Annotated in this window: 67 protein-coding genes, 3 tRNA genes and 1 pseudogene (1 of these 71 only partly in view); 50 read left to right on the top strand and 21 right to left on the bottom strand. The window is 62.0% G+C overall.

Going from position 1 to position 52902, the window contains the following annotated elements; translation table 11 throughout:
• The 3 genes from tusC to C167_RS0104565 all read right to left on the bottom strand — a co-directional run.
• Positions 1–75 carry the 5' portion of a sulfurtransferase complex subunit TusC gene (gene tusC / locus C167_RS0104575; RefSeq protein WP_017517079.1) on the bottom strand. It extends 285 nt beyond the left edge of the window, so only the first 75 of its 360 coding nucleotides appear in the window; the start codon lies at positions 73–75; the stop codon falls past the left edge of the window.
• Positions 75–467: a sulfurtransferase complex subunit TusD gene (tusD, locus tag C167_RS0104570; protein WP_017517078.1), complete on the bottom strand. Its 393-nt coding sequence runs from the start codon at positions 465–467 to the stop codon at positions 75–77. Before tusD ends, tusC begins: the two co-directional genes overlap by 1 nt.
• A 113-nt stretch (positions 468–580) precedes the next feature.
• Positions 581–1246: a Bax inhibitor-1/YccA family protein gene (locus tag C167_RS0104565; RefSeq protein ID WP_017517077.1), complete on the bottom strand. Its 666-nt coding sequence runs from the start codon at positions 1244–1246 to the stop codon at positions 581–583.
• Positions 1247–1380: 134 nt separating this feature from the next.
• Between C167_RS0104565 and C167_RS0104560 the strand changes: the two genes are divergently transcribed.
• From C167_RS0104560 to C167_RS0104525, 7 genes are all read left to right on the top strand, one after another.
• A tRNA-Ser gene (locus C167_RS0104560) sits at positions 1381–1468 on the top strand.
• 207 nt (positions 1469–1675) lie between these two features.
• Positions 1676–1939, top strand: coding sequence for a hypothetical protein (locus C167_RS33600; protein WP_235154288.1), 264 nt, complete (start codon positions 1676–1678; stop codon positions 1937–1939).
• Positions 1940–2174: 235 nt separating this feature from the next.
• Positions 2175–2819, top strand: a complete 645-nt coding sequence (gene uvrY / locus C167_RS0104545) for a UvrY/SirA/GacA family response regulator transcription factor (RefSeq protein WP_017517075.1) — start codon at positions 2175–2177, stop codon at positions 2817–2819.
• Between the two features lie 2 nt (positions 2820–2821).
• Positions 2822–4648, top strand: coding sequence for an excinuclease ABC subunit UvrC (gene uvrC / locus C167_RS0104540; RefSeq protein WP_017517074.1), 1827 nt, complete (start codon positions 2822–2824; stop codon positions 4646–4648).
• 32 nt (positions 4649–4680) lie between these two features.
• The gene (pgsA, locus tag C167_RS0104535) at positions 4681–5241 is read left to right on the top strand and encodes a CDP-diacylglycerol--glycerol-3-phosphate 3-phosphatidyltransferase (RefSeq protein WP_017517073.1); all 561 of its coding nucleotides are present in this window, start codon (positions 4681–4683) and stop codon (positions 5239–5241) included.
• Positions 5242–5309: 68 nt separating this feature from the next.
• Positions 5310–5385 (top strand) — tRNA-Gly (locus C167_RS0104530).
• 35 nt (positions 5386–5420) lie between these two features.
• Positions 5421–5494: transfer RNA gene (locus C167_RS0104525), tRNA-Cys, on the top strand.
• 111 nt (positions 5495–5605) lie between these two features.
• Here C167_RS0104525 and C167_RS0104520 read toward each other — a convergent pair.
• The 13 genes from C167_RS0104520 to C167_RS33210 form a co-directional block, all read right to left on the bottom strand.
• The gene (locus C167_RS0104520; RefSeq protein ID WP_017517072.1) at positions 5606–6679 is read right to left on the bottom strand and encodes an integrase; all 1074 of its coding nucleotides are present in this window, start codon (positions 6677–6679) and stop codon (positions 5606–5608) included.
• Positions 6679–6936, bottom strand: a complete 258-nt coding sequence (locus tag C167_RS0104515; RefSeq protein ID WP_017517071.1) for a DUF4224 domain-containing protein — start codon at positions 6934–6936, stop codon at positions 6679–6681. The genes C167_RS0104520 and C167_RS0104515 overlap by 1 nt, the downstream gene beginning before the upstream one ends.
• Entirely contained in the window at positions 6933–7661 is a 729-nt protein-coding gene (locus C167_RS33215) for a hypothetical protein (RefSeq protein ID WP_017517070.1), read from the bottom strand. The genes C167_RS0104515 and C167_RS33215 overlap by 4 nt, the downstream gene beginning before the upstream one ends.
• Positions 7662–7673: 12 nt before the next feature.
• The gene (locus tag C167_RS33595; protein WP_017517069.1) at positions 7674–8387 is read right to left on the bottom strand and encodes a DNA cytosine methyltransferase; all 714 of its coding nucleotides are present in this window, start codon (positions 8385–8387) and stop codon (positions 7674–7676) included.
• Entirely contained in the window at positions 8380–8673 is a 294-nt protein-coding gene (locus C167_RS0104500; RefSeq protein ID WP_017517068.1) for a hypothetical protein, read from the bottom strand. Before C167_RS0104500 ends, C167_RS33595 begins: the two co-directional genes overlap by 8 nt.
• Before the next feature lie 239 nt (positions 8674–8912).
• Positions 8913–9131 (bottom strand): hypothetical protein, encoded by a 219-nt coding sequence (locus tag C167_RS0104495; RefSeq protein WP_017517067.1) that lies wholly within the window; start codon positions 9129–9131, stop codon positions 8913–8915.
• Complete coding sequence (locus C167_RS0104490; RefSeq protein ID WP_017517066.1) at positions 9128–9787, bottom strand: hypothetical protein; 660 nt, start codon at positions 9785–9787, stop codon at positions 9128–9130. Before C167_RS0104490 ends, C167_RS0104495 begins: the two co-directional genes overlap by 4 nt.
• 4 nt (positions 9788–9791) lie before the next feature.
• Complete coding sequence (locus C167_RS0104485) at positions 9792–10178, bottom strand: pyocin activator PrtN family protein (protein WP_017517065.1); 387 nt, start codon at positions 10176–10178, stop codon at positions 9792–9794.
• A complete protein-coding gene (locus tag C167_RS0104480; RefSeq protein WP_037005987.1) occupies positions 10175–10474 on the bottom strand; it encodes a hypothetical protein in 300 nt (99 codons plus the stop codon). Before C167_RS0104480 ends, C167_RS0104485 begins: the two co-directional genes overlap by 4 nt.
• 2 nt (positions 10475–10476) lie before the next feature.
• Positions 10477–11055 carry a hypothetical protein gene (locus C167_RS0104475; protein WP_017517063.1) on the bottom strand — a complete coding sequence of 193 codons (579 nt, stop codon included), beginning with the start codon at positions 11053–11055 and terminating at the stop codon, positions 10477–10479.
• Positions 11052–11351 (bottom strand): hypothetical protein, encoded by a 300-nt coding sequence (locus C167_RS0104470; protein ID WP_017517062.1) that lies wholly within the window; start codon positions 11349–11351, stop codon positions 11052–11054. Before C167_RS0104470 ends, C167_RS0104475 begins: the two co-directional genes overlap by 4 nt.
• Positions 11348–11653 carry a hypothetical protein gene (locus tag C167_RS32220; RefSeq protein WP_017517061.1) on the bottom strand — a complete coding sequence of 102 codons (306 nt, stop codon included), beginning with the start codon at positions 11651–11653 and terminating at the stop codon, positions 11348–11350. The genes C167_RS0104470 and C167_RS32220 overlap by 4 nt, the downstream gene beginning before the upstream one ends.
• A 102-nt stretch (positions 11654–11755) precedes the next feature.
• Entirely contained in the window at positions 11756–12376 is a 621-nt protein-coding gene (locus tag C167_RS33210) for an XRE family transcriptional regulator (protein ID WP_017517060.1), read from the bottom strand.
• 110 nt (positions 12377–12486) lie between these two features.
• Between C167_RS33210 and C167_RS33590 the strand changes: the two genes are divergently transcribed.
• From C167_RS33590 to C167_RS0104295, 32 genes are all read left to right on the top strand, one after another.
• Complete coding sequence (locus C167_RS33590; RefSeq protein ID WP_017517059.1) at positions 12487–12717, top strand: helix-turn-helix transcriptional regulator; 231 nt, start codon at positions 12487–12489, stop codon at positions 12715–12717.
• A 310-nt stretch (positions 12718–13027) separates the two neighbouring features.
• Entirely contained in the window at positions 13028–13534 is a 507-nt protein-coding gene (locus C167_RS34235) for a phage regulatory CII family protein (protein WP_017517058.1), read from the top strand.
• Positions 13461–13760 (top strand): TraR/DksA C4-type zinc finger protein, encoded by a 300-nt coding sequence (locus C167_RS35270; protein ID WP_327134331.1) that lies wholly within the window; start codon positions 13461–13463, stop codon positions 13758–13760. The genes C167_RS34235 and C167_RS35270 overlap by 74 nt, the downstream gene beginning before the upstream one ends.
• Positions 13751–16438 carry a bifunctional DNA primase/polymerase gene (locus C167_RS0104440; protein WP_017517056.1) on the top strand — a complete coding sequence of 896 codons (2688 nt, stop codon included), beginning with the start codon at positions 13751–13753 and terminating at the stop codon, positions 16436–16438. Before C167_RS35270 ends, C167_RS0104440 begins: the two co-directional genes overlap by 10 nt.
• Before the next feature lie 339 nt (positions 16439–16777).
• The gene (locus C167_RS0104435; RefSeq protein ID WP_235154287.1) at positions 16778–17137 is read left to right on the top strand and encodes a hypothetical protein; all 360 of its coding nucleotides are present in this window, start codon (positions 16778–16780) and stop codon (positions 17135–17137) included.
• Positions 17138–17369: 232 nt separating this feature from the next.
• Entirely contained in the window at positions 17370–17762 is a 393-nt protein-coding gene (locus tag C167_RS33205; protein WP_017517054.1) for a putative holin, read from the top strand.
• Positions 17762–18139 (top strand): phage holin family protein, encoded by a 378-nt coding sequence (locus C167_RS0104425; RefSeq protein ID WP_017517053.1) that lies wholly within the window; start codon positions 17762–17764, stop codon positions 18137–18139. The genes C167_RS33205 and C167_RS0104425 overlap by 1 nt, the downstream gene beginning before the upstream one ends.
• A 157-nt stretch (positions 18140–18296) precedes the next feature.
• Positions 18297–18878, top strand: coding sequence for a hypothetical protein (locus tag C167_RS0104420; protein ID WP_017517052.1), 582 nt, complete (start codon positions 18297–18299; stop codon positions 18876–18878).
• Between the two features lie 4 nt (positions 18879–18882).
• Complete coding sequence (locus C167_RS0104415; protein ID WP_017517051.1) at positions 18883–20883, top strand: phage terminase large subunit family protein; 2001 nt, start codon at positions 18883–18885, stop codon at positions 20881–20883.
• Positions 20884–20885: 2 nt separating this feature from the next.
• Entirely contained in the window at positions 20886–21098 is a 213-nt protein-coding gene (locus C167_RS0104410) for a phage head-tail joining protein (RefSeq protein WP_017517050.1), read from the top strand.
• 4 nt (positions 21099–21102) lie between these two features.
• Entirely contained in the window at positions 21103–22581 is a 1479-nt protein-coding gene (locus C167_RS0104405) for a phage portal protein (RefSeq protein WP_017517049.1), read from the top strand.
• Positions 22578–23753 carry a head maturation protease, ClpP-related gene (locus C167_RS0104400; protein ID WP_017517048.1) on the top strand — a complete coding sequence of 392 codons (1176 nt, stop codon included), beginning with the start codon at positions 22578–22580 and terminating at the stop codon, positions 23751–23753. Before C167_RS0104405 ends, C167_RS0104400 begins: the two co-directional genes overlap by 4 nt.
• A complete protein-coding gene (locus tag C167_RS0104395; protein WP_017517047.1) occupies positions 23750–24094 on the top strand; it encodes a head decoration protein in 345 nt (114 codons plus the stop codon). The genes C167_RS0104400 and C167_RS0104395 overlap by 4 nt, the downstream gene beginning before the upstream one ends.
• Positions 24095–24157: 63 nt before the next feature.
• Positions 24158–25153 carry a major capsid protein gene (locus C167_RS0104390; protein ID WP_017517046.1) on the top strand — a complete coding sequence of 332 codons (996 nt, stop codon included), beginning with the start codon at positions 24158–24160 and terminating at the stop codon, positions 25151–25153.
• 4 nt (positions 25154–25157) lie between these two features.
• Positions 25158–25469, top strand: coding sequence for a head-tail joining protein (locus C167_RS0104385; RefSeq protein ID WP_017517045.1), 312 nt, complete (start codon positions 25158–25160; stop codon positions 25467–25469).
• Positions 25466–26143, top strand: a complete 678-nt coding sequence (locus C167_RS0104380; protein ID WP_017517044.1) for a phage tail protein — start codon at positions 25466–25468, stop codon at positions 26141–26143. Before C167_RS0104385 ends, C167_RS0104380 begins: the two co-directional genes overlap by 4 nt.
• Positions 26136–26663, top strand: coding sequence for a hypothetical protein (locus C167_RS0104375; protein WP_017517043.1), 528 nt, complete (start codon positions 26136–26138; stop codon positions 26661–26663). The genes C167_RS0104380 and C167_RS0104375 overlap by 8 nt, the downstream gene beginning before the upstream one ends.
• Positions 26660–27238 carry a phage baseplate assembly protein V gene (locus tag C167_RS0104370; RefSeq protein WP_017517042.1) on the top strand — a complete coding sequence of 193 codons (579 nt, stop codon included), beginning with the start codon at positions 26660–26662 and terminating at the stop codon, positions 27236–27238. Before C167_RS0104375 ends, C167_RS0104370 begins: the two co-directional genes overlap by 4 nt.
• Positions 27239–27281: 43 nt before the next feature.
• On the top strand, positions 27282–27539 hold the full coding sequence (locus C167_RS32200) for a hypothetical protein (protein WP_017517041.1): 258 nt from the start codon (positions 27282–27284) through the stop codon (positions 27537–27539).
• Between the two features lie 6 nt (positions 27540–27545).
• Positions 27546–27872, top strand: a complete 327-nt coding sequence (locus tag C167_RS0104355; RefSeq protein ID WP_017517040.1) for a GPW/gp25 family protein — start codon at positions 27546–27548, stop codon at positions 27870–27872.
• On the top strand, positions 27869–28762 hold the full coding sequence (locus C167_RS0104350; RefSeq protein ID WP_017517039.1) for a baseplate assembly protein: 894 nt from the start codon (positions 27869–27871) through the stop codon (positions 28760–28762). Before C167_RS0104355 ends, C167_RS0104350 begins: the two co-directional genes overlap by 4 nt.
• Positions 28755–29345 carry a phage tail protein I gene (locus C167_RS0104345; RefSeq protein ID WP_017517038.1) on the top strand — a complete coding sequence of 197 codons (591 nt, stop codon included), beginning with the start codon at positions 28755–28757 and terminating at the stop codon, positions 29343–29345. The genes C167_RS0104350 and C167_RS0104345 overlap by 8 nt, the downstream gene beginning before the upstream one ends.
• Positions 29346–29352: 7 nt before the next feature.
• Positions 29353–30138: a hypothetical protein gene (locus C167_RS0104340; protein WP_017517037.1), complete on the top strand. Its 786-nt coding sequence runs from the start codon at positions 29353–29355 to the stop codon at positions 30136–30138.
• Between the two features lie 10 nt (positions 30139–30148).
• Complete coding sequence (locus tag C167_RS0104335; RefSeq protein ID WP_017517036.1) at positions 30149–30421, top strand: hypothetical protein; 273 nt, start codon at positions 30149–30151, stop codon at positions 30419–30421.
• 38 nt (positions 30422–30459) lie between these two features.
• On the top strand, positions 30460–30645 hold the full coding sequence (locus C167_RS0104330) for a hypothetical protein (RefSeq protein WP_157791818.1): 186 nt from the start codon (positions 30460–30462) through the stop codon (positions 30643–30645).
• A 24-nt stretch (positions 30646–30669) separates the two neighbouring features.
• Positions 30670–31845 (top strand): phage head spike fiber domain-containing protein, encoded by a 1176-nt coding sequence (locus C167_RS0104325; protein ID WP_017517034.1) that lies wholly within the window; start codon positions 30670–30672, stop codon positions 31843–31845.
• The gene (locus tag C167_RS0104320) at positions 31842–32132 is read left to right on the top strand and encodes a hypothetical protein (protein WP_157791817.1); all 291 of its coding nucleotides are present in this window, start codon (positions 31842–31844) and stop codon (positions 32130–32132) included. Before C167_RS0104325 ends, C167_RS0104320 begins: the two co-directional genes overlap by 4 nt.
• A gap of 14 nt (positions 32133–32146) precedes the next feature.
• Positions 32147–33829, top strand: a complete 1683-nt coding sequence (locus C167_RS0104315) for a phage tail protein (protein ID WP_017517032.1) — start codon at positions 32147–32149, stop codon at positions 33827–33829.
• A 9-nt stretch (positions 33830–33838) separates the two neighbouring features.
• Positions 33839–34120: a hypothetical protein gene (locus C167_RS0104310; protein WP_017517031.1), complete on the top strand. Its 282-nt coding sequence runs from the start codon at positions 33839–33841 to the stop codon at positions 34118–34120.
• A 57-nt stretch (positions 34121–34177) separates the two neighbouring features.
• A complete protein-coding gene (locus C167_RS0104305) occupies positions 34178–35338 on the top strand; it encodes a phage tail sheath family protein (RefSeq protein ID WP_017517030.1) in 1161 nt (386 codons plus the stop codon).
• 17 nt (positions 35339–35355) lie between these two features.
• Positions 35356–35859, top strand: coding sequence for a phage major tail tube protein (locus C167_RS0104300; protein WP_017517029.1), 504 nt, complete (start codon positions 35356–35358; stop codon positions 35857–35859).
• 8 nt (positions 35860–35867) lie between these two features.
• Positions 35868–36182 carry a phage tail assembly protein gene (locus C167_RS0104295; protein WP_017517028.1) on the top strand — a complete coding sequence of 105 codons (315 nt, stop codon included), beginning with the start codon at positions 35868–35870 and terminating at the stop codon, positions 36180–36182.
• Positions 36183–36447: 265 nt separating this feature from the next.
• Here C167_RS0104295 and C167_RS32195 read toward each other — a convergent pair.
• Both C167_RS32195 and C167_RS0104285 read right to left on the bottom strand, forming a co-directional pair.
• A pseudogene (locus C167_RS32195) lies at positions 36448–36792 on the bottom strand (helix-turn-helix domain-containing protein); the annotation flags it as partial.
• Positions 36782–37090 carry a type II toxin-antitoxin system HigB family toxin gene (locus tag C167_RS0104285; RefSeq protein WP_017517026.1) on the bottom strand — a complete coding sequence of 103 codons (309 nt, stop codon included), beginning with the start codon at positions 37088–37090 and terminating at the stop codon, positions 36782–36784. The pseudogene C167_RS32195 and the gene C167_RS0104285, both read right to left, overlap by 11 nt.
• An 83-nt stretch (positions 37091–37173) precedes the next feature.
• Between C167_RS0104285 and C167_RS0104280 the strand changes: the two genes are divergently transcribed.
• The 6 genes from C167_RS0104280 to C167_RS0104255 all read left to right on the top strand — a co-directional run bounded on the left by C167_RS0104280 (position 37174) and on the right by C167_RS0104255 (position 42780).
• Positions 37174–39630 (top strand): phage tail tape measure protein, encoded by a 2457-nt coding sequence (locus C167_RS0104280; RefSeq protein ID WP_017517025.1) that lies wholly within the window; start codon positions 37174–37176, stop codon positions 39628–39630.
• Between the two features lie 11 nt (positions 39631–39641).
• Positions 39642–40487 carry a phage tail protein gene (locus C167_RS0104275; protein WP_017517024.1) on the top strand — a complete coding sequence of 282 codons (846 nt, stop codon included), beginning with the start codon at positions 39642–39644 and terminating at the stop codon, positions 40485–40487.
• Complete coding sequence (locus C167_RS0104270; protein WP_017517023.1) at positions 40462–40668, top strand: tail protein X; 207 nt, start codon at positions 40462–40464, stop codon at positions 40666–40668. The genes C167_RS0104275 and C167_RS0104270 overlap by 26 nt, the downstream gene beginning before the upstream one ends.
• Positions 40669–40718: 50 nt before the next feature.
• On the top strand, positions 40719–41333 hold the full coding sequence (locus tag C167_RS0104265; protein ID WP_017517022.1) for a hypothetical protein: 615 nt from the start codon (positions 40719–40721) through the stop codon (positions 41331–41333).
• A gap of 74 nt (positions 41334–41407) precedes the next feature.
• Positions 41408–42457 carry a phage late control D family protein gene (locus C167_RS0104260; protein ID WP_017517021.1) on the top strand — a complete coding sequence of 350 codons (1050 nt, stop codon included), beginning with the start codon at positions 41408–41410 and terminating at the stop codon, positions 42455–42457.
• A 116-nt stretch (positions 42458–42573) separates the two neighbouring features.
• Complete coding sequence (locus C167_RS0104255; protein WP_017517020.1) at positions 42574–42780, top strand: carbon storage regulator; 207 nt, start codon at positions 42574–42576, stop codon at positions 42778–42780.
• Positions 42781–42844: 64 nt separating this feature from the next.
• Here C167_RS0104255 and C167_RS34415 read toward each other — a convergent pair whose 3' ends face one another.
• Positions 42845–43486 (bottom strand): hypothetical protein, encoded by a 642-nt coding sequence (locus C167_RS34415; RefSeq protein ID WP_157791816.1) that lies wholly within the window; start codon positions 43484–43486, stop codon positions 42845–42847.
• A gap of 118 nt (positions 43487–43604) precedes the next feature.
• Here C167_RS34415 and C167_RS0104250 point away from each other — a divergent pair, with 118 nt between their 5' ends.
• Positions 43605–44288 (top strand): glycoside hydrolase family 19 protein, encoded by a 684-nt coding sequence (locus C167_RS0104250; protein WP_017517019.1) that lies wholly within the window; start codon positions 43605–43607, stop codon positions 44286–44288.
• Positions 44289–45127: 839 nt separating this feature from the next.
• Here the strand turns inward: C167_RS0104250 and C167_RS0104240 are convergent.
• Complete coding sequence (locus C167_RS0104240) at positions 45128–45823, bottom strand: SOS response-associated peptidase (protein ID WP_026078801.1); 696 nt, start codon at positions 45821–45823, stop codon at positions 45128–45130.
• Positions 45824–45911: 88 nt separating this feature from the next.
• On the opposite strand from C167_RS0104240, the gene C167_RS0104235 reads away from it, so the two are divergent.
• The gene (locus tag C167_RS0104235) at positions 45912–46343 is read left to right on the top strand and encodes a LexA family protein (RefSeq protein ID WP_017517017.1); all 432 of its coding nucleotides are present in this window, start codon (positions 45912–45914) and stop codon (positions 46341–46343) included.
• Positions 46336–47604, top strand: a complete 1269-nt coding sequence (gene umuC, locus C167_RS0104230; RefSeq protein ID WP_017517016.1) for a translesion error-prone DNA polymerase V subunit UmuC — start codon at positions 46336–46338, stop codon at positions 47602–47604. Before C167_RS0104235 ends, umuC begins: the two co-directional genes overlap by 8 nt.
• 11 nt (positions 47605–47615) lie before the next feature.
• Here the strand turns inward: umuC and C167_RS0104225 are convergent, their stop codons facing one another.
• Positions 47616–49247: a hypothetical protein gene (locus tag C167_RS0104225; protein ID WP_017517015.1), complete on the bottom strand. Its 1632-nt coding sequence runs from the start codon at positions 49245–49247 to the stop codon at positions 47616–47618.
• A 227-nt stretch (positions 49248–49474) separates the two neighbouring features.
• Between C167_RS0104225 and C167_RS35030 the strand changes: the two genes are divergently transcribed.
• Both C167_RS35030 and C167_RS33580 read left to right on the top strand, forming a co-directional pair.
• Entirely contained in the window at positions 49475–50956 is a 1482-nt protein-coding gene (locus tag C167_RS35030; protein WP_017517014.1) for a hypothetical protein, read from the top strand.
• A 705-nt stretch (positions 50957–51661) separates the two neighbouring features.
• A complete protein-coding gene (locus tag C167_RS33580) occupies positions 51662–52612 on the top strand; it encodes a DUF4365 domain-containing protein (protein ID WP_081596643.1) in 951 nt (316 codons plus the stop codon).
• Positions 52613–52902 lie beyond the last annotated feature (290 nt).

Below are 52902 nucleotides of genomic sequence, written 5' to 3'. Positions count from 1 at the left end.
AATATCCAGCGCCTCGCGGGCGGCGGGGCCGGCCCAGGGCGCTTGGCGGCTGATGATCAAAAGGGACTTGGCCATCAGTTGCCTCCAAAGCAGACCAGACGGTCTGCCAGTTGCGCGGCTTCATGCAGCTGGCCGAGGCCGGAAAGATCCCAGGGCGCCTGCAGGTTTGCAGCAGGACGGGAATAGCGGCTGGCTTCCTCTGGATTGAGCACGCCCCGACGCAGCGCGGCGGCAATGCAGACCACTCCGTCCAGCCGGTGATCGGCGACAAAGCGTGTCCACGCAGCGGCGACGTCCAGCTCATCCTGGCTGGCAACGGCATTCGCCGAAGCGCTGTGCACGCCGTCCTGATAGAAAAACAGACGGGTAATTTCATGGCCGCCGGCCAATGCGGCCTCGGCAAAGCGCAGGGCTCGTCGGGCTGCCGGCGAGTGCGGCGGGGAGAAGAGGGCGATGACGAACTTCATGGAGCGGGCCTGATCGGCGAATTTTCGCTGAATGATACGGCGCTACGCGGATGTTTGCCGCGCTGAAAATGAAAAAAGCCCGTCGAGACGGGCTTTTTCCTGGGGCGTGACGATCAGTCGTCGCTGCCCATGATGCCGAAGATCTGCAACAGGCTGATGAACAGGTTGTAGATCGACACGTACAGGCTGATGGTGGCCATGATGTAGTTGCGCTCGCCACCGTGGATGATCGCGCTGGTCTGGAACAGGATCATCGCCGAGGAGAACAGCACGAAGCCGACGCTGATGGCCAGTTGCAGGCCACTGATCTGGAAGAACAGCGAAACCAGCACGGCGCCCAGCAGCACGAAGAAGCCCGCGGTGATGAAGCCGGACAGGAAACTCATGTCCTTGCGGGTCGTCAGTACGTAGGCGGACAGGCCGAAGAACACCAGGGCGGTCATGAAGAAGGCCGACGAGATCACGCTCGCACCATTGGCCATGCCCAGGTACATGTTCAGGATCGGGCCGAGGGTGTAGCCCATGAAGCCGGTGAGGGCGAAGGTGCTGACCAGGCCCCAGCCGCTGTTGCGCAGCTTCACGGTGAGGAAGAACAGGCCGTAGAAGCCAAGCAGAGTAACGATGGGGCCCAGGTAGGGCAGGCGCAGTTGCTGCGAGGCGTAGGCCACCAGGCCGCTGAAGGCCAGGGTCAGGGCCAACAGGCCGTAGGTATTGCGCAGGACGCCGCTGACCTCTTTCTGCTCCACGGCTGTGGAGTCGAGATATTGCCGTTCTTGCATGTCGAGACACTCCTGTTAAGCGGGATACGGATCCATGACCGTAGTGGTGCCAATCATAACAGACGAAAAAGCGTGCTGAATCATCAGAGTTTGACAGTGTGTTGCGATCCGGTAATATTGCCGCCCGCTCATGTGGAAGCGTGGCCGAGTGGTTTAAGGCAACGGTCTTGAAAACCGTCGACGGGCAACTGTCCTAGAGTTCGAATCTCTACGCTTCCGCCACTATTACAACGTTGAAAGCCCCGCCATGCGGGGCTTTCGCGTTTATGGGCAATTGCTGTCGGGCGCGCCGGCAGCTTGCCCCCTCTTAACTCGCGGGTCGGCGATTAAGTGATGAATGTCAGAAAAGTCGGTCATCCCGATAGATGCTTCTGTAGGACGCTGATCCGCTCAGTTAAACTTCAAGTACCACCCTTCGGAAAACTCTGAATGAACCAAGTCGAAGATCTCGAGCGGCAGATGCGTGAAGCGCTGGGCGTTGCTCCGAGGAAAGTGAAAACCACTCGGGAAGCCAGTAATCCCATGCGGGGCTATTTGATTGTTCTGAGTGTGCGCGCAGACAGCGGGCCCGCATTTCGCTTCGAGCATCGTTCGCGCTCATTGAGCCGCACCGAGGCGATCCTGGAAGCGGAAAAGGCAGCGCGCGCCGCAGGCTACAAGCCCTGGGCCCTGCTGGATGCCGTCGAAGCCTGAGATCCATCTGTATTGCCATCGTTCCTTCCTGGTAAAGAATTCCCGGTACGGCCGTCCTAGACGGCCCGGCAAGCATCTGTCAGCATTTATCCCACCTGCGCTGCATTTCTCTGGCGCTTGCATTTTGGCGAACCGCTTCCAAGCTAGGTCGTAGAGCCGCTTTCTGTTAAGGTTCGGCAATTGTTCGGAGTCTCTTTTCGGGGCTCGCCATTCCATTCTGTTCAAGGGGTGCTGCGTGATTAAGGTGCTGGTGGTCGATGATCACGATCTGGTGCGCACCGGAATTACCCGCATGCTGGCTGACATCGACGGCCTGCAGGTCGTCGGGCAGGCCGACTCCGGCGAGCGAGGGCTGCAACTGGCTCGCGAGCTCAAGCCTGACGTCGTGCTGATGGATGTGAAGATGCCAGGCATCGGCGGTCTCGAAGCTACTCGCAAGCTGCTGCGCAGCCAGCCCGACGTGCGTGTCGTGGTGGTGACGGTTTGCGAGGAAGACCCCTTCCCGACCCGCCTGATGCAAGCGGGCGCGGCCGGTTACCTCACCAAGGGCGCCGCCCTGGACGAGATGGTCCAGGCCATTCGCCAGGTGTTTGCCGGCCAGCGCTATATCAGCCCACAAATAGCCCAGAACCTTGCGCTGAAATCCTTCGAGCCGGAAAGAAACGCATCGCCGTTCGATACCTTGTCCGAGCGCGAAATCCAGATCGCGCTGATGATCGCGAACTGCCATAAGGTGCAGAGCATTTCGGACAAGCTGTGCCTCTCGCCCAAGACCGTGAATACCTACCGCTACCGCATTTTCGAAAAACTCTCGATCACCAGTGACGTAGAGCTGGCGTTGCTGGCTGTTCGGCACGGCATGGTCGACGCCAGCAACTGATCATGGTGCAAGCGTTCGATTCGGCGGCCTTCCTGGCGACGTGCAGCGGACGGCCGGGCGTTTATCGCATGTTCGATGCCGAGGCCAAGCTGCTGTACGTCGGCAAGGCGAAGGACCTCAAGAAGCGTCTCTCCAGTTATTTCCGCAAATCCGGCCTGGCGCCCAAGACGGCCGCCCTGGTGGCGAAAATCGCCCAGGTCGAGACCACCATTACTGCCAACGAGACCGAGGCGCTGCTGCTCGAGCAGACGCTGATCAAGGAATGGCGACCGCCTTACAACATTCTCCTGCGCGACGATAAGTCGTATCCCTACGTCTTCCTGTCGAGCGAGGACCCGTTCCCGCGCCTGACTATCCACCGGGGTGCCAAGAAGGCCAAAGGGCGTTACTTTGGCCCATACCCCAGCGCCGGCGCCATTCGCGAAAGCCTGGCGTTGCTGCAGAAGGCATTCTTCGTGCGCCAATGCGAGGATAGCTACTACCGCAACCGCACGCGTCCGTGCCTGCAATACCAGATCAAGCGTTGCAAGGCTCCTTGCGTCGGGCTGGTGAGCGAGGAGGAGTACGCCGAAGACGTGCGTCACTCGATCATGTTTCTCGAAGGACGAAGCAATGTGCTGGCCGAAGAGTTGTCCACCAGCATGGAGCAGGCGGCGATGCGCCTGGACTTCGAGAAGGCGGCGGAGTTGCGCGACCAAGTGCAGATTCTGCGCCGAGTGCAGGACCAGCAGAGCATGGAGTTCGGCACGGGCAATGTCGATGTGGTGGCAGCCATCGTCACCCCGGGCGGCGCCTGCGTGCACCTGATAAGCGTGCGCGGCGGTCGGGTGCTGGGCAGCAAGAATTTCTTCCCGCAGGTGGCGATCGAGGAGGAGGTGGGCGACGTCCTGCTGGCCTTCCTCGGGCAGTACTACCTCAGCCATCACGAGCGCGATCTGCCGAACGAACTGATCGTCAACGCCGTGCATGAAGACTTCCCGGTCCTCGCAGCGGCCATCGAGGAGTCCCGTGGCCGCCTGCTGGAAATCACTCCGCGAGTGCGAGGCACGCGTGCACGCTGGCAACAACTGGCGGTTACCAATGCCGAACAGGCGCTGGCCGCGCGCCTCGCGAACCGCCAACACATGGCGGCACGCTTCGATGCGCTGGGTGAGGCGCTGGATCTGCCGGAGCCCCCGCAGCGCCTCGAATGCTTCGATATCAGTCATTCCAGCGGCGAGGCGACCGTCGCTTCCTGCGTGGTCTTTGGGCCGGAGGGCGCCCTGAAGTCGGACTATCGGCGCTTCAATATCGAGGGCATTACCGGTGGCGATGATTACGCCGCCATGCACCAGGCACTGACGCGTCGTTTCAGCCGTCTGAAGGAAGGTGAGGGCAAGATGCCCGATATTCTCCTGGTGGATGGCGGCAAGGGGCAGCTCGCGATGGCCCAGGAAGTGCTTCAGGAGTTGGCAGTCGTTGGACTTACGCTGCTCGGTGTCGCCAAGGGCGTCACCCGCAAGCCTGGCCTCGAGACGCTTTACCTCAATGACGCCGAACACGAATTCACCTTGCCCGCCGACTCGCCGGCCTTGCATCTGATTCAGCAGATTCGCGACGAGGCGCATCGCTTTGCCATCACCGGGCACCGTGCCCGCCGGGGCAAGGCGCGCCGCACTTCAACCCTGGAGGAGGTCGCTGGCGTCGGACCCAAGCGCCGCCGCGACCTGCTCAAGCATTTTGGCGGGTTGCAGGAATTGGGCAGAGCCAGTATCGAAGAAATCGCCAAGGCCCCCGGCATCAGTAAAAAGCTGGCAGAGCAGATTTATGCTGCACTGCACAGCGAGTAGAATGCCGGCTCAACTCGCAGACCTACTGACCGATGAATATCCCGAACCTGCTTACACTGCTCCGCGTTCTGCTCATTCCGATCTTCATCCTGCTGTTCTATCTCCCGTTCCCGGCCAGTCATCTGGCTGCCAGTGCGGTCTTCGCTCTTGCCGCCGCTACCGACTGGCTGGATGGCTACCTGGCGCGCCGATTGGGACAGAGCACGCCCTTTGGCGCTTTCCTCGATCCGGTGGCGGACAAGCTGATGGTCGCCACTGCACTGGTGCTGCTGGTGGAGGAGCACTCGAACCTGTGGCTGACACTGCCTGCTGCCATCATCATCGGCCGCGAGATTGTGGTATCGGCGCTGCGTGAGTGGATGGCCGAGATCGGAGCCCGGGCGCATGTGGCTGTTTCCAGCCTGGGCAAATGGAAGACGGCGGCACAGATGCTCGCGCTGGTCATATTGTTGGCCAATCCGCCGCTGATGACCTTCTGGGTCCTGGTGGGCTATGCCCTTCTGATCGTCGCTGCCATTCTTACCTTGTGGTCGATGCTGCACTATCTGTTGGCTGCCTGGCCGCACCTGAATACGACCCCGAAAGAGAAATAACTATTTTTGAATCAAGGAGTTGACAGGCATTTCTGAAACGTTAGAATGGCGCCCGTCAACACGACAACGCGGGAATAGCTCAGTTGGTAGAGCACGACCTTGCCAAGGTCGGGGTCGCGAGTTCGAGTCTCGTTTCCCGCTCCAGATTTTGATGATTCGCTTTGAGTCATCCGTGTTATGGCTGAGTAGCAGAGTGGTTATGCACCGGATTGCAAATCCGTGAACGCCGGTTCGATTCCGACCTCAGCCTCCAAACAGAAAGCCCCGTAGATCAAGCATTTACGGGGCTTTTTGCTTTCTGCCTTTCCTGCATCATTTCCGTTATTTTCGAATCGTTTCCGTTACTCGGCCCCGGCGGGGAGGGTTAGCGGGTCGGTTTGACTACTTCGCCGACACGGCGGTAGACCTTCTTCGTAATCTCTTCTTTGCTGTGGCCCAGCAGCTTGCTGGCGTCAGCGATGTCCTCGATCTCGCTCGCGGCTTTGGGGCGTATGTCGCTGAACACGAATGCCTTGATCCGCTCCGCCAGCGGCTTGTCGTGGGCCTCGATCGCGGCTGCGGCAGCCTGGTTGCGTGCTTCGTTCCAGCGGTTGACGAGCATGCGGTAGCTCAGGCGCAACCCCCGACTGTTGGTGATCAGCGTCGAGCTGGTGATGCCGGCGAGCTTGCGGCGCTCCAGTAGGCCGTCGATGAACTTGCCCAGCCCCGTGGCTTCGCCCTCGACGTGCAGCCGCACGCGCAGCTTTATCGTCGTCTTGCCCTGGGCGACCAGCAGGAAATCCGGGGTCAGGTCGCCAGTGGCCACCTTGAGGGTGTCTGCTGGGCGCTGGCCAGCCAAATAGGCCATATCCATTGCGTCGCGCAGCTCCTGGCAGGCTTGGGCGTAGACGGCGGACCAAACGTCGTGGCCCGCATAAAAGCTCCGCGGGCGCTCTTTATTGCGGCGGACCCCGGCGCAGGGGTTGGCGCCGTCGTGGTAGCCCCATTCCCGCGCGAGAGTAAAGACGTGGGAAAGGAGGGCAATCTCGCGATTGCCGCGTGTTTTTGCCGTCCGTGCGTCCCGGTACTGCGCAATCACCTGGGGCGTGATCGCGCCGATAGGGGCTTTATCGAACGCCTTGCGCAGGCGCGGCAGCTCGTATTTTCGATTGTCGTCCTGGGAGCGCTTGGACTTGGTTGGGATGATCTCGTTTTCGTAGCGGTCGAACAGCTCCGACATGTAGCGGATGGTTTTCGGAGGTGTTGCCCGGGCGAGGCGTGCCCATTCCTGCAGCGCCTCGCCGAGGTCGGTCCCGAGAGGGATTTCCTTGACCTTGCCGTCCTCCTTGCGGCCAAGGTAGTAGTAGCCGACCCATTCTTTACCTGATTTCAACACGCGCACGCGTTTGAGCATGCGCGGGGGGAGGTTGCTGTTCTCCTTTTTGCGGGGGCGGCCCATCAGCTGACGTCCCTCAAGTCGAGTTGCCAAGGTTCCTCGACAGCGGCCGAGCTGGTGGGCTTCACGCCGGCCAGCTTCAGACGCGCGTAGATGCGGCCGACGATGGGGCGTCCGGCGGCGTTGACCTCGTAGACCCAGTGGTGAGCCTGCAGCCACTGGATCTGCTTACTTGGCCAAACGACGCCCAGCATGCTGCACAGTTCGGCCTCGGTCAGGAACTCGGAGGCAGGGCCGGGCACAGGTTTGGTGTGGGTCATAAGTCTCTCACCATGCTGGGCGTCGGCACTCCGAATTCGGCGCAGCGATCGAGGCGTTCGAGTTCGGCGACGATGAGGGCGCCGGCCTTGATCAGCAGGCGGCGCGGGCTGCTGGGTTTCAGCCACTGGCTATCCCATGGCCACATCACGCGCCAAAGCTCCGACGGCTGGCCAGCAGCCCACAAGGCGAGGCAGCCAGCAGCGTCGGCAAGCTGGCCACCATCGTGCTCGGCATCGTGGGCGAGGGTCCAGCCTTCGACGGCCACCTGGCGGGCGCGTTCGAGGTGGATCTGATCGAGGATCTGCCCGGTAGGGGTTGCGGCTGGATGCTGGGTGTAAAGCCTGGTTCCTGCCGGTAGCTGAGCCATCCTCGCCGTATCCTTACGATCGAGCCAAAGGCCATTGCGTTCGTCGTCAGGATCTCCGGGCAGCAGGGTGGCGACTGGTGTAGCTGGTGGGCGGGCCTGCATTGCTTCGCGCAAGGCTTTGGCGCTGACGGTCAATGTCGCCTCGTCGCCAGTCCGTGCGGCCTCGTACAGCTCCTGCAGCTCGGGGGAAGGCATCAGTACCCTGGCGTCATCGTCTGCCGTGGTGCATTCTACCCACTGCAGGCTTTCGCTGACGGCGGTTGCAATGATGGCGGCCATTTCCTCGATGGAATCGACATCCCTACAGGCTCCATCTAGGGCGTCCTCGATGCATCGCGTGAGGTTCTTGGTAGTCATGCGGTCTCCTCCCTACAGCCAGTCAGCGGCGAGCATGGCGAATGCTGCCGCTGCCACTCGCGGGTCCTGGCCATCGCCAATGGCGCGATTCCGGTCCATCCGATCGGCCATCCCATCAGGCTTTCCCAAAAATCCGGGTTCACATACAGCTTGCCGGTGGGCGTTCCACGCAATTTGTTCTTGCTTCCGCCAACCTCCTGGAATGTCCCGCCCCAGTGGTTGGAGCCATGGCATGGAGTCGGCCAGGATCCACGTCCGCTTGCGGACGTGATCGGCGCCGATGTCGTTTGATCCGAGCACACACCAGCGAGCATCGAACCCCAGCTCGGCCAGGTCGCCGAGAACACGGCCGAGCCCTCGATGAGGCAGTTCTGCCGCGTTCTCCAAGAACGCGAATCGAGGGCGTACTTCGCGAAGGATGCGGGGTACTTCCACCCATACCCCGCTTGCCTCGCCCTCGATGCCTTCTTTCTTCCCTGCACGAGTGATGTCCGTACAGGGAAAGCCTTCCGATACAATGTCAATAAGGCCGCGCCATGGGCGTCCGTCGAAGGAGCGAACATCATCCCAAATGGGGAACGGTGGCAGATGTCCTTCATCTTGGCGCTGCATGAGTCGTCTAGCGCGGTAGGCGTTGATCTCCACGGCGCAGACTGTCCGCCAGCCGAGCAGCTTGCCGGCAAGAATCCCTCCGCCAGCGCCTGAGAAAAGTGCCAGCTTATTCATCAGGTCCCCCGGGTAATGCCATGCCAAGGCGCGCAGTTGCGGCCGCTACGATGGCCAGCAGAAGGTCGCGGGGCAGGGTGCCGGCTGCGATCGCGGCCGGCAGGTCGGCGGGATGGATGCAGAGTGTCCCGGCCTGTAGCTCGGCGAGGTGGATCTGGCCGGTGATGTCGAAGTGGCAGATAAACCTCGCGGTGAGGATGATTTCCCTAGCTGCGGCCTGGGCCTGTTCACTGCGATTTTGCTGTCTTGCCAGCGGAAGAGTCGTAGTGGTGGCGGGGGTCGTCATGATTTGCTCCCTGGTTGTCATTGGCGTAGGGCCGCTGGTGGGCTCGGCAATGCAACTGCCACGCTGGGTGCGCGTGGTCGGAGAGCTGGACGCGACGTGTGAGTGTAGGTCTACGCGCAGGCTCAGGAGGCAGTGCAGACTCCCGAGATTGAGCGCGAGGACTACGACTCGTAGTCCAGCACGGTCTGATGCGTGTTCAGGAAATATCCGGTAACGGAGTAGGCACAGCGCGAAGGGAATCATGGCAGTTCGTTCTCCAGATCCTGGGCCAGCAGCTGGTCGCGGGTTTCGCGTTTGAGCTGGTGCAGGGTGGGGCCGTCGATGTGTTGGAGTAACCGCGCCTCCATGGCGCGGTCGAAGCGTTTCAGCTCAGCGAGTTGGCGGGTTGCTGTCTGGTAGTGGTGTTGCAGCAAGCCTGCATCCTCAGGGCTGAGGCGCACGGGGCGGACGCGGGTCACGCGGCCCGCCTTGGCGAGGACTCCTCGCTCTGCTGCGCTGCCGGCTGTACGCGCTGGATCAGCTGCAGGAGGTGATCAGCGGCGACCTGGGCGTGGTTGACCTTCTGCGAGCCGGTGCGGCGGAACTGGGCGGCGTGTTGGCCGAGCTGGCGGGCGGCGTGTTGCAGGTGTTGCACGTCTGCCGGCAACAGGGCGCGGGCCTCGGCGCGGTTGAGTTGTTCCACCACCAGTTCAAGCGCGTCGGCGGCGAGGCGCTTGGTGGACGCATGCGCTTCGGCTTGGGCGACCAGCGCCTGCGCCAGATCATCCACCTGGCCGAGTTCTGCGCCCAGTCGCGCCTCTAAGCGCTGGTTTTCATCGTACAGCTGGCGGAGCGTGAGCCGAGATTCCTCCAGCTCGGCTGCGCCCCATTCGGCCTCGACGCGCAGGCGTCTGAGTTGTGAGCGCTCGTATTCCACGGATAGCTCCAGCTGTTCGCTGGCGTCATGTTCGCGGCGCAGCTCGTCCTCCAACTCCAGCACTTTGTCCGCGAAGATGGCGGCCTTGATCGCACCGCGCCGTTCGCCGTCGTGACGCCCGTTGTAGTAGGCGATCAGGGCGAGGATGACGCTGGCGGCGGCGAGGATGAGCAATACGACAATCTGCTGGTGTTCCATGGGGTCACTCCTTTTGCGTGGTGGGCTCGGTGGTGGCGAGCCGGCGGGCCAGTTCTTCATCGGCAACGTGTGAGCGGATATCGATGAAGACGGCGAGTTGATAGAGCTCGATGAACTGCTGCCCCTTGAGGGTTGGGTCCAGGCGGGTGACCGGCAGGGCTATTCGGCCGCTGGCCAGCGCCTTGGCGAAGGTGTCGCCATTGAGGTTGCGGAAATACCGAACGCGCACGACTTCGACGGGCACGAGGACGTCGCCGAATAGCCTGAAGAGGTATTCGACGAGGTTGGGACGTGGCGCCGGGAGCAAGCGCAGGTTGGGTTGCTGGCTGCCGGGTTTGGCCGGCGGGCCGGGTGGTGGTGTCTGCGGGCGTGTGTGCCGAACGCTGGTCATGGGTCACCTGCCAAGCGTCGGTCGGGCTGCGGTTCGGGCAAGGGTTGCTCGCGGCCGATCTTCTGTGCGAGCCAGCGCAACGACGTGTCTTTGACTCGGGTGCTGTAACTGGGCCGCGTGCCGGTGTGCGGTGTGCTGTAGGCACCTTGGTGGATGTAGATATGGGCACCGTCGCGGTCAGGCCGCAGCGGGTAATCAAGGTGATCGAGCAGGCCGGCGCGGCGCATGGCCGTGACCAGTTCCTTGCGGGTCATCTTGAGGCGGTGGGCTGCCTGTTGCAGCGTGAGGCCAGCCACGGTCAAAACCCTGCAGCGCTGGCCAGGTCAACGTCGCCCGCAAGGCGCACGCCCTGGACGAACTGGCGGACAGTTTCGTGCAGCCGCGTATAGGCGCGGCGCCGGTCGAAGGGCAGGCGGAAATGCACGGTAGCGCCCTGGCCCTCCAGTCGGCAGTCGATGCCATGGGGGCTGCGGTGCAACAACAGGCAGACCTCGATGTCATCGAGCGGCAGGTAATGGGTGCCGCGTCCGAGCTGGAGCGCATGGCGCAGAGAACTTTCCATGTTGCTGATCAGTTCGTGCTCGCCGACTTCCAGCAAGCCCGAAGGGATGTACCCATTAGCCTCGCCAGTGATGAAGCGTGCGATTCGGTGGTGGTTGTCGGGGTGGCGGCGATCCAGCGTGATGGTGACGGTGCAGCTGTGCTCCCCGATGGTGACGTTGACCTCAATAGCGCGCTCGCATTGTTCGATCGTGACAGTTGCGAGGACAGACAGACCCGCGCCGTCAGTCAGGGTGTGATGGAACACACCGTTCAGCTCGGCCTGCTGTTGCAGGCGCTGGCGGGACGCGGCGGTGAGGGCGAGATAGGCGGTCATGATGCGGCCTCCTCGACATCAACGTGCAGGAAGCGGCGCAGCCAGTTGTTCAGTGCCTTCAGCCTTTTGACGGAATCCACGTCATCGGGGGTGCGCAATATCGCGCCTCGATGATCCCGTGATATCCAGTGTTCGGGAGGTAGCTCAAAATCCGTTTCTGCCGAGCACACGGACAGGTGAACGCTCTGGTTGTTGAACGCCATGAGATCGACGCTTGCGCGCCACTTGCCCTGGGCGTTGATCTGTAGGGCGGTGGTCACGAGCTGCAGGATGAGGGCCTGGATTGCCGGATTCATGCTGCACCCCCGGTGTAAGGGCCGTGGGGCAGGTGAGGGCGCTGGGGCTGTACATGGGCGGTGCGGATGAAGTCGCAGCCGGCGCTCTCGGCGAGCCTGCGGACTTCGAAAACGCGATTGACGTTCTGGCCGGTGGGCAGCAGGTGGATCGCGGCGGGGTGGTCGGAGGACGGACGCTGCGCGGTGGTGGCGCGCGGTGCTGTCGGGATGAAGGTGCAGCCGGCTTCAGCGGCCTGGTGGGCGATCGCCGCCAGTGTGCCGGGGTACTTCAGGCAAGGCAGCGAGTGGATGGTGGCTTGCATGGATTAATCCTCGTCGTGGTGTGACGAGGATTAATTTACATCCAGACCTCAAAATGTCAAAACAACTTGTTATGTGTGAAGATTCCTACGAGTAGGAGGCGCCTAAGAGGGTACTAATGCCGTACTGGCCCAGACGATCCGACCCGCCACCGGAAGCGCCTGGATGTCGGCTGGTTCTAATGGTTCGTCGAAGTAGATTCCCTTATTGGGGTTCTCGCAGTGAAGAATCCACCGTCCAGTAACCGTCCTGAGGAACTGTCGAATCATTAAGCGTCCTTCGTGATGCAACGCGTAGATGCCTTGGGGGGCAATCTCCTGCTGGCTGGTGTCCAGTATCGCGCGAGCCCCCTGCTGCAGGAGGGGCGCCATACCGGCGTCGGATATCACTGTGACGCGCAGATTTCGCTCTACCAAAGCCATTGCGGCGAGTTCATCTCGGCTGATGAACACGCTAGGACCATTTTCGAAATATGGTGGAATCACCGCGCACTGAAGGGTCAGGCTATCGGTGGAAGGCTGTTCCGAGGCGAGCAATGTCGAGGCGGGAATCTGAAGCGCTGCTGCGATCTTGTCGATTGCGTCTAGCGTAGGCTCTCGCGAGTCTCTCTCGTAGTTGCCGATTCGGCCCTGCCCACCTTTCCATCCACAAAGTCTACCGAGCTCCGCCTGGGACAGATTGAGCTTCTCTCGGTAGTGCTTGATCCGGGCGCCTAGGGTTTCCATAAAAATCCAAAGTGTAGATTAACGTGCGATAACGTTATGTGTTGACTTAGAGCGTCTTTGTTAGATAGCCTTGAATTGGTCACTAACCAACTTGGTACGAGTGCAAGCCAATGAACCGCATTACTGAATTTCGAGCAAAGCGGCGAATTCAGCAGAAGGCTCTCGCGCACGACATGGGCTGGACGCCCAGCCGACTCAGTAGTTACGAGACGGGTCGGCGCGAGCCTGCGCTTGATGACTGTCGCGCAATCGTCACTGCGTTGAATGCGCGAGGCGTTTCGTGTTCGCTCGATGATGTCTTTCCCCCGGAAGCCGGCCAGCAAAACAGCGCCGCCGCTTAACGGCGAAGGTAATCCGTCAACTGACACCACCAGATGACGGAACCGGGAAGGGCGGACCCGCACCACATGGGCCGCCCCTCCCTCCGACCGGCACCAGGGAGGCGCCGGGGTGCCAAGTTCTCACCACAAGAGCTTGGCTGTCATGGCCGGGGAGGGCTTGGAGCTTCCCCCGGTCACAACGATCGTCAGCGGATTATTCACCACGAACGACGCCGCTGACGGTGACTGACGACGGTTAGCCAGACAGTCACGGGCCGCACTTTATCCCATAAATTGCACCGGGACACTGGCGAGTTAGGGATAAATTGCCATGTCAAAATGCCACGATACTATAGCTTTGTTTCGTGCACTCCACGCGGTTGCGATGAACCCGGCGCTGTGCCGGGGCGGGGTGTCTGGTTTCGCACGGGCCACGGGACGCAAGGTCTCGACGCTGGCCCACAAGTTCAACCCGCACGACACGCCAACACTGAATCTCCCTGAACTGCTCGACTTTCTGGCGTATGTGACGCCGGAGGGGCGCCGGGTGGTGCTCGATGCGTTGCACGGGACGTTGGGGGATTCGTTTGCGGTGTTCGTGGACACGGGCAAGCCGCCGGCGCTGCTGTCGAGCCTGGCCGAGCTGCTGCGCGGTGCTGCTGACCTGGCAGCGCTGGCGGGGATGCCGGTGCGACGTATTGGGCGCCGTCCACCGGAGGCGACGCCTCATGCTATGGCAGCCCGGCTAATCCGCGCAGCCCTGGATGTGTTCCGCGCGGTATGCGGCGGCCACCCGCTGTTGCCGGCAGATGTGCGCGGAGGGCTGCTCCATGGTTGACGCGGCGGATCGTGCCCTTGCGGATGAGCTGGTGTATCAGGAGGTGGCGCTGTCGGAGCGTCTGCAGCGGATCGAAGCGGCTACGCTGGCAATTTCCGCCCTATGTTGCAGTGATTGTGGATCGCCTATTCCGGATGAACGCCGGAACGCTGTGCGCGGTTGTACGCGGTGCGTGGACTGCCAGGCGATCGAGGAGCAGCTGGGGGAGGTACGGAAATGCGCCTGATACCAATCGCAGAAGCGGTGGGCCGCTATATCGACGTTTTCGGGCTGGCCGTGGTCAAGATTCCTCCAGCTTTGAAGGGCCCCGCAGGCAACGGATGGAACAAGCCGGGCGGGTATTTCACGGACGCGGAGGCGGCGGTGGAGTTCTGGACCCGGCACCCGACGCATAACCTGGGCGTGGTGTTGGCGCCGTCAGGCGTGTGCTCCCTGGACGTCGACGATGTGTCGGCGGCAAGGCAGGTGCTGTGGGAGGTGTTGGGCGTTGACCTTGATGCGCTGCCGCTGCACTTCCCGACGGTGGTTGGTAACCCGGCGCGGATGCGGCTGATGTTCCGCGTTCCTGCTGGTGTGGAGCTGTCGGTGCATAAGCTGACCTGGCCGAATGAGGCAGACCCGACGGGGGCGACTTTCCGCGAGGCGAACCAGCGCAAGGCCAGCGCGAAGAAGGCAGCGGAGGTGGCCCGGAAGGTGGGCGACGATGCGGCGGAGGCGCAGGCGCTGGCGGCGATGAGCGCCGCGCAGGCCGACGCGGAGGCGGTGCGGCCGTTTACGGTGTTGGAGCTGCGGGCGGGGGATGTGCAGGACGTGCTGCCGCCGTCGATCCACCCGGACACGGGCCAGCCGTACACCTGGCGCACGCCGTTGCCGGAGGCGGGGCCGATTCCGGAGTTGCCTGTGGAGCTGCTGCGCGGGTGGCAGAACTGGGACATTGTGAAGCGCGACGGGCTGGCGTGCTGCCCGTGGGCGCCGAAACAGTCGGTGCCGATGAAGGCGAAGCAGGCAAAGCGGCCAGCGCCTGCCACGGGCGCGGGTGAGTCGGTGGTGGATGCGTTCAACCGCGCGCACGACGTGGAGCAGCTGCTGGAGGCGCACGGGTACGAGCGGCGGGGTATGAAGTGGTTGTGCCCTGGAAGTAGCACCGGGATTGCGGGGATCACGATTGCTGACGGTACGGTGTTCTCGCATCACGGGAGTGACCCGCTGGGTAATGGCCACCGAAATGACGCGTTCGATGTGTTCCGGATCCTCGATCACGGCGGCGACCACAATGCGGCGGTTAAGGCGGCGGCAAGGATGCTGGGCATAGCTCGGTCTGGGCGGGAGCAGCCGCCGGCAGAGCCGAACACTGTGGCTGAAAAATCGCTGGCTGCTGCTCCTCCTGAGGGGGGCGAGGGGGTGACGACCTGGGCGCCTGATCTGCTGCTGGAGCGTTTCGCGCTGGTGTTCGGCGAAACGTCCGTGTTTGACCTGGTGGAGAAGGTGATTATCAAGCCCATGGCGTTCTCGGCCCTGGTGGGCAAAGCCTTGGCGAAGGGTTGGAAGGAGGATGAGCGGAAGCGGGTGATTGAGCCAGATCGGGCAAGGGCGCTGGAGGAGGGCGCGAAGTTCGCGGCGGACCCTGATGAGGAAATGTCGCCGGTGGAGCGCTATGTGTACCTCGATGGCAGCCAGGATATATGGGACCGGAAGCTGTGCGAGCGGTTGCCGGCCAATGCGGTGAAGCTGGCCCTCGGGGAGCGCTTCAAGGCGTGGCTGAACAGTAGTCAGAGACGGGTGATCCCGGCTGACAATCTGGTGTTCGACCCGCTGATGCGCGTGGACCCGAGCACGCATATCAACACGTTCGAGGGGCTGCCTCTGAAGCCGGTGGACGCGCCGGAGAAGTGCAGGACGCTGCGTTGGCTGTTGAGCTTCCTCTGCAATGAAGTCGAGGAGGAAACGGACTGGCTGACCAAGTGGTTGGCGCTGCCTCTACAGCGACTTGGCACGAAGATGGATACGGCGCTGCTGCTGCATTCGACCATGGAGGGCAGCGGTAAGAGCCTGTTGCTCAGTGATGTGATGGGGATGATTTACGGATCTTACGCGGCGACTGTCGGGCAAGCGCAGCTGGAATCCAGCTGGACGGTGTGGCAGTCGGAAAAGCTGTATGGGGTGTTTGAGGAGGTGGTGAGCCGCGATCAGCGCTACAACCAGCAGGGCAAGATCAAGCACTTGATCACGGGCAAGACGGTGCGGATGGAGTCGAAGTTTGTGAATGGCTGGGAGGAGGCGAACTATCTGAACGCGGTGTTCCTTTCGAACGAGATTCTGCCCTGGCCGCTGGGGGAGAACGATCGGCGAATGATGGTGCTGTGGCCTCGGGAGACGTTGCCCGCAGAGAAGCAACGGGCGATCACCCATGAGCTGGCGAACGATGGGCCGGCGGCGCTGCTGCACTATCTGCTGTCCTACGACCTGGGCGACTTCAATCAGCGAACGCGACCGCCGAAGACGCTAGCCCGGCAACGCATCGTGGAGCTGTCGATGGCCAGTTGGCAGACGTTCCAGCGGATGTGGCGCTTGAACGAGTTGGGAATCCCTTACTCGACCTGTCTGAGCACCGATCTGTATCAGTTGTTCCTTGAGTGGTGCCAGCGCAACAAGGAGCACTCGCTGAGCCATACGAAGTTCTCGGGGTTCATTTCGACGGAGGTCGAGAAGTCGCCGACGGCGCTTCCCTGGAGCGATGGAAGTCGGCGGGCGCATGGGGTGTTTTTCTTCCCCGAGCAGCCGGTATCAGTGCGCGCAGCTGACCTGGGAAAGGTGGTAGAGCGCTGGCGGGAGATAGCACGCGGCAGCGGCTGGGACGTGGATGACTGGGAGCATGTGAAGTGTCGGACGCAGAAGGCCGCATGACGCCCATTTCTGTGTGGGGTGTGTTGGGTTTGTGTTGGGTTGCGTTTGCAGACCCAGCACAGCGGGAAGCCAGTCCACTCGGGGCCTGTGGCGGCTTTGCGTCTGGTGTGTGGGGTTGGGCGCGGGCGCGCGTCTATACGCTTCAACATTTCCCGCGTGCCTTGTGATGCGCCTTTTTTAATTCTCTTTATGCGCGATAACCATGCACACCCACCGCACACTACACACATCTAGTTAAGTTAAGGATTTATAAAGAGTTTTTGTGTGTTGGGTGTGTGTTGGGTAGACCGCTTTCTGTGTTGGGTTGGCCGAGCTGGAGTTTTGACGATGATTCGAGCAATGGACGAACTGCTCCGCGTGTGGGCCTTTGAGTTCCACGGGCCTGGGCTGAGACGCCCGGAGGGTGTGGGCTGTGGCAATGTTATTGCGCTGCTGATGGACACTCAGGGCGAGCTGATCCGGAGTACGAACCGGGGCGGCAGTGTGTTGGTGGGGCAGGCGGCGGAAATTGAGATGATCATGAACCGCCATCTGTTGCCGCATAAGCTGGAGCGGGTGGTGCGGGAGCATTACCTGAACCGTCAGAGCCTGGAGTACCAGAAGTGGGCGTTCTGCCGGTGCAGTCGGGCGACGTTCTACCGGCGGTTGAATGAAGCACAGGCAGCTCTGCAGGGGATGCTGATTCGCCGGGCTGCCTAGGGCTGTTCCCGCATCTGGAAAACGAAAGTCCTTTGAAATCAACGCCATTCAAAATTGATTCACGCATCTGGAGCTGTTCCGCTTGGCGGTTTGAGAATCGGGGGGTACAAAGCGGGCAAGGTGTTACCTCTACGCCCGCAGGGTGAGGAGTTCAGCAGCGGTAACGATGCAACGGAAACCCGGCCATGGCGCCGGGTTTTTTTATGCCTGCGCGCAGGCTATGGAGAATTGAATGGCTGGCGGAACGATGAGCGGCCCGGCGCTGGCAACGCTGACAGCTACCGCGGCGGCTGTGCTGGGCGTGCAAGCAGAAGGGTTTGTGGGGGTGATCGCCGGGGCATTCTGCGGGGCGTTGGTGTTCATGCTGACGCTTCAGTCTGACCCAGTGTGGGCGAAGGCGCTGTACTTCGGCATTGCCCTGGTGGGCGGCGTTCTGGGGGGCGGGGTGGTCGCTGCCGGCATTCAGGGGTTTATGCCTGATGCCGCTCAGGTCCGGGTCCCGCATGGTGTCGGGGCGTTGGTGGCGAGTTCGATGAGCGTCCGCCTGTTGATTGGTCTGGCCCGCGAGCCGGTGAAGGCTCTGGGCGAATTCCTGGGCGGGGTTCTCCGCCGGAGGGGTGACTGATGGACAGCGTGTTGGATGTGCTCCGTTGGCTGTTCGCCTGGGTTCAGCCGCTTCCTGGTCTTCCGCTGGTGGCGACTGTCTTCGACTGCATTGCATGTGGGGGAACCCTGTACATGGTTGCGTTTCATTACCGCGGACCAGTCAAAAGCCGTTGGCGTACCTGGCTGGCATTCATTCTCGGGCTGTCTGCCGGGCTGACTTGCATCTTCGATGTGGCGGCGATGATGGGCATTCCTGGTGCTGGGCGGCTTGCGTATGTGGCCAACACGGGCATCAACGTCATGCTGTTCTCTGCGCTGATCGCCGTGCGCGGCAACATCGGCCAGTTGCTGAAGCGGCCGATGCAGGCTGACCAGCCGGGCCCAGGCCCCAGTTGACCGAGGTGGTTAACCGGACCCGCCGGGGACCCTGTGGGCTTCGCCAGACACGGGCGTTCAGACCCGCGATTTCGTGTTAGTGGCTGGGTTTGAGAGTTAGTGAACTGCGGTTAACCGGTTCACTCAGCCAGTTCATTCCGGTTAACAGGTGCCCTCGATGACACTGATGCTCAAATCCGAGTACGCGGACAGCCGCGGCTGGTCCCGGTCCTACGTTTCCAAGCTGGCCCGCGAGAACCGCCTGGTGCTCGCTGCTGACGGCAAACGCGTCGACGCCGTAGCCACCGACGCACTTCTGGAGAAGACGGCAGACCCCAGCAAGGCCGGCGTGGCTGCTCGCCACGAAGCGGCCCGCGTGGAGAACGGCGTCACTGCCCACCTGGCCCCCGATGCACCGCCGCTGCCGGCTCCCAGACCGGCAGCGCCCGGCGTCCTCGACTACCAGAAGGCCCGCGCCCACCGCGAGTACTACCTGGGCCAACTGGCCGAGGACGAATTCCGAAAGCAGCGCGGCGAGCTGGTGGAGAAATCCGCCGTCAACGCCGGTGCCTTCACCGCCGCCCGAACTACCCGCGACCTGGTGCTCGGCCTGCCCAAGCAGATCGCGCCCGAGCTCGCCGCCCTGGCCGACCCCTGGGAAGTGGAGCGCGTGCTGACCGAAGGCCTGCGCCGCACCCTCGCAGACGCCGCCCGGATGATCGCCGCCGACGGAGGCCCCACCTTCACCGACACGAGTTGAACCCATGCAGCACTATGCCGACGGTGACGCGGCCTACCGCGCGGCCTATGCGCGAGGCCTCGAGCCCGACCCCGCGCTCTGGATCGACCAGTGGGCCGACGAGTACATGCGCATCCCGCGCGACACCGGCGCCGCAGAGCCCGGCCCGTACCGAACCGACCGCACGCCTTATGCCCGCGAGCCCATGCAATGCCTCTCGCCGGCGCACCCATGCCGCCGCGTCGTGACCAAGGTCGCCTCGCAGCTGATGAAGACGCAGATCGCCCTCAACTGGATCGGCGGCTGCATCCACATGGCCCCGGCCAACATCCTGATGCTGCTGCCCAGCCTCAACCTGGCCAAGCGCGTCTCCGCCCGCCTGGATAAAACCATCAAGGCCACACCAGTCCTGCGGGAGAGGGTGGCCGCGCCGCGTTCGCGCGACTCGCGCAACACCATGGATACCAAGGAATTCGAAGGGGGCGCCCTGTTCGCCACCACCGCCGGATCCGCCGCCAACCTTGCTGAGCTGGCCGCGCGCTTCATCTACGGCGACGAGGTGGACCGCTGGGACGTGGACGTCGACAACGAAGGCGACCCCATCGAACTGGCCGAGACTCGCGCCTCGACCTTCGGCCGCAACGCCAAGGTATATTTCTCCAGCTCGCCCACCATCAAAGGCGCTAGCCGAATCCAGGACCTGTTCGACACCAGCGACCAGCGTCACTACTACGTGCCCTGTTCGCACTGCGGCTTCATGCAGGTCCTTGAGTGGTCGCGCCTGCACTGGGACGACGGCTACCAGATGGTCCAGTACCGATGCGCCAACCCTGATTGCGAATGCCTGATCGAGGAGCACCACAAGGCCGCCATGCTCGCCGCTGGCGAATGGCGCGCCCACGCCAAGGGCGACGGCGAAACTGTCGGATTCCACCTCAACGCCCTCTATGCCCCCCTTGGCTGGGTCAGCTGGACGGCCCTGGCCAAGCAATTCGACAAGGCCCAACTGGCCCAGAGCAGGGGCGACCTTGAACCCATGCAGGTGTTCTACAACACCCGCCTTGCCGAAGTCTGGGACAGCGCCCAGGAACAAACCAAGGCCGGCGTCCTGATGGCCCGGGCGAGGGCGGAAACCTACGTCCTCGGCACCCTGCCTGTCGGCGCGCTAATGCTCACCTGCGCGGTAGACGTCCAGGGCAACCGCCTTGAAATGATGACCCTCGCTTGGGGCATCGGTATGGAGCGCTGGGTCGTTGACTTCCAGGTGATCATGGGCGACCCCGCGGACGCCCGCACCTGGGCCGCCCTTGATGAGCGCCTGCAGGCCCGCTACCAGCACCCGGCCGGACCAACCCTGCCGATCCTGGCCACCGCCGTGGACTCCGGCGGCCACCACACTGACGAGGTTTACCAGTTCTGCCGCGTGCGCCGTTGGCGCAACATCTTCGCCGTCAAGGGCGCGAGCAAGCCGGGCCGCCCGGTGATTGCCCAGCGCCCCTCACGGGTCGATGTCACCTGGCGCGGCCAGGTCGAACGCAACGGCGCCGAGCTCTGGATAGTCGGTACCGACACCGCCAAGGACTGGATCTACAACCGCTACAACCTGACCGAAGGCCCTGGCGCATTGCACTTCGCGCGTGACCTGCCCGACGACTTTTTTGACCAGTGCGTCGCTGAGCGCAAGGTCGCCCGGTACATCAAAGGGCACAAACGGATCGAGTGGGTGAAGGGCAAGGCCGAGCGCAACGAAGCGCTGGACCTGCTCGTCTACAACCTCGCCATGGCGCATTACCTGGGCATCCACCGTTATCAGCAACACCAGTGGGAGCAGGTCGCCAACGCCTTCCGGCAAAGCAGCCTGCTCGATCAACTCGCCCAGCCGGCGCAGCAACCCGAGCCCGATGAGCCGGAACCGGTACCGCCCAGCCCGGCCCCTGAACCGCCAACCACCCCAACACCGCAGCCCCCGCGCCATGCCGTACCCCAGCGGCGCAGCTCCCACAGTGGCTACCTGAAAAGGCGATAACCATGGCCTACACCCAAAACGACCTGGAGGCGATCGACCGCGCGATTGCCACCGGCGAGCGCTCCGTCCGGTTCAGCTCCCCCACGGGGGACCGCACCGTTGAGTTCCGCTCCATTACCGAACTGAAGGCCGCCCGCGACCTTATCAAGGCTGAACTGGCGGAAAGCCCGCCACGTCGTATTGTCCGCCTCTACCACGGCGGCAAGGGGTTGTAGCGCAATGAGCCGATACCGCCCCGACCCTGCCAGGCTGGCCAAGCTCACGCGAATCCAGAACAACTACGAAGGCGCGGCAGAGGGGCGGCGCTCCCAGAGTTGGGATGCCTCCGACCAAGGCATGAATGCCTTGCTCATGCCCGCGCTCAACAACCTGCGCAGCCGCTCCCGCGCCGCCATCCGCAATGACCCTTACGCCGGCGGCGCCATCACACGTCGCGTTAGCAACCTGATCGGCACCGGTATTACACCGCGCCCCAGAACGACCGACAGCACCCTGCGCGAACAACTCCAGGAACTCTGGGATGACTGGGCCGACGAAGCCGACGCCGATGACCGCACCGACTTCTACGGCCTGCAGGCCCTGGTCGCGCGTACCGTAGAGGGGGCGGGGGAATGCTTCATCCGCCTGCGCCCGCGCCGCCTCGCGGATGGCTACTCGGTGCCCCTGCAACTCCAACTTCTGGCCCCAGAGTTCGTGCCCCGCGACAAAAACGAAATGACCCCAGGCGGCAACGTCATCCGCGCGGGCATCGAGTTCAACCCGCAGGGCCAGCGCGTTGCGTACCACTGCTACCGCACCCACCCGAAGGACCCAACCGCCTCAACCGGCGGTTACAACCAAGTGCTGCGCGTTCCTGCCGAGCAGATGCTGCACATCTACGAGCCCCTGGAGCCCGGCCAGCTGCGCGGCGTGCCGCGGCTGGCCCCCGTGCTGAAGCGGCTGCGCAGCCTCGACAACTACGACGACGCCGTGCTGTTCCGGCAGGAAGTCGCCAACCTGTTCACCGGCTTCATCCGCCGCGATGCGCCCGAAGGGGGTGGCCCGCCGGCTTTCGATCCGGTCAGCGGCAAGCCCCTGGAGATCGCCTCCGACGGCGTGGCCATGGCCGGCCTGGAGCCCGGCACCATGCAGGAGCTGCTGCCTGGCGAACACGTCGAATTTTCCGACCCGCCCGACGGTGGCAACAACTACCCGGACTTCATGCGGCAGCAACTGATGGCCGCCGCCAATGGCCTGGAAATGCCTTACGAGCTGTTCTCCGGCGACCTGCGCGACGTCAACGACCGTGGCTTGCGCGTGGTGCTCACCGAATTCCGCCGCCGTCTGGAACAGCTCCAATTCGGCGTCTACGTCCACCAGTTCTGCCGCCCCGTGCGCGCGGCCTGGATGGACATGGCCGTCCTTTGCGGCGCTGCGCAACTGGCTGACTACGCCACCCGCCGCCGCGAATACCTGCGCACCCGCTGGATTCCTCAAGGCTGGGCCTACATCCACCCCGTCCAGGACGTGCAGTCCAAACAGCTCGAAGTCAACGCCGGCTTCGCCTCCCGCAGCGAAATGGTCCTGCGCAGCGGCTACGACGCCGAAACCATCGACAAGGAAAACGCCGAAGACGCCAAGCGCGCCGAGTCGCTGGGCCTCAACTACAAGACCCTCACCAGCCTGGCCCCCGAGCCGGAGGAGAAGGAAACCCCATGACCACCACACAACGGCTGCGGATCTTCAACAAGGTCCCCGGCGCACCCATCGAGAACGCCCAGCACTGGTACAGCATCAAAGCCCGGGCCCAAGGCAGTACCGACCCTACCGAGGTCTACGTATACGGCGAAATTGGCGTCTGGGGTATCACCGCCAACGATTTCATCCGCGACCTGGTAGCCGCTGACGACGGCACCAGCCAGATCGTCGTCGCCTTCAACACCATCGGCGGCGACCTGTTCGACGGCCTGGCCATCCACAACGCCCTGCGCCGTCTGGGCGCGCGCGGTACCGCCCGCATCGACTCGCTGGCCGCGAGCGCTGGCAGCGTTGCCGCATGTGGTGCTCACCGCGTCGTCATGGCTTCCAACGCCATGATGATGATTCACAACCCCTGGACCTTCGCCGCCGGCGACGCCGAGGACCTGCGCAAGACAGCCAACGCCCTGGACCAAGCCTTGGAGGCCATCGTCGCGGCCTACAAGTCCAAGGCCACCGACATCGAAGATGCCGAACTGCGGCGCATGATCAACGAGGAAACCTGGCTTACCGCCAGCGAGGCCAAGGCCATGGGCTTTGCCGATGAAATCGGGGAGGGTGTCGAGGTCAGCGCCTGTATCGGTGCCGGCAACGCCCTGCGGCGCTACCACCACCCACCCAAGGCACTGCTGGCCCAGCTGGATCCGCCAGCCGACCCCGCGCCGGATCCCGTACCCGATCCGCCGTCCCCGAATGATCCACCGGCGCCGACAGACCAACCACCTCAGCCGGACCCGGTGAAGGCCACCGTCCTTGCCCTGAAAATCACCAACGCCTGCGCCGCCGCCAAGCTCCAGGACGTGGCCCCGATCATCATCGAGGCCACCCAGTTGCGGAGCGACGAAGCGGTGGATGAGGCCCTGACCCGCGCCCGGGCCATCAACGACCTCTGCGTTGCCGCCCGGCTGCCATCGCTGACGGCCGAGTTCGTGCAGAAGGGGTTGAGTGCTGATGCCGTGCGCGCCGAGCTGTTCAACAAAGTCGTCGGCAAGGGCAAGGGCAGCGGTTTCGAAATCAACAACACCATCCCGCCCGGCAACGACCCAACGCCGCCGGCGCAGATCAACCCGACCAACATCTGGAAGAACCGCCAGGCCGCCATCGTCGCGGCCCAGACTGGAGCCAAACCATGACCATCAAGCGCGAGCCCAACCACAGCGGCGAATACCTGCTCAGCGAAGCCCCCGGCAGCCTGTCCCGCGAAACCGTCATCCTCGCCGGCGGGCCGACCCTCTACGGTGGCCAACTGCTGGGGCAGATCACCACCAGCAAGGAATACGCACCGTACAACCCGGCCGCCACCGACGGCACGAAAAAGGCCGTGGCCATCCTGCACAACACCCAGCCGGCCTCGACCACCTCCCGGCCTGCAACCGTCGTGACCCGCCTGGCCGAGGTATCCCGAGCCCGCCTCACCGCGCTGGATGCCGCCGCCGAAACCAACCTGGCCCTGCAGAACATCATCGTTCGCTGAAGGCCCCCACCGTCACCCTGAGCCCCGCTTCGGCGGGGCTCGCCATTTCTGGAGTTCAACCCCATGGCCGATATTGCAGTTTTCGACGACGAGGCCTTCAGCGTCGCCAACCTCACACATGCCATAAACGACATTCCCTACGTGCCAGGGCGCATCGCCAAACTTGGCCTGTTCGTAGAGGAGGGCGTGACCACCACCACGGTGCAGATCGAGAAAGACGGCGACACCCTGGTCCTCGTACCGTCAGCCGAACGTGGATCCTCCGGGCTGGTCGTCAACGGCAGTAAACGCGACCTCATCCCGTTCAATACCGTCCACCTGCCGCAGCGCTGGACCATCCTGGCCGATGAGGTTCAGGGCATTCGTGCCTTCGGCAGCCAAACCGAGTTGCAGGCCGTTGAGGCCGTCGTCAACGCGCGGCTCGAAAAGTGCCGCCGCCAGCTCGACGCCACCCACGAATACCAACGCATGGGCGCCCTTAACGGCCTCGTGCTGGACGCCGACGGTAGCCGCGTCCTGTGCAACATCTTCAACCGCTTCGGCGTTCAGCAGATCGAAGTCAGCCTCGGCCTGGCAGATGCCAATGCCGACGTGCGTGAGAACGTCACCGCCGCCCTGGACCAGCAGGAAGACGTGCTCGGCGCGCTCACACCCAACAGCGTCCTCGGCATCGCCGGTCGGCAGTTTTGGGGCAAATTCATCAAGCACAAATCGGTGCGCGAGACCTACCTCAACAGCCAGCAGGCCGCCGCGCTGCGCGGTGATGCTCGTGAATCCTTCGAGTTCGGCGGCGTCACCTGGGAACGGTACCGCGGCAAAATCAACGGCATCCCTTTTATTGCCGAAGATGAGGCGCTGCTGATCCCGCTGGGTGTGCCAGAACTCTGCGCCACTGCATTCGCCCCGGCGGACTATATGGAAACAGCCAACACTCAGGGTCTGCCGTACTACGGCCGCCAAGAGCGCCTGCCGTTCGGCAAGGGTATTGCCGGCGAGGTGCAATCCAACCCCCTGCACATCGTCACCCGCCCGCGCTCCATCCTGCGGCTGAAGCTGTAACGCCATGGCCTTCCGCGAGCTGGCCAATCGGCTGGACGCTACCGTGTTCAGCCACCTGGGCGACCCAGCCAGCCTCAACGGTCGAACCGTCACTGGCCTATTCGCCGCGCCCTGGCGGCAGCCCACCTACGGCGGCCACAACACCTGCCTGCGAGAGCCGGTCCTGACAGTTCGCGAGGCCGACGCGGAAGGGCTGGAGCAGGGCGCTCTGATTACCCTCCACCTGCCGGCCCCCGACGGCGGCGACTACGACTTTGTGCGACCAGAGCCCGACGGTACCGGCCTGGTCGTCCTGGTTCTGAGGAGATGCGTATGAGCGTTGGCAGCTACTTCAAACCCGGCGCCCGCGGCGGTCTGATCACCCTGCAACCCAGTGCCGAGGACCTGCGCGTCCTCGAGCACTTCGCCAAGCTGGCACCCAAAGTCGCCGCAATGGCCCAGCGCCGGGCCATCAACAAGACAATCGGCTGGCTGCGCACGCACATTGCTCGCGCCGTCAGCAAGGAACAGCGCATCGCTCAGCGTGCCGTCCGCCAGCGCCTGCGCAGCTACCCGGTCAAGGGCAACGCCACCGCCGGCAAACTCTGGTTCGGCCTTGACCCGATCGAGGCCAGCCGCATCGGTCGCCCACGCAATACCGCCGCTGGCGTCAGCGTGGCAGGGCGGCGCTATGCCGGTGCCTTCTACAAGCGCGTACACGGCAGCAACCCGGATATCTGGATCCGCACCGCGAGCAAGCATTTCCGCGCGCAGGACTACCCCGACGCGGCGCTAACGTCGCCCCTGCATGCCGGTGGCCAGCGTCTCGGCAGCATGGACGCCGACCGCTACGGCCGCTTTCCCGTCGTCAAGGCCAAAGTTCGGCTGGAATCCGTGCGTACCCAGTTCGACATCTGGACCCGCCGCGCCCATCAACGCCTGCTGGAACTGCTCAAGCAGGAACTCAGCTACGAATTGAACAAGTACCTGAAGAGGTCCGCCCGTGGATGAACCCCTGACCCTCGACGCCTTCTACGCCGCCGTGGAGCAGCATATCGCCGAGCACCTGGCCGGCGCGCAACGGGTTCGCTTCTGGCCACGGGTGGGCGATGCGCTGGCGCTGCCGTCCGTGCTGCTGGAAATCGCCGAGTTCGAGCCCGGCCCGGATCCCGGCACTGGGGAAGTTGCCCTCGATTGCCGCTGCGAGGCCCGCATCGTCGTCGCGCCGGAACAGCAGGATGCCACCCGTCAGGCCGCGCACCTGAGCACCCAGCTATCCATCCTGTTACGCGCCCAGACCTGGGGGCTCGCCGTGGATCCAGCGCTGTTCACTAGCGCCGAACAGGACTACAGCCGCCCCGAGCTTGATAACTACCTGGTCTGGCGCGTCGAGTGGACCCAGACCCTTTACCTGGGCGAGGAGCAATGGCCCTGGCCGGACGAATCCGGCTACACGCTGATGATCGGCCTGGACCCCGAAACCGGCCCCGGCAACGAACCGAAGTACGTACCTGCGGAGGGTCTGCCATGAGCTACGCCACCGCCGAACACGACCGCATGCTCGCCGCCCTGATCATGCCGTGCGTGGTCGCTGCGGTGGACCTTGCCGGCGCCCGCGTGCGCGTCACCGATGGTGAGTGGACCAGTGCCTGGGTCCGCTGGCATTCCCAGGCCGCCGGCGCCGCCCGACACTGGCGCGCGCCGACCCTGGGCGAGCAGGGTGTGCTGATCAGCCCCTCCGGTGTAGCGGAGGCGGGCACCTTCGTTCCCGGGCTGTTCGGCGATGCCGGCGCACCGGCCGACAACCGTGGGCACGTCGAGGTCTGGCGCTTCGAAGACGGCGGCGCCCTGGTCTACGACTGGCAGGCCCACAGCTACAGCATCAGCCTCCCCACCGGCACGGTCAGCGTGCAGGTGGGCGGAACGGTCGCCACCCTCACCGACGACGCAGCCAACGTGCAGTCCCCCACGGTCACCGTCACCGCCGGGCAAATCAACCTGCAGGGCGCCGTCACGGTCAAGGGCACGCTCCACGCCACCGGCAACATCACCAGCGCCGGCAGCATTCTCGACACCAGCGGCAACAGCAACCATCACAGCCACTGACCCAGGCCCGCGAAAGCGCGCCTTTTTTCTGCGAGGTCCACCCATGAGCAAACAACGCACCGACACTCCCGCCGAACCCACCGCCGTGCCAGCAGAGCAACCAGCAGGAGAGGGCGCACCGGTAGCACTGACAGAACCCGGCCCTCCCGCCAGGCGCTTCCGCGACACCCGTTACCTGTCGCGCACTCTGGTCCTCGAGGACGGCCGCACCGCCCCGGTGGTGGACAGCGAAATCGCCACCAGTGACCCAGCCTGGCTCGAATACCTGCAACAGAGCCCTGAATTCGAACCCCTCGAGTAACCCAGCATGATCGGCGCCAACCGCCACACCGGCCAGCCGCTGGATGGCGTTGGCCACCTGCGGCAATCCATCGAAGACATCCTCACCACCCCGCTGGGTAGCCGGCGCATGCGCCCCGAGTACGGCAGCCAACTGCGCCGCATGGTCGACCTGCCCGTGACCGAAGGCTGGAAAAGCGCCGTACAGGCTGAAGTCGCCCGCGCCCTCGGCCGCTGGGAACCGCGCCTGGCGCTGACCAGCGTGCGTGTCCTGTCTGTGCTCGGTGGGCGGGTCACCTTCCAGCTCAGCGGCACCTACCTGGGCGATGCCCTCACCCTGGAGCTCACCACATGAGCAGCATTGACCTCTCCACGCTGCCCGCGCCACCCCTGATCGAACCGCTGGATTACGAAACCATCTACCAGCAGCAGCTCAGCGATTTTCGCCGGGCCATGGGGGAGGGCTGGACAGCCCCGCTCGAGTCGGACCCAATCGTCAAGCTGCTCGAGGTGGTGGCTTACCGCGAGCTGCTGTTGCGCGCCCGCGTCAACGATGCCGCCCGCGGTGTCATGCTCGCCTACGCGGTGAACGGAGACCTCGACCAGATCGGCGCTGGCTACAACGTCGCGCGACTGCTCATCGACCCTGGTGACAGCCAGGCGGTACCGCCGCGTGCCCCGGTCTACGAATCCGACCCGGATTTCCGCCGTCGCATCCAGCTTTCTTTCGAGGGCTACACCACCGCCGGCAGCACCGCCTCCTACGTTTTCCACGGCCTGGGCGCTGCGGCCGATGTCGCCGACATCAGTGCTGTCAGCCCAACTCCCGGCAGCGTCACCGTCTACGTCCTTAGCCGCGAGGGCAATGGCAAGGCCAGCGAAGCACTGTTGGCGCAGGTTGCCGCCGCGCTCAATGCCGAGCATGTGCGGCCGCTGACCGATCGCGTCACCGTGCAGTCGGCCAGCATCGTGTCCTACGTCATCACCGCCGAGCTGGTCATGCTGCCCGGGCCGGACTCCGCCGTCGTGCATGCCGCTGCGCGCTCAGCGATCGAAGCCTACACCCAGGAGCAGCATGCCCTGGACAGGGACATCACACTATCGGGCGTCTACCACGCCCTGCACCAACCCGGCGTGCAGCGCGTCAACCTCTCCAGCCCGGCCAAGAACCTGGCCATCAGCGCGGGGGAGGCCAGCTACTGCACCGCCATCAACCTGACCGTTGCAGGTACAACCGATGTCTAGCCTGCTGCCGCACAATTCCACGCAACTCGAACGCGCCCTGGACCTGATCGGCGCCAAGGCCATGGACCTGCCCGTGCTGCTGCGCAGCCTGTGGAACCCTGAAACCTGCCCGCTGAACCTGCTGCCCTGGCTCGCCTGGGCCTGGTCCGTCGATGACTGGGAGGACAGTTGGACCGAGCGGCAGAAGCGCGACACGGTAACCGCCGCCCTGTCGGTGCAGCGCATCAAGGGCACGCTCGGTGCCGTCATGCGTGCGCTGGGCGCCCTTGGCGTGCCGGCGCGTATCCAGGAGTGGTTCAACCAGACGCCCGCCGGCGCCCCGTACACCTTTCGGTTACTGCTGGACATCGACCAGACGCCGATGACCAAAGCCGACCTGGCTCGTGTCCTCGCTGTGGTCGAGAACACCAAGAACCTGCGCTCGCACCTGGAAACAGTCCTGCTCACCGTCACCAGCTCAACCCGCGCCTACGTCGCCGTGGTCGCCGGCGTCGGCAGCAACATCTGCATCGGCGGTTTCGAACCGCCGCGGCTGGTCCTGAGCGAGCTCGCCCTGCCGCTGGACGCACCCATAACCGCCTGAGGCCCCCATGGAACTGAAAAACTACTTCGCGCAGAACGCCGCCGGCGACCTGCTGCCCGGGGCGGTGGCCACCCTGTACCTGGCCGCCACCACCACGCTCGCCACCGGCTTGAAAACCGCCGCAGGGACTGCGCTGGCCAATCCCTTCAGTGCCGACGCCGACGGCCTGCTCCAGTTCGCCGCGCCCAATGGTCTGTACGACCTGAAGGTCACCGCGCCTGGCCGCAGCTTCACCGTGCGGATCCAGTGCAACGACGTCGCCGAGTCAGTAGCGGCCGCCGAGGCTTCGGCGCTCGCCGCGCTGACCAGTCGCCAGGCTGCCGAAACGGCCGCAGAAGTCGCACGGGTAGGGCAGATCGCCGACAGCTATGCCGCCGCACATGGCGCCGCCTGGAACGTACCCGATGGCGGCATCGTTCGCGTGCTGGCTGACGAAACCCACGGCAACCGCTCCAGCTGGTACAGCGCCCACACCAGCGCCGCCGGAAGCGGCCCAAGCCTGGCGCTCGATTTCATCGGCCCCGTGCCCCAGCTTCTGACCGAAACCTTGGCACTCGACTTCATCGCCGGCCGCTACAGCGTCGATACCGACCCGTCTCCACGCGTCATGGGCACCTACAACGTTGTGGGCGAAACACTGGAGTACGTCACCGGTGACGGTACCCGCCTGGTCGGTGTGCCGGCCAAGGCTACGGCGACGGGCGCACTGGGCGACTTCGCCATCAGCGACACCCACCTCTACGTTGCTATCGCCGCGAATACCTGGCGCCGCGTGGAGCTGAGCACCTTCTGAAGGAGCCCCCATGACCATCCTGCTCGCATTGACCAACCAGCAGACCAGCCGCTGGACCGTGAACATACCTGCCACCGGCGACGTGCAACTCTTCATCCGCGGCGAGCTCGGCCCCGGCCGTGTCGTGGTCAGCCTCAAGGGCGGCGATGGGCAGTTCCACAGCTATGACGGCCTGACGTTCGACCAAGCCCATATTGCCCGCGAACTCAGCCTGCTAGCCGGCGATGTGCTGCAGGTCGAGTGCATCGAGTGCCGCGCCGCCAGCGTCGAGGTGCGCCAGTGATCAGCCGCGCGCTCTGCCGGCCGCTGGTGCGCCCTTTAGTGGACGAGCTGCGGCGGCGTTCCGGCAGCCACGCGCCGACGTCCACCGATTGGCGCGATCTCGCCGCCTCCCTGATGCTGGATTTCCTCACTGACTATTACGCCAGCCAGGCCGCCACCGACGTCCTCTACCCGCTGCCACTGGTCCTCAACGAATTCGTTCTGCCGCTGCGCGCGGCAGCCTGACGCCACACACCACGGAGCACCATCATGGCCCTGACTCAGAAGAACTTTGCCGACCTCATCACCCTCAGCCGTAACAGTTCAGCATGGCGCTTCAACGCCATGGGCCTGCTGGAGTCCGTCCCGGCCAATGAACCGCGCTTTGATTACGACCGGCTCACCCACCAGTTGCGCGGCCTTCTGATCGAGGAACAACGCACCAACACCTTCCTCAATTCTGGAAACCTGACTCTGATGAACCTCAATGCCGGCGCCACTTGGGATGAAGCGCCCGGCATGGCTCCCGACGGCCAAGCAGTCGCACGAGTTCTCATCATGAGCGGTCCGGCATCGAGCGGCGTCTACCGCACCAACGCATCCACAAATGCTGGACAACAGGTCTGGTCGGTTGAGGCGCGCGCCATCACCGGAAATGGTCAATTGCGCCTGCAACTGAGTGGGACCAGTTATGCCGCGACGTACTACGTCGATTTCGATCTGATCAACAACAGGATCATCCGCAGCAGTGGGGCAACTGGATTCATCAGCAAGGTCAGCGACGATGGCACTTATCGAGTGAGTATCACCGCCCCCGTCGATAATCCCGCGACACCCGGTCACAACGTCTGCATCTACGCCGGGGACACCACCGCAAAATCGTTTGCAGTCTGGGGCGGGCAACTTGAAACCGGGGTGTTTCCTACCAGCTACATTCCCACGACCACAGCGCAAGTCACCCGCGCCGCCGACATCGCCTACGTCGGCAACACCGCCCCCTGGTTCAACCCAGTAGCCGGCACGCTCTACGTCGAGGCCAGACCGTCCATGGTCCCTACGGGCAACGCCGGGATCGTTGCCGCGTCACTGACCTCCGCCGGCGTCGCCGAACGCATTTTCGCCCTGCAGCTCACCGCCACCGCCGTGCGAGGCGGCGGCCTGGGCTCCGGCGGCAACGACCTCTCAGTGCTCCCGGTAACGGGCATCGCGCCAGAGGCCGAAAAGACCTACAAGGGCGCCCTGGCCTACGCCGCCAAGGACGCGCGCGGGGCGGTCAACGGCGTTTTGACGGCGCCCGGCGCCCCGGCCGTCCAGCCCGGCCCCATCACCAAGCTCAACCTCGGCTCACTCTCAGGCTCATCGCAGCTGTTCAACGGCCATATCCGCAACATCCGCTACTACCCGCGCCGCCTCACCGACGCCGAACTCCAAGCCCTCACCGCATGAGTACCGTCAAAATGGACCACTACATTTCTGCCACCGACGAACCCACCCTGCGCCTGGTCCTGACCGAGCTCGGCCTCGCCACCCTCACCGAGGAAGACCAGCTCGCCCCGGCCGAGGGCGTCGCCCTCGACATCCTCGGCATCTGGTACGAGGAAGGCGTCACTCCAGAATCCGCGCCCAAGGCCCTGCCCGGCTACCACGCCAACCTGCGCACCGAGCAGCCCATCGCCTGGCCGCCGTCCATCACCGTGCATCAACCGGAAACGCCGTGGCGCGTGTGGGCGTAAACAGGGGGTAACCCATGGCGTACAAGTCGATTCACACCCTCAAGGGGCTCAACGCGCTTGCCCGGGCCGAGTCACTGCGGGTGCCCATCAACCTGACCCACATGGCCGTGGGCGATGGCAACGGCAAGGCCACAGCACCTAAGGAAACCGACACCGGCCTGGTGCGCGAGCGCTTCCGCGCGGCTATCAACCGCGTCTATCAGACGCCAAGCGACAGCAAGCGCTTCACCGCCGAACTTGTCATCCCCGCCAGTTCAGGCGGGTGGACGCTGCGCGAGGTCGGCGTCTTCGACAGCAACGGCACACTGTTCGCTGTCGGCAACCTTCCGGACACCTATAAGCCCACGGCTGCCGAAGGGGCGTTCTCCGATGTGGTGATCCGGCTGGACTTCACCGTCAGCAACGCCGACATCGTGACCGTGCAGGTGGACCCCGGCGTCGCCATGGCTTCTCAGCTTTGGGTCACAACCAACATTACCGCCGCGCAGATCATCCCCGGCGGCACCGTCACCCAAATCCTGGGCAAGAAATCCAACGCCGACGGCGACTACGAATGGAAAGACCTTGGCGAAATCAACGTCACAGTCGACACAATCGCCGAACGCCAGACCCTGGCGGCCGGGCAGACCACCGTCGACCTCAGCGTCACCACCACCTATGGCCTGGCCGTCTACATCGAAGGCTTGCGTAAGGATCGCGGCAGCGGGGCGGACGACTGGCAACCCGACGCCCAGCTGCCCACCCGCCTCAAGCTCGGCAAAAGCTACGCCGCCGGCAGCCGCATCACCCTGGTCAACAACGAGCCCGCCGGCAGCGCTGCCGCCCCGCTGGAGCGCATGGCCAACCTCGCCGACGTCAACGACAAGGCCAAGGCGCGCGAGAACCTGGAGATCTTCAGCAAGGCTGAAGCCAAGCAATTGGCGCCCGCTGGCCTGATAGCCAGCTTCGCACGAAGCACAGCACCGACCGGGTGGTTGAAAGCCAACGGCGCTGCAATCAGTCGCGCGGCCTACGCGGAGCTCTTCGCCGCGATCGGTACCCAATACGGTGCCGGCGACGGCTTCACAACGTTCAACCTGCCCGACCTGCGCGGCGAAATCATTCGCGGCTGGGACGACGGCCGAGGCCTTGATGGTGGTCGCGTTTTCGGCAGCGTGCAGGCCTGCGCAATACAAAGTCACGGTCACGCCGCCGACGCCGCCAGCAGTGGCAGCCACAACCACAACGGCACCGCCAATGCCGGAGGCTCCCACAACCACGCCGCCAGCTCCGCCGGCGCCGGAAACCACAACCACAGCGCCTGGACTGACACCCAGGGAGACCACTCCCACGCCGCCTGGGCCGACACGCAGGGCAATCACCAGCATGCCTCCGCCGGATCGCCCGGTATCGGCCAGGGTTCCGGCGGCGGCAACTCCGTTATGCAATCACTGGGCAGCACCAGTCCAACATCAGTCGCCGGGGCTCACAGCCACAACATCGGCATCGGCGGCGCGGGTTCGCATGCCCACAACGTCGGCATTGGCATAGCAGGCGAGCACGCCCACGGCGTTTCAGTCGGTAGCTCCGGTGAGCACAGTCACCCGCTGAGCATCACCAGTAATGGAACCCACACCCACACCATCACCATCACCGCCACGGGCAGCGCAGAAACCCGACCCCGTAACCTCGCGCTGCTCATGTGCATCAAGTATTGAGGTCTGACCATGCTGGTTTACCAATACGACACCGCCGGGCTGTATGCCGGGCAAGCCGAGGCCGATGAATCGCCGTTGGAGACCGGCGTCTACCTGCTGCCGGCGCGCTGTACCGAGGTGGCCCCGCTCGAGCACTGGCCCGACGACAAGTGGCCACGCTTCAACGGCGTCGCGTGGGAGCTGGTCAACAAGCCCACCCCCGAGGCCGCAGCGGATCCCGTGGCAAAGCTCTCCGCCTTCCTGCAACAGAACCCCGACGTCGCCGCTCTGCTCGACCTCGGCAATAACTGATCGACCCTCACCCGAACCCACCGCCACCCGGCGGTTTTTTTACGTCTGGAGAACCCCATGAGCTTCTTTCACGGCGTCACCGTGACCAGCATCGACACCGGCGTGCGCACCATCGCGTTGCCGTCGTCCTCCATCATCGGCCTGGTCGACACCTTTACCCCCGGCGCGAACATCACGGCCCAGGTTGACGAGCCGGTACTGATCACCAACGAACGCGAAGCCGCCGCCGCGTTCGGCACCAGCTCGGCCATCTTCAAGTCCTGTCAGGCCATCTACCAGCGCACCACGGCCGTCATCGTCGCCGTCGGCGTGGCGAAGAACGCCACGCCTGCCACCCAGACGTCCGCGGTGATCGGCGGGGTGGACATCAACGGCAAACGCACCGGCCTGCAGGCGCTGCTCGATGGCAAACCACGTTTCAACGCCCAGCCCCGGCTGATCGTGGCGCCGGGGCATTCCTCCACTGCCGCCGTGGCCACCGCCATGGAAGGATTGGCCGACAAGCTGCGGGCAATCGCCATCGTCGATGGCCCAGGCACCACCGATGCCGCTGCCACCACCTACGCCAAAACCTTCGGCAGCAAACGGGTCTACCTGGTAGACCCCGGCGTGCAGTATTGGGACACCGCCACCAGTGCCACCGTGGACGCCCCAGCCTCGGCCTGGGTTGCCGGCCTGTTCGCCTGGACCGACAGCCAATACGGCTTCTGGGCGTCGCCCTCGAACAAGGAATTCGTCGGCATTACCGGCACCGTGCGCCCGGTGGAGTTCCTGGACGGCGACGACACCTGTCGCGCCAACCTGCTCAACAACGCCAACATCACCACCATCATCCGCGACGGCGGCTACCGGCTGTGGGGCAACCGCACGCTATCCAGCGACCCGAAATGGACCTTCGTGACCCGCGTGCGCACCCTGGATATGGTCATGGACGCCATCCTCGCCGGGCACAAATGGGCGGTGGACCGCAGCATCACCCGCACCTACGTCAAGGACGTCACCGAAGGCCTCGAGGCCTTCATGCGCGACCTGAAGAATCAGGGCGCGGTGATCGACTTCGAGGTCTATCCGGATCCGCAGCTCAACACCACCAGCCAACTGGCCCAGGGCAAGGTGTATTGGAACATCCGCTTCACCGACGTCCCCCCGGCTGAAAACCCCATCTTCCGCGTCGAAGTCACCGACCAGTGGCTGACCGAAGTGCTCGCCGCCGCCTGACATGAGGAGTAACCCGCATGGTTCCGCAAACGCTCTACAACACGAATCTGTTCGTCGACGGTGTTAGCTTCGCCGGCGACGTGCCAAGCCTCTCGCTGCCCAAGCTCACCGTAAAAACCGAGGAGTACCGCGCCGGCGGCATGGACGCCCCCATTGAAATGGATCAGGGTCTGGAAAAGCTGGAGGCATCGTTCTCCGCCAAGGGTGTGCGTCGCGAGGCGCTGAAGTTATTCGGCCTGGCCGATCAGACGGCCTTCAACGCCACGTTCCGTGGATCCTTCAAAGGGCAGAAGGGCATCACCACTGCCGTTGTCTGCACCCTGCGCGGGCTGCTCAAGGAAGTCGACCCAGGCGAGTGGAAGCCGGGCGGGGAGGCCGAGTTCAAATTCGCCATCGCCGCCAGCTACTACAAGCTGGAAGTGGGCGGCCGGGTGATGTTCGAAATCGACCCGGTGAACTGCGTGCGCAACATCAACGGCGTCGACCAGCTGGCCGCCGTTCGTGCTGACCTGGGCCTGTGAGGACCATCATGAGCGAACTGAAAACCCTGCCGGCCTGGTTGTCGGTCACCGACGACGGCGCCACCGTCAAACTCTCCCGTCCTGCCGAGTTCAACGGCGTGCAGCAAGACACCCTGACCCTGCGCTCGCCCACCGTGCGCGACATCCGCGCCGCGACGCGCAACAGCGGTGATGATGACGACCGCGAACTCCAGCTGTTCGCATCCCTCGCCCAGGTCGGCCGCAGTGAACTGGAAGCGCTCAAGCTCACTGACTACCAGCGCCTGCAGGCCGCCTACTTTCGCCTGGTGCAGGACGACGGGGTACCACCCCGCAATCCATAAATGCGCGGCCAAACGCGCGGCGGCGGAGCTTCACTTCTCCGCCGCCGAGCTGGAAGGCATGCCGTTTATTGAGCTGGCGTGGTGGCTGAGTGATTGAGTTGCATCACTTTCGCTGCGAGGCTGCTACTCGTTCGGCTTTGCGGGGCAGGCCCTGTTGCTTCAGGCTGGTCGCCATTTCCCGGACGGAGGAGAGCAGGTCCTCAGTGAACTGTGCCGCCTCCGGTCCTCCCGGTCGGCTGCTCCCAACCGGTTCGACTTCATCGGGCAACAAGCTCTCGTAAGGAATCCGTAGCCCTTGGTGCAGGCGGACAATCATACTCAGGCTGAGCGCCCGTTTACGGTTCAGCACCTCTGAAACTCGTCCGCTGGAGCCGATGTATTTCTCCAGGTCGCGCGGAGTCAGTCCCTGTTGTTCCATACGGAATTTGATGGCCTCGACTGGATCGGCCGGGCCGATTGGATAGTGCTTGTTCTCATACGCCTCGATCAGCGTCACCAGCACCTCCATCTCGTCGGCCTCCGGCGTTCCTTCCGGCGCCTGAAAAATACTTTCCAGACGTTGGAAGGCGGCCTGCAGATCGTCGTCATTTCGGATCGGCTTAATAGTCATTCACTGTCTCCGCATTTATCTGGTCGTACCGTGCGTGGTTCCCCACGAACTTCACCCACGCGATACCGCAGCGGTACTGCATTTCGGCAATCAGGCGGTACTTGTTGCCGCCGATGTTGAACACCACGCGGTTGTTGCCGCAGATGCTCGCGTTACGAAACTGGTTCTTCACGTCCTGCGGCGTCTTCCACTGAGCTTTCACCGCCGTCTCGTACCAGCTTTCCAGAGGTCCCTTGGCATCCTCTTGCCCGGGCTCCTCCCAGAATTTCACCAACGTGCTTTTTGCAATGACCCGCATTGGCGCCAGTCCTCCCGTTTTGGGAGAGATTAGAGCGCTCACTAATGCCATTCAATCAGAAAATTCCCAATTTGGGAGGTGCCATGAGCAGCAAACTCTCCCTCGGCCTGGTCATCGGTGGCGCTGTCAGCTCGACCGTAGGGGCAGCCTTCAACACGGTGGAGGGACGTATCAAGGGCCTGCAAGCCACCGCCAGCAAGGCCCGGATCCTCCAGAGCACCGTCGGCGAAACCATGCGCCTACAGAAGGAGTGGAAGAAGGCCCACGACACCGGCGCCGAGGGTGCGGACAAACTGCGCGGCAAGCTGGAAACCAACCTGAGCGTCCTGAAGGAGCAGGGCGTTGAGGTGCGCAACCTGGCTCGTGCCTACCAGACGCTGGACCGCCAGGCGCGCGGCGCCGAGCTCAAGGCCCTGGGCCGTACGCAGGTCGCCGAAGGCCTGGGCAGCATGAAGCGCGGCGCCGGCATTGCCATGGCTACCGCCGGCGCGCTGGCCATGCCGACCAAGGTGGCCGGCGACTACCAAGCGCAGATCCGCCAGATGGCCACTTGGGCGCACATCGCTGGCGAGGACAGTGAAAAGCAGATGGCCGCGCAGATCAGCCGGGTCGCCACCGACAAGGGAATGAGCCAGCAGGCACTTGCCCAGGCCGTGGGCGGGCTGATCGAGAAGGGTATCGACTGGCAGGAATCGGTGGACTACGCGCCGTTGATCGCCGACCTGATGGACGGGCAGGGCATGGAAGCCCAAACCATCGCCACCCTGGTTTCCGGCCTTCAGCATACCGGCATCAAAGGCAAGGCCGCGATGACTGCCGCCATGGGCCAGGTAGCAGCCGCCGGCGACATCGGCGCATTCGGCCCGAAGGAAATGGCGCGGTACCTGCCCAGCCTGCTCGGCACCATCCGCAAGCTGGGCATGCAAGGGCCGGAGGCTGTACGCTTCCTCGGGGCCAGCCTGCAATCGCAGTACGCCCAGACACAGGACGCGGCCGCCGCCGCGACCAACATGGACAACCTGTTAAATGCCGTCATCAGCGGCACCAGCCAGGAACGCTTCGCCAAGGAAGGCTATGACCTGGCCAGCAGCCTGATAGCCGCGCAGAAAAGCGGCAAGGCTGCCAACCCGGTAGAGGCGTTCATCCTGCTCACCGACCAGCTCATTGCCCGTAAGGACCCAGCCCAGGCCAAGCAGATGGCCAGCCTGAAAGCCCAGATCAAGGCCGCCAAGGATGGCAGCGCAGAAGAGGCGCAGGCATTCGCCGCACTCCTCGAGGGCGCGGGCCTGTCGCAGATCGTCAGCGACAAGTCGGCAAGCGCCGGCTTGCTCGCGCAGATCAAGTACGGCGCGGACATCAAAGCCAACCTGCAGACCATTGCCCAGACCGACGGCGAAAAGAAAATCGCCCAGGACGCCGAGCGCGCGCGCGAAGTCTCCAAAGCCAAATGGGGCACCGTGGCGGCGAGCATGGAAGCCTCCATGGAGAAAATCGGCAGCGCCATCCGGCCACTGACCGATGCCGTCGCGGACAACCTGACCAAGCTGTTCAACAGCCTGGCTGGCATCGCCGATAAGGCCCCGCAGATCGCCCTGGGCGGCGCCGCAGCTGCCGTAGGTATCTCGGCGCTGTTCACCGCCCTGGGTGCCATCAAGGTGGGGCGCGGTATGTTCAACATCGCCCGCAGCACACTGGGCATGGGTGGCCTGCGCAGCAGAGCCGGGCGCGGTGGTGCCTTGCCCGGAGTGCTGGATACCATCACCGGCGGGCTCACCGGCGCCGGCCAGGCCCAGCCGGTGTTCGTCACCAACTGGCCCGTCGGTGGCCTGGCCGGCGGAGCAGGGGACCTGCTCGGCAGCAGGGGCGGCGCCGCTACTGGTGGTCTCGGCAAGGTCGGGCGGCTCGCCCGCATGGGCCGTGGTGCGGCGGCAGGCCTAAAAGGGAGTGCTGCACTGGCGGTGGTCGGAGGCGGACTGATTGCGCTGGATACCTACGCCAACGCGAAAACCCAGAACGAAAAGGCCTCAGGTTATGGCGAGGCAGGTGGCACCTTGGCCGGGACTCTGGCCGGTGCGGCTGCGGGTGCGGCTATCGGCTCGGTCGTCCCCATCATCGGCACCGCCCTCGGCGGCATCATCGGCGGCGCCTTGGGTGCTTGGGGTGGCGGTGAGCTGGGCAAGCGCATAGGCCTGGGGCTGTTTGGCGAGGATGAGAAACCATTGCCGGCTCCTGTTTCGTTGCTGGCCAACCGGCCGGAGTCCGAGCGCCCCCTCGGCGAAGTCGCGCGCGCCATGGCTGCGGCACAACCTCGCCAGCCGGCGCCGCTGCTGGTCAAGCCGGTGGAGCCGGACAAGGCCGCCAGGCCGACCGTCATCGAGAAGAGCAATACCTTCGCACCTCATGTGGCCGTCACCGTGCAAGGCGACGTGAAGGATCCGCACGAGCTGGCCAACCAGCTGATGCCCTACCTGCAACGCCTGCAGGCTGACGCCCAGGCCCGGCAACAGTCCGACAGCCTCTACGACGCCCCCAACCTGTAACCGAGGACCCCATGGCCTACCTGGACCTGCTGCAAAGCGGCATGACGCACATTGCCTGCGCGAGCGAAGCCGGGCGCCGCTCCTTGGATGGCATGCTCAGCCCCGTCAACGGCGCTATCAGCGACATCGCCGGGGCCGTTGGCGAACTGGACGTGCTGCCGGGTGTACCGGATGGCGTGTCCGAACAGCTACGCCGCATCATGGGCGGCATCAGTGCCGCCCAGCAGCGCGCCAACGACGTCGCCTCGATCTACAACCGCACATCCCGGGTACTCAGCGGCATCGATGAGCGCTTGGGCCAGCTGGGCGAGCAAACCGGCCGCGCCGCGGCCGCCGTCAACCGCGTGGCCGGCAGCCTCAGCCCGGCCCTGTCGGGCATCCTGCCCACCACGGCCTTCGCGCCGGACCTCACGCCGGCGCCGGAGGCGGTGAAGCCGTTCTCGCACCTGCTGATCCTTCAGCCCCTGGCCGCCAACAGCGCGCCGTTCTACTTCAACCTGGACACCGCCGCGTTCGACCAGCTCACCCGGCAAACGGAGTTCCGCTGGGCCTCGCAGGAACGGCTTACACGCCGGCCGGCACAACAGTCCCCTGGCCTGGGCGAGGAGCGTATCAGCCTCAAAGGCGCCATTTTCCCCAACTGGCGCGGCGGCCTCGCCCAGCTCGACACCCTGCGCACCATCGGCGCCCAACTGCAGCCCCTGAACCTCACCACCGGCTACGGTCAGGTCCTGGGCCTCTGGTGCCTCGCGCGCCTCGAGGAGGAGCAGGGCGCCTTGCTGCGCGGCGGCATTCCCCGCAAACAGACCTTCACCCTGGAGTTCATCCGCTATGGCGAAGACCTGCCGAACGTCTGACGGCGACATCCTCGACGCCCTCTGTCATCACTATTACGGCCACCTCAACGGCACCGTGGAAGCGGTGCTGAACGCAAATCCTGGCTTGGCCATGGAGCCGCAACCGTTTCGGGTGGGGCTTCTGATAACCTTGCCTGAAGTCGCAGATTCACCCAGCCAGAATCTGCGGTTGTGGGATTGAATCAGAGTTGTTTCTATGCTCATCCAGATGTTCATCTATAAGGAAGTTGAATGCGTAACGTAATTTTGGGGGCGGTTCTTCTGCTCGTGGGGCTAAACGCTTCTGCAGATGACGTGACTCTGTTTCAAGGCTATAAGTACGGTGCGGCGAAGAGCACGTTCACCAGTGAGAGTGGGTTCTATGACTGTTCGAAATCGCTTCATGCCGACGCCAAATGTCTGGAGCAAGTAGATTTTGCCGGCGATAAATATTTTCTAAGCTTGATATTCGAGAGTTCCAAGCTGGAATCCGTTGTTCTGACTTCCCCCTATTCGTCCGATGCTTACTACAAGCTCATTGGATTATTGAGCGAGAAGTATATGGCTATATTGCTAAAAGATAGGGACACGGAATTTGACGTCGTCCGCTCCTATGCCGAGAACCCTGTTGGTCTGTCAGATGAAATCTTCAAGTATCAGCGCGTCGGCATGAGCACTGGCCAAGTGACCCTCTATATGTTTGAGGGTGCCGATAGTTACATGAAGGGTAAATCCTCCGCGCAACAAGTTTTGAATGCCTTGCCGAGAGATACCCGTATGGCAAAAGTTAACCGGACAAGGGGGCCTGAAAGCGACTACTTCTTCGTTACCTTCGCGGTTCCAAAATTGAGTGGAAAGGACCTTTAGGCAGACATCGGCCTGGCGAGTTCTAGCCCTACCAAAATCCCCACTTAAGTGGGGATTTTTTATGAGGGAGCACGATGAAACCTGAATTCCAGATAGTCGCTGATGGGAGCGACATTACGGCCCTTATCAACGACCGCCTCCTGCTGTTACGCACCGTGGACAAGGTCGGCATGGAGTCCGACGAGTTCGAGTTGCGCATCGATGACCGTGACGGCGCTGTCACGCTGCCGCGAAAAGGCGCGCGCCTCGAGGTGCTACTGGGCTATCAAGGGCAGGCACTGGCACGTCTGGGCGCCTTCACCGTTGATACAGTGGAGTTTGCCGGCCCGCCGGATGCCATCGTGATTCGTGGCCGCGCCAGTGATATGCGTGGCACCGGCAAGGCGGCGCGCAGCGGCAGTTGGGAAGCGGTAAGCCTGGCCCGCATAGTGGCCGACGTCGCTGTGCGCAACGGCTGGCAGCCCGAGTGCCCGGTGACCACCAGCGTGCCCCGGGCCGACCAGCTCAAGGAATCGGACTTTCACTTCATTACCCGCCTGGCCCGGCAGTTCGACTGCACCGCCAAGGTGGCCGACGGCAAGCTCCTGGTGTTGCCTCGCCAGTACGGTCAGACGGCCAGCGGCAGAGCACTGGGGGAGGTCGCTTTGCGCCGGGCGGACGTTTCCCGCTTCCAGTTCCGTTTCGATGATCGCAGCGCGCAGAAGGCCGTCCGCACCCGCTATCAGGACAAGACCAAAGGCCCGCTGCAGGTGCTCGAAATCCCCAACGAAGACGCCCCCGACGGACTGCCGCCTGTCCACACCGATCGCCACATTCACCCCAGTAAGACCGCTGCCGAGCAGGCCGCCCGGGCACGCCTGGCAGCGTTCAACCGCTCCACCGCCAACGTGCGCCTGGAAATGCCCGGTCGGACAGACCTGTTCGCCGAGCGAACGATCAGCGTTTCCGGGTTCAAAGCGGGCGTCGACGGCAGTTACTTGGTGGACTCCGTGGAGCAGGTGTTTACCGCGTCCGGCTGGAGCACAACGGTCGAGTGCAACGCCGGCAAGAGGGGCAAGGCGAAGGCCGGTACAAAGCGCGCTACCGCCAAGAAGTCCACCACCCTCAAGATTCTCACCGTCTGAACTTGTCGGACGCTGCCCTGGTTGTTGTGGGCGATTGCCCAAGCACGATACCCGACCTTGCGGTGCCAGCTGGCTAAGCCATGGTGTACCCATCAACACCCCACGGAGAAAGGGTCATGGGCAACCTGGTACTACAGCGCGACAGCGGCGAGGACATCATTCTCAGTGTCGACCCGGCTACAAGCGATGAAGACCTGATCCGCCAGCTGCGCGGCGACGGCATCGTCGTCCATATCGGCAGAGTCCACGGCAAGACGGCGGACGTCCGCATCAGCGCCCCTAGCTCCATCCACATTATGCGAGCGGAACTCCTCCCAAGGTAGCTCATCACTCCGCTCGGTTTCAGCCCGCCACTGGCGGGCTTTTTTATGGAAGGTTGAAATTCTGCTAGCCGAGTAGGTAGGTGTCCTGAACTGTAACAGGCCCCCATTTATATACTTTCACTGTTTCGCCCCCATTTGCTAAATGTACAAGTTTTCCCGGCGGGACGACTAGTCTCATAAATGCGGTCGGGAACGGGAGGTTCGCTTCGCTACCCGAAGCAAAGTCAAGCGATAAATAAATGTAATGGGGTGAGGCGTTCCGAATGGACGGGGTACCTGAGAGCTGTATATCCAAGAACTGTTTTGCGCTCTGATCTCCCTCCGCTGGAGCGTCTTCAACCTTAGTAATGGTCGTGGTCCCTGCCTCGCCTTCCTTCAGTACCCAGATATCATAGCCCCAAGATTTTGCAACGTAGAACTTTCCTTCTCGGTTGGAACTTCCATAGACCTTTAGCGTGACAATTTTAACTTTCATATAGTCGTTGTAGTTAACTAGCGAAACCCTCCTAGGTCCTGGGCTAGTTAGGCGAATGCCATCAACATCCGAAATGACCGGCCCTAGAGCCTCATCAACTTCATTTTCCCATCCTGGTGCAGCGCAGTTTCCGTCATTCCGCCACTCGTTGGTGCTGCAAACGTAGCGGCCATTGTTAATACAAATAACGGCTCCTTCCGAATAAGCATGTCCCGCGTACTGACATCCCATAGCGTCCTCGCCTCTATACCGATGTTTGATTTCGATTATGGCTTTATGCCATGGCGCTTAACCATAGCTTGTATTCCCGCTGTGCCTGAATCAAATGGAAATATAACCTGGAGAAGTTATGAATATTTCTGAGCAGCAACTGCTGCGCATCCTCCCCAACGCCGGCAAACAAGCCGGCGTTTTTGTTTCTCACCTCAACCGCGCGATGACCCGCTTCGGTATTACCTCATCGGTACGGCAAGCGGCGTTCCTCGCGCAGATCGGCCACGAAAGCGTCCACCTCACTCGCCTGGTGGAAAATCTCAACTACAGTGCCCAGCGCCTGGCCGATGTCTGGCCATCGCGCTACGCCACTAAGGATTCCCGTGGGCGCTACCTGCGAACAGAAAAGGGTGCGTTCATCCCAACGCCGTTGGCCGACCAGTTGGCACGCAAGCCGGAGTTGATCGCCAACACCACCTATGCCGCCCGCAACGGCAACGGTTCAATCTCCTCGGGTGATGGCTGGCGATACCGCGGCCGCGGGCTGCTGCAGGTGACCGGGCGCGACAACTACCGCGCCGCCGGGACCGGCATTGGCCAGCCGCTCCTCGATCGCCCCGAGCTGCTGGAGCTGCCGGAGTTCGCCGCATTGTCCGCAGCCTGGTGGTGGGCCGATCGCAAGTTGAACTCCCTGGCGGACGTCGGCCGGTTCGACGACATCGGCAGCATCATCAATACCGGCCAGCCCGGCCGAGTGCCGGTCGGCGCCGACGATCGCAGGCAGTTGTGGAAGCGTGCGCAGGAGGTATTGCGCGGATAGAAAAAAAGCCGGGCACCCAAGGTGCCCGGCCGGTAAGGACTTACTTGATGAACGGTAACACCTGAAGCACCAAGCTGATCATGGCGATCACCAGCTGGAACGCTTCAATGAGTCTGCCCATAGGCACCTCCACTGAGTTATCTGACAACCCAACGGCTTTGTGATACCTTGAACACGCGAGTGATAGGGGTATCAGCATCACCGATTGGTCCTAAAGATCAACGGTCTGTTGATCGCTCTTATCGGAAGCCCCCGGTTACTGCCGGGGGCTTTTTTTTGCCAAATAAATCCGCTGCGCTACAAGTAGCGAAGAGGCGAAGAGCTGTTTGGCAAAGCAAAGATAATTCGCCGTAAGAACATTTGCAAGGGGCTCTTTAGGGCCTCTAGCTATCACTCTTTGCGGACGACCTAAAATTTGCACCATGCAGTGATATTGTACCGTGTATTCCTGGGTTGGCTCTGGTGTTGGTTGTGCTGTACCCCAGAGATGGCGGGGCTTTGCGTCATTTTGTCATTGCGTTATTGCGTCATCTGGCCATTTGTCCAATTGGTCATTTGGGCGTTTGGCCAATTGTCCTGTTTCGTCGTATTTTTTCAATGTCTAAATAGTGAGGTGTTTTAGACGGTGCCGAAAAGCTTACCCAGTTTTATCGTCGCAATTTCAGTTGCATAAAATAGAGAATCTAAAAACGTACTAAGTTGTGTCGTTTAAAGTAAGTGGCGAAAAACTCTAACGTTTGAGTGGCGTAATTCTGGGAGAAAAATTACTAGTAGAGTTTTCGTAGCTTACGCCGTAGTCTACGAAGCCCATCGTATTGATCGCCGTTTCGTCACCGGAATCAGCGCGAAATCCGTTCAATCAATTCGGATCCCTGATTACGAGCGTTTCCCACGTCGGTAGTCACCGCGTACGCCTCAAAATCTTCCCGGCTCAACGCAATGGTGTCGTAGGCCAGCTCCAGGGATGTCTGCGGTGACAGCCAACACTCCCACTGCTCAGGCGCCAGGATCACCGGCATCCGGTGGTGGATCGCCGCCACTGGCCCGGCGGCATCCTTCGTCAGCAGCGCGCACGAGGTAATCGGCTCGCCCTCCGGCGGCGACCAGGTTGACCAGATCCCGGCGATCGCCAAGACGTTATCGCCAGGCGCATGATGATAGTAGGGCTGGTTCACCGTCCGGCCCGCCTTGTTCTTCACCGGCTCCTTCTCGTTCCACTCGTACCAGCCCGCCGCCGGCATCAGGCAGCGACGGTGCCGGATCGCATCCCGCCACATCGGCTTCGTCGGTGCCTCCTCGCTGCGTGCGTTGAAGGTCATCGGCGGTAGCTTGTCCTTCTTCCACCAGAACGGGATCAGCCCCCAGCGGGCTGCGATCACCTCCTGTTCTCCCGCCTCATTGAGGAACACCATCGGCACCTGTGTGGTCGGCGCAACGTTATAGATGCGCTGGATCCACCGCCCGGAGTTCCTTGCACCGATATGCCAATACCGCTCCATCGCAGCTTCGTCTGGCGATACGTACCTTCCGCACATCAGCACGCCCTCCGTTTGTCTCCCTCCCATTGTAGGAAACGTCCTTGGTCTATTACTGTATTTATATACAGTATATCGGACCTTTCCCATGCTTCATGACGTAGTCGCGCGCCTGCTGGCCCGCAGTCGCCCACTTCCCCTGTTCGCCTTCCGCGTGCCGGCCGGCTTCCCGTCGCCCGCCCAGGACCACCTCGAGCGCGAGATCTCCCTGGACGAGATCCTGCAGGTGAGGGCGCCCCATACCTACCTGGTGCGTTCCGGCGGCGACAGCATGATCCGCGCCGGCATCCACGATGGGGACCTCATGGTGGTCGACCGCTCCCGCGAGGCAGAACCGGGCGACATCGTTATCGCCGCCGTAAACGGCGAGCCCACCGTCAAGCGCCTGGCCAAGGAGCTCGGCCAGATCGTCCTGCGCGCCGAAAACCCCAAGTACCCACCGCGCTACATCCTGGAAGGGGACGAACTGCTGATCTGGGGAGTGGTGCGCTACACCATCCGGTGCCACGACCATGCCTGACCGCGCCATCGCGCTGATCGACTGCAATTCGTTCTACGCCAGCTGCGAACGCGTCTTCCGCCCCGACCTGGCCCGCACACCGATCGTCGTCCTCTCCAACAACGACGGCTGCGTCATCGCCCGCAGCGCCGATGCCAAGCCCCACATCGCCATGGGGGAGCCCTACTTCAAGATCCGCCACAAGCTGGAGCGCCTGGGCATCCTGGCGTTCTCCAGCAACTACGCCCTCTATGGCGATATGAGCGCCCGCGTCATGACCCTCCTCGAGGAGATGGCGCCGGCGGTCGAGGTCTACAGCATTGACGAATGCTTCGCCGACCTCACCGGCATGCCCGGCGACCTGGTGCGCCTCGGCCGAGAAATGCGCGCCCGGGTATTGCGCTGCACCGGCATCCCCGTTGGCGTCGGCATCGGCACCTCCAAGACCCTCGCAAAGCTCGCCAACCACGGCGCCAAAAAGTGGCAAGCCCAGACCGGCGGTGTACTAGACGTGCGCGACCCAGCCCGCCGCGATCGCCTGCTCAGGGCCTGCAAGGTCAGCGACGTCTGGGGCGTCGGCCGTCACATGACAGAACACCTCAACGCCCAGGGTATCAACACCGCCTGGGATCTCGCCCAGGCCGACGCCTGGACTCTGCGCAAACAGTTCAACGTCGTCATCGAAAAGACCGCCCGCGAACTGCGCGGCGTCGCCTGCCTGGAGCTCGAGGAGGCCGCACCACCCAAGCAGGAGATCTGCTGCTCCAGGATGTTCGGCAAACGCTTGCACGAACTCCCACCCATCCGCGAAGCCGTAGCCACCTACGCCGCCCGCGCCTGCGAAAAGCTCCGCGCCCAGGGCTCGTACTGCAAGCGCGTGCAGGTCAGCATCCGCACCGGCATGTTCAACCCCGACGAACCCAAGTTCGCCAAGGGCGTCAGCGTCGAATTGCCGTACCCCACCGACGACACCCGACTGATCACCAAGGCCGCCATGGATGGCCTGGAACTGGTCTACCGGGAAGGATTTGCCTTCAGCAAGGCCGAGGTGCTGCTGCTCGATCTCCGCCAGCCTGGTGAATTCACCGGCGACCTGTTCGCGCCCACCCAGCCCGAGCGCGCCACAAAGGCCATGGCCGTAATGGATGCCATCAACACGAAGTGGGGAAGGGGGACGGTCCGGCCGGGTGGGGTACCCACGGAACCGGACTGGGGAATGCGGAGAGACTTGTTGAGCCGTCGTTACACGACAAACTTGAGGCAGTTGTGGAGAATTCCATAGAAATAATGAAATTATTCAGCTTCCCCTGAAAGCGATTCCCATGTGGTTTTCAGTAGTGCTTCATATGAGGGGTCCTGAGGGGCCAGCCTATATTTTAAAGCATCTTCCTTTTGTAGTTCATAAGTCTCTTTGCCACCAAGCTTAAGGCATTCGGTGGTAAAGCTTACGGCGCGTTCAGTATCGCCCAGTAGGTGATAAGCATAGCCAAGATTTCCCAGAACGACGGGCCGATAGTCGTTGTCAGCGATAGCTTGGATAAGGGTTTTTATTGCTAGCTCTAAGTGGTTGATGCGTGTGGCTGTGTCGCTCCAGTTCTTCTTGGATAAAAGTATGTGGCAGTAGGCGCGTGTGTTTTTTATTCTTGAAAATTCTAGATTGCTATTTTCGTATTCGTCTATTTTGAAATTTCTTTCAAAATTGTCGCAAATGGTAAGTGCTTCCCCGAGGTCGTTATTGTTGCTAAGGATAGAGGCTTTTGCGCCATAAAGAGTAGGTATGTATTTTGCGATTTTTGTGTCGCTGCTGGACTCATATTTGGCTATGGTGGTGTCTATTAATTCAATTGCTTCGGGGACTCGATCCTGCTCAGATAAACGAATAGATTTGTTGATTGAGGACATTAGGAGGTATTCGATAATGTTGCTGTTGGGCGAGTCTCTAAATCGCTCCAGAATCTCGTTATATATCGAAATTTCAGATTTATTACGCTTCAGATTGCTATAGCACAAAGCTAGTGCGAACATCATTTTTACGAGGTTTTCCTCGTTAGGTGACGCTGAGTGAGTCTCTAGATTGATAGCTTTCCTGAGATTTATTAGTGCGGGATTGAAGCTATCTTGCGATAACAAAGAAAGGCCACGAGCAAAGTGCTCATCTGAGGTAAAGGTGGATTCTGGTTTGAATTCCAGTTCTTCACTAATCTTCCTGACTTTGTCTATATTCTTATCGCTGCTTGAGTCTGTTTGGGGGGGGGTCTTTTGATGTTTGTGCTTGGATGGGCTATCGGTTCGATGCTCGGCAACGTTGGCAGGCACTGGGGGGCGCGTTGTGAGGAGAATTTCGTCGGCGGCCTTGAAGAATTCGTCTCTGCGTTGGTGTATCTCACGAATGGCTTCCTGAGATACATCTTTAAGTTTTTCAACTTCGCTACGTAAGTTACTTGCTTCTTCATGTAGGGTTTGGATTCGAACTGTTAAGATCTCGCCGTGATCCCGAAACCAATGTTCAGCAGCTTCCTTGGCTTCACTGGTGGCTTTGTTCTTTACGCTTATGTAAGTCACAAAGGCAACTAAGATTGTTAATACTGTTATTCCAAGGCCGACAAGCGTCGAAAGGTTGGAGATAGACCCCATGTAGTTCGCCTGTTGGGCGGTTTGAAGCCCAAGGTCTGCAAGCCTTTTGTCTTGCATTGACAACTGATTGTTCGCTATCGCCTCGTTAATTGTTACTTTTGTTGTGACGTAACTGAGTTGTTCTTTGAGATGTTGAACTTCTAACTCTGCGTTCCTGATTTGCTCGTGGAGGTCCTTCTGTGCCTGAAGCTGGGAATTCTTATCAGGAACCGCAGCAGGCTTGGTCGCTGCGATCGGACTGAATAGCACAATTGCGGCGAGGAGGACGTATTTGTAGAAGGCCCTAGGCATTTTTCATCTCAAGATAAGGGGCAGTATTGAGTAATTCTGTTCAAAGGAGGTGTAGATGGCAAGTGGCCTTCAGGTGGAGAAAATCCTGTAAAGTACACTCCTCTACCTCTGCGCGGCCTTCAAACGATGTGAGCTTGGGGCGGCGTCGAGTGCAACGTAATCGAAGGCGCAGACCCCCTTTAGCTTCGGTAGGGTGGCTGCTTCGCCAAGGAAAGGACTCCCGACTCATGCCCGCTGTTATCGCTGAAAACGACGTCTCCATCTGGAACGACGAGACAGGCGCCATCTACCACTTCCCCAAGCGCTACAGCTCGATCCTCAAGCCCGGCACGCAGGTCATCTACTACAAGGGCAAGCTGCTTGATAAAGCCTTCACCGAGCGCCGCCTCAGCGAGCGGCCCCACTACTTCGGTGTGGCGCGCATTGGCTCGGTCGAGCCCGATCCCGAGAGCGATAAAGGCGATCTCCTTGCCATCATCGACGACTACGAGCCGTTCGCGTTTGCGGTGCCGGCCAAGGAAGGAGACAGCTACCTCGAGACTATCCCTCCATCGATGGCTAAAAACTACTGGCGCAATGGGGTCAGGGAGATTGGCCAGCGCGTCTTTAATAGCATCCTGAGCCGGGCAACGATCAAGGCTGCCCCTAGCAGCGCAGAGGGCACAGATCACCTATTCGAGGTCATCACCGACCCGGCAGACATCGCGGCGCTGAACGCCAAGTTTGCGAAGATCATGCGCAAGGGGTTCCCGTACAGGGAATCGCGAGAGCTCACATACCCATCTGGGCATCACACCGGCGACGTCTTTTTTGAGCATGACAAAGGAGATCGGGTTCGCGGCTGGTCACCGCTGGGGCATGACCCGGCCAAGTACGTGAATCACCTGCTATTTGGTGCGCCAGGCGAGTCTGACTGGCTGGAACTGGCCGTGCAGCTGAACTTCCCGAAAGAGACCTGTTCGAGGCTCTACGCCGGCGCGTTTGTTCGCGACGCAACAGGCGAGATCTTCCTGGCTCACCGCGGAAAGCTCACAAAGGGCAAAGCCGGCCTGCCGAAGGACCTCGTCCTATCTCAGTTCAGTAACTGCGTGGATGCTCGGGATGGCAAACAAACGAATCGAGTCATCTTGATTGCCGGCCTAAATGAGCCAGACATGATCGACAAGCTCTTTGCCTTCGCCCAGGAGGCCCGCGAGGTAGCGACTCGAATTGCCGCTATGAGTGCCGAGGCTCGGAATAGCGGCGGAAATGGTGCAGGGAAGAGCGGGGCCGCGCAACGAGACTCGATGATGGCCCTATCCGCGTACTTCGATGAGTTCTCAGGCGAGACGAACGTAGCGCCGCCGGCTACGACAGGTAAGCGGGTAGTGGAGCATGGAGCCATTGTTGCCGCGCTGGCCAAGGCTCTAGGAAGTGGGGCGAATCTACAGAAAAACCAGGCCATCGACCTTGCGGCAACCCACGCCGACTGGACGGAGCTATACGAGGTGAAGACCTCTGCCGATACACAGAGTGTTTACACCGCTGTTGGCCAGCTATTGCTTCACGGCGAGAGCATAAAGGCGCGATTGGGCTTACCGGTGAGGCGCTTCCTAGTGCTCCCCGAACTCCCTCGAAACGACTTCCTCAAGCCGATCTCGCAAGCTTTGGGAGGGGCGGTTATCACGTATCGAAAACATGAGGACAGCTACCTTTTCTCAGGGCTTTAACCCGCAGGAGTGCGGATGTTGCACCTGAGCGGTGATGCTGGCCGTACCACTCTCTGAGTCATAGAGCCCGACACTGGACGAAGCCCACATGTCTCTTTTGCTCACAATTCTCGATGAGTTTTTTCGGTGCCAGCATCAGAAGGGCTGGCTTGCCCTCAGGGCCAAGCCTGACCTCCCAATGCATAAATATCGGACACGCCGAATTGGAAAGCTGACGCCTGCTGGTGAGCTCCAATTCACCATAGGCGCCACCCTGGCCGGGCAGGATTCGCGTCTCAATGAATTTATCTGGGGAATCCTGGAAGCCGAAGGTGTAGAAGTCTTGACTAGGGCCTCCACAAGCGGGAGTCGCGACTACCTGGCAACCTATCCTACGATCGACACTAAGGTGGTCGACCCTACGGTCGTTAGACGCATCATTAAACGGCGAACGAAATTTTCACGACTTGGAAGTACGGCGATTCGGGCGGTGGGGAGGTGCAGTTCGATGCCGAAACCGGCACTGTCAGCGGTTGGCACGAGCCGTGAAGTAAATCGTGCAGGCGTAGCCTCTCATTCTAGCGGGGCGGCTGAGGCCATCTGTGAGCGGCTGCAACAGGGCGGTAGCTGGCTCTCACTAGCTGAAGCAACCGGCCAGAAGGGGCCTAGAGTAGATAAGTAAATTTTCACCTTTTCTGTTTCTAAGATAATTAGTTGGTGTGTGCTATGAATGTCTTTGAATTTGATCAAGGAAGTGCGGGTGAGAGTCTTGCTGCAAGTGCCTTGTCGCTAATATTTAATGGGGAAGCCAGTCGTGAGACGATGAGAGGTGAGGGGACTGGTGCTCTCGATTTTCAGTTGAAATTCGAAACAAGGTTCCCTAGTCCAGCTAATATGCAAGTGGCAGTGCAAGTTAAGACCGGCGTAAGTTTTGGTCGGTGGACTCCGACAAAAAAACGCTGGCGATTACAAAATATTGATAAGTTACATATACAAAAGTGGCGAGCAACAAATCAGCCAGTTCTTCTGATCTGGGTGCGATTAGACCCGGAAACTAAAATTTACTGGAAGCTGATCGATAAAAAAACACCAATTGAAACTCTATCTGTGTCGGAAAGCCATCTGCTGACACCTGCATCGAGATTTGAGATTGAGCGATTGTTGCATAAGCAGAGAGTGCCAGTAGCCAATGCGAGTGGTATTACCGTGCCCTCTCTAAATACTACCTCTGAAGTGCGTGACTGGGCTTGGCCGAGATTCTCAAGAATTAAAGGAGTGTTTAGTTGCTGCTTGGGGGATGTTTCAATCAGTAATTACGCCTGGAGGCACCTCACAAGGATTACTCGCGCGCAATCGCATATACGCGACAGTTTAACTGCTTTGCCATATGCGAAAAGTCTACTCATGCGAACGCCGCATCAGATTCAAACAGTTCCAGGAGATGTATTGCGGGAGGGCGGCAGAGTTGTTGTAAATAGAAAAATACTTGCCGTTTATAGGAATGTTTATTTTTCTGATAAGGGCGACTGTGTGGTCTATATTCGGCTGGATGAAAAAATTGTTTATAAAGAAAACTGGCGGGATAGAGGTTTTATAAGGCAGAAGCTCTATCAAGATCTAAAATTGGAGAGTATTTACAGGAAAACAGCAAAGAACATGAAAACAGCAAAGAAGTAGTGCGCTTCCCCCCTCTTCACTAACCTGTCCTACTCATTTACATGAATGCAAATGATATCAGACACATACCTGAGAAGCGCGTGAAGGTATGATCGCGCGCGAGAGCTGGGGAGCGCGCGGTTAAGATAAAGCAGAATTGCATATTGTCAATAGAAACCTGCGGTCGTATTGAGTTGCGTGGGGAGAGTAGCTAGCTATCAGCGTGTGCAACTCGCGTAGTGATCGCCTCGAGTATCGCGGCGACGGTGGCGGGTGGAATCTGGGTGATCTTGCTGTTCAGGTAGCTGGGC

The sequence above is a fragment of the Pseudomonas nitroreducens TX1 genome (assembly GCF_000313755.1).
GTDB classification, from domain to species: domain Bacteria; phylum Pseudomonadota; class Gammaproteobacteria; order Pseudomonadales; family Pseudomonadaceae; genus Pseudomonas; species Pseudomonas nitroreducens_A.
The sequence above is the reverse complement of the archived record's forward strand: the minus strand, read 5'-3'. Positions and strand labels throughout refer to the sequence as shown.

Excerpts from the sequence above, each read along its gene's own strand:
- C167_RS0104470 (WP_017517062.1), bottom strand. The coding sequence starts at position 11,351 with ATGAATCCGGCAATCCAGGCCCTCATCCTGCAGCTCGTGACCACCGCC.
- C167_RS0104235 (WP_017517017.1), top strand. The coding sequence starts at position 45,912 with ATGCTTCATGACGTAGTCGCGCGCCTGCTGGCCCGCAGTCGCCCACTT.
- C167_RS33580 (WP_081596643.1), top strand. The coding sequence starts at position 51,662 with ATGAATGTCTTTGAATTTGATCAAGGAAGTGCGGGTGAGAGTCTTGCT.
- C167_RS0104395 (WP_017517047.1), top strand. The coding sequence starts at position 23,750 with ATGACCATCAAGCGCGAGCCCAACCACAGCGGCGAATACCTGCTCAGC.
- C167_RS0104485 (WP_017517065.1), bottom strand. The coding sequence starts at position 10,178 with ATGACCAGCGTTCGGCACACACGCCCGCAGACACCACCACCCGGCCCG.
- C167_RS0104225 (WP_017517015.1), bottom strand. The coding sequence starts at position 49,247 with ATGCCTAGGGCCTTCTACAAATACGTCCTCCTCGCCGCAATTGTGCTA.
- C167_RS35270 (WP_327134331.1), top strand. The coding sequence starts at position 13,461 with ATGTGTTCCGCGCGGTATGCGGCGGCCACCCGCTGTTGCCGGCAGATG.
- pgsA (WP_017517073.1), top strand. The coding sequence starts at position 4,681 with ATGAATATCCCGAACCTGCTTACACTGCTCCGCGTTCTGCTCATTCCG.
- C167_RS32220 (WP_017517061.1), bottom strand. The coding sequence starts at position 11,653 with ATGCAAGCCACCATCCACTCGCTGCCTTGCCTGAAGTACCCCGGCACA.
- C167_RS34235 (WP_017517058.1), top strand. The coding sequence starts at position 13,028 with ATGTCAAAATGCCACGATACTATAGCTTTGTTTCGTGCACTCCACGCG.
- C167_RS0104305 (WP_017517030.1), top strand. The coding sequence starts at position 34,178 with ATGAGCTTCTTTCACGGCGTCACCGTGACCAGCATCGACACCGGCGTG.
- C167_RS33205 (WP_017517054.1), top strand. The coding sequence starts at position 17,370 with ATGGCTGGCGGAACGATGAGCGGCCCGGCGCTGGCAACGCTGACAGCT.
- C167_RS33595 (WP_017517069.1), bottom strand. The coding sequence starts at position 8,387 with ATGAATAAGCTGGCACTTTTCTCAGGCGCTGGCGGAGGGATTCTTGCC.
- C167_RS0104385 (WP_017517045.1), top strand. The coding sequence starts at position 25,158 with ATGGCCTTCCGCGAGCTGGCCAATCGGCTGGACGCTACCGTGTTCAGC.
- C167_RS0104420 (WP_017517052.1), top strand. The coding sequence starts at position 18,297 with ATGACACTGATGCTCAAATCCGAGTACGCGGACAGCCGCGGCTGGTCC.
- C167_RS0104475 (WP_017517063.1), bottom strand. The coding sequence starts at position 11,055 with ATGACCGCCTATCTCGCCCTCACCGCCGCGTCCCGCCAGCGCCTGCAA.
- C167_RS0104255 (WP_017517020.1), top strand. The coding sequence starts at position 42,574 with ATGGGCAACCTGGTACTACAGCGCGACAGCGGCGAGGACATCATTCTC.
- C167_RS34415 (WP_157791816.1), bottom strand. The coding sequence starts at position 43,486 with ATGGGATGTCAGTACGCGGGACATGCTTATTCGGAAGGAGCCGTTATT.
- C167_RS35030 (WP_017517014.1), top strand. The coding sequence starts at position 49,475 with ATGCCCGCTGTTATCGCTGAAAACGACGTCTCCATCTGGAACGACGAG.
- C167_RS0104565 (WP_017517077.1), bottom strand. The coding sequence starts at position 1,246 with ATGCAAGAACGGCAATATCTCGACTCCACAGCCGTGGAGCAGAAAGAG.
- C167_RS0104370 (WP_017517042.1), top strand. The coding sequence starts at position 26,660 with ATGAGCTACGCCACCGCCGAACACGACCGCATGCTCGCCGCCCTGATC.
- C167_RS0104425 (WP_017517053.1), top strand. The coding sequence starts at position 17,762 with ATGGACAGCGTGTTGGATGTGCTCCGTTGGCTGTTCGCCTGGGTTCAG.
- C167_RS0104285 (WP_017517026.1), bottom strand. The coding sequence starts at position 37,090 with ATGCGGGTCATTGCAAAAAGCACGTTGGTGAAATTCTGGGAGGAGCCC.
- C167_RS0104310 (WP_017517031.1), top strand. The coding sequence starts at position 33,839 with ATGCTGGTTTACCAATACGACACCGCCGGGCTGTATGCCGGGCAAGCC.
- C167_RS0104490 (WP_017517066.1), bottom strand. The coding sequence starts at position 9,787 with ATGGAACACCAGCAGATTGTCGTATTGCTCATCCTCGCCGCCGCCAGC.
- C167_RS0104345 (WP_017517038.1), top strand. The coding sequence starts at position 28,755 with ATGTCTAGCCTGCTGCCGCACAATTCCACGCAACTCGAACGCGCCCTG.
- C167_RS0104350 (WP_017517039.1), top strand. The coding sequence starts at position 27,869 with ATGAGCAGCATTGACCTCTCCACGCTGCCCGCGCCACCCCTGATCGAA.
- C167_RS0104295 (WP_017517028.1), top strand. The coding sequence starts at position 35,868 with ATGAGCGAACTGAAAACCCTGCCGGCCTGGTTGTCGGTCACCGACGAC.
- C167_RS0104335 (WP_017517036.1), top strand. The coding sequence starts at position 30,149 with ATGACCATCCTGCTCGCATTGACCAACCAGCAGACCAGCCGCTGGACC.
- C167_RS0104270 (WP_017517023.1), top strand. The coding sequence starts at position 40,462 with ATGGCGAAGACCTGCCGAACGTCTGACGGCGACATCCTCGACGCCCTC.
- C167_RS0104390 (WP_017517046.1), top strand. The coding sequence starts at position 24,158 with ATGGCCGATATTGCAGTTTTCGACGACGAGGCCTTCAGCGTCGCCAAC.
- C167_RS0104400 (WP_017517048.1), top strand. The coding sequence starts at position 22,578 with ATGACCACCACACAACGGCTGCGGATCTTCAACAAGGTCCCCGGCGCA.
- C167_RS0104265 (WP_017517022.1), top strand. The coding sequence starts at position 40,719 with ATGCGTAACGTAATTTTGGGGGCGGTTCTTCTGCTCGTGGGGCTAAAC.
- C167_RS0104240 (WP_026078801.1), bottom strand. The coding sequence starts at position 45,823 with ATGTGCGGAAGGTACGTATCGCCAGACGAAGCTGCGATGGAGCGGTAT.
- C167_RS0104500 (WP_017517068.1), bottom strand. The coding sequence starts at position 8,673 with ATGACGACCCCCGCCACCACTACGACTCTTCCGCTGGCAAGACAGCAA.
- umuC (WP_017517016.1), top strand. The coding sequence starts at position 46,336 with ATGCCTGACCGCGCCATCGCGCTGATCGACTGCAATTCGTTCTACGCC.
- C167_RS0104405 (WP_017517049.1), top strand. The coding sequence starts at position 21,103 with ATGAGCCGATACCGCCCCGACCCTGCCAGGCTGGCCAAGCTCACGCGA.
- C167_RS33590 (WP_017517059.1), top strand. The coding sequence starts at position 12,487 with ATGAACCGCATTACTGAATTTCGAGCAAAGCGGCGAATTCAGCAGAAG.
- C167_RS0104520 (WP_017517072.1), bottom strand. The coding sequence starts at position 6,679 with ATGGGCCGCCCCCGCAAAAAGGAGAACAGCAACCTCCCCCCGCGCATG.
- C167_RS0104435 (WP_235154287.1), top strand. The coding sequence starts at position 16,778 with ATGGACGAACTGCTCCGCGTGTGGGCCTTTGAGTTCCACGGGCCTGGG.
- C167_RS0104515 (WP_017517071.1), bottom strand. The coding sequence starts at position 6,936 with ATGACCCACACCAAACCTGTGCCCGGCCCTGCCTCCGAGTTCCTGACC.
- tusD (WP_017517078.1), bottom strand. The coding sequence starts at position 467 with ATGAAGTTCGTCATCGCCCTCTTCTCCCCGCCGCACTCGCCGGCAGCC.
- C167_RS33215 (WP_017517070.1), bottom strand. The coding sequence starts at position 7,661 with ATGACTACCAAGAACCTCACGCGATGCATCGAGGACGCCCTAGATGGA.
- C167_RS0104380 (WP_017517044.1), top strand. The coding sequence starts at position 25,466 with ATGAGCGTTGGCAGCTACTTCAAACCCGGCGCCCGCGGCGGTCTGATC.
- C167_RS0104275 (WP_017517024.1), top strand. The coding sequence starts at position 39,642 with ATGGCCTACCTGGACCTGCTGCAAAGCGGCATGACGCACATTGCCTGC.
- C167_RS32200 (WP_017517041.1), top strand. The coding sequence starts at position 27,282 with ATGAGCAAACAACGCACCGACACTCCCGCCGAACCCACCGCCGTGCCA.
- C167_RS0104300 (WP_017517029.1), top strand. The coding sequence starts at position 35,356 with ATGGTTCCGCAAACGCTCTACAACACGAATCTGTTCGTCGACGGTGTT.
- C167_RS33210 (WP_017517060.1), bottom strand. The coding sequence starts at position 12,376 with ATGGAAACCCTAGGCGCCCGGATCAAGCACTACCGAGAGAAGCTCAAT.
- C167_RS0104355 (WP_017517040.1), top strand. The coding sequence starts at position 27,546 with ATGATCGGCGCCAACCGCCACACCGGCCAGCCGCTGGATGGCGTTGGC.
- C167_RS0104410 (WP_017517050.1), top strand. The coding sequence starts at position 20,886 with ATGGCCTACACCCAAAACGACCTGGAGGCGATCGACCGCGCGATTGCC.
- C167_RS0104320 (WP_157791817.1), top strand. The coding sequence starts at position 31,842 with ATGAGTACCGTCAAAATGGACCACTACATTTCTGCCACCGACGAACCC.
- C167_RS0104340 (WP_017517037.1), top strand. The coding sequence starts at position 29,353 with ATGGAACTGAAAAACTACTTCGCGCAGAACGCCGCCGGCGACCTGCTG.
- C167_RS0104415 (WP_017517051.1), top strand. The coding sequence starts at position 18,883 with ATGCAGCACTATGCCGACGGTGACGCGGCCTACCGCGCGGCCTATGCG.
- C167_RS0104325 (WP_017517034.1), top strand. The coding sequence starts at position 30,670 with ATGGCCCTGACTCAGAAGAACTTTGCCGACCTCATCACCCTCAGCCGT.
- C167_RS0104315 (WP_017517032.1), top strand. The coding sequence starts at position 32,147 with ATGGCGTACAAGTCGATTCACACCCTCAAGGGGCTCAACGCGCTTGCC.
- C167_RS0104440 (WP_017517056.1), top strand. The coding sequence starts at position 13,751 with ATGCGCCTGATACCAATCGCAGAAGCGGTGGGCCGCTATATCGACGTT.
- C167_RS33600 (WP_235154288.1), top strand. The coding sequence starts at position 1,676 with ATGAACCAAGTCGAAGATCTCGAGCGGCAGATGCGTGAAGCGCTGGGC.
- C167_RS0104280 (WP_017517025.1), top strand. The coding sequence starts at position 37,174 with ATGAGCAGCAAACTCTCCCTCGGCCTGGTCATCGGTGGCGCTGTCAGC.
- C167_RS0104260 (WP_017517021.1), top strand. The coding sequence starts at position 41,408 with ATGAAACCTGAATTCCAGATAGTCGCTGATGGGAGCGACATTACGGCC.
- uvrC (WP_017517074.1), top strand. The coding sequence starts at position 2,822 with ATGGTGCAAGCGTTCGATTCGGCGGCCTTCCTGGCGACGTGCAGCGGA.
- C167_RS0104250 (WP_017517019.1), top strand. The coding sequence starts at position 43,605 with ATGAATATTTCTGAGCAGCAACTGCTGCGCATCCTCCCCAACGCCGGC.